General features: G+C 43.0%; 53 protein-coding genes and 2 pseudogenes (2 of these 55 only partly in view). 29 read left to right on the top strand and 26 right to left on the bottom strand.

What is annotated here, in order from left to right; all coding sequences use genetic code 11:
- The 5 genes from MKY50_RS20745 to MKY50_RS20725 form a co-directional block, all read right to left on the bottom strand.
- Positions 1-1,852, bottom strand: partial view of a helicase-related protein gene (locus tag MKY50_RS20745; protein WP_341117241.1) — the 5' portion only. It extends 446 nt beyond the left edge of the window; only the first 1,852 of its 2,298 coding nucleotides appear in the window; the start codon lies at positions 1,850-1,852; its stop codon lies beyond the left edge, outside the window.
- Positions 1,822-2,715, bottom strand: coding sequence for a Hachiman antiphage defense system protein HamA (locus MKY50_RS20740; RefSeq protein ID WP_341117239.1), 894 nt, complete (start codon positions 2,713-2,715; stop codon positions 1,822-1,824). The genes MKY50_RS20745 and MKY50_RS20740 overlap by 31 nt, the downstream gene beginning before the upstream one ends.
- 550 nt (positions 2,716-3,265) lie before the next feature.
- Positions 3,266-5,191 (bottom strand): fructose-1,6-bisphosphatase, encoded by a 1,926-nt coding sequence (fbp, locus tag MKY50_RS20735; RefSeq protein WP_167408595.1) that lies wholly within the window; start codon positions 5,189-5,191, stop codon positions 3,266-3,268.
- Between the two features lie 203 nt (positions 5,192-5,394).
- Positions 5,395-5,553 carry a hypothetical protein gene (locus MKY50_RS20730; RefSeq protein WP_213385527.1) on the bottom strand — a complete coding sequence of 53 codons (159 nt, stop codon included), beginning with the start codon at positions 5,551-5,553 and terminating at the stop codon, positions 5,395-5,397.
- A 40-nt stretch (positions 5,554-5,593) separates the two neighbouring features.
- Positions 5,594-6,145, bottom strand: coding sequence for a Pathogenicity island protein (locus MKY50_RS20725; RefSeq protein WP_202663948.1), 552 nt, complete (start codon positions 6,143-6,145; stop codon positions 5,594-5,596).
- Positions 6,146-6,430: 285 nt separating this feature from the next.
- Between MKY50_RS20725 and MKY50_RS20720 the strand changes: the two genes are divergently transcribed.
- The 3 genes from MKY50_RS20720 (at position 6,431) to MKY50_RS20710 (ending at position 10,621) form a co-directional block, all read left to right on the top strand.
- The gene (locus MKY50_RS20720; protein ID WP_087614834.1) at positions 6,431-7,444 is read left to right on the top strand and encodes a hypothetical protein; all 1,014 of its coding nucleotides are present in this window, start codon (positions 6,431-6,433) and stop codon (positions 7,442-7,444) included.
- A 251-nt stretch (positions 7,445-7,695) separates the two neighbouring features.
- Positions 7,696-8,589 (top strand): M48 family metalloprotease, encoded by an 894-nt coding sequence (locus MKY50_RS20715; protein WP_341117235.1) that lies wholly within the window; start codon positions 7,696-7,698, stop codon positions 8,587-8,589.
- 115 nt (positions 8,590-8,704) lie between these two features.
- A complete protein-coding gene (locus MKY50_RS20710) occupies positions 8,705-10,621 on the top strand; it encodes a 3'-5' exonuclease (RefSeq protein WP_116315660.1) in 1,917 nt (638 codons plus the stop codon).
- 86 nt (positions 10,622-10,707) lie between these two features.
- On the opposite strand, the gene MKY50_RS20705 is transcribed toward MKY50_RS20710, so the two are convergent.
- On the bottom strand, positions 10,708-11,418 hold the full coding sequence (locus tag MKY50_RS20705) for a GntR family transcriptional regulator (protein ID WP_046161066.1): 711 nt from the start codon (positions 11,416-11,418) through the stop codon (positions 10,708-10,710).
- 157 nt (positions 11,419-11,575) lie between these two features.
- On the opposite strand from MKY50_RS20705, the pseudogene MKY50_RS20700 reads away from it, so the two are divergent.
- The 3 genes and pseudogenes from MKY50_RS20700 to bglA form a co-directional block, all read left to right on the top strand.
- Positions 11,576-11,764, top strand: a pseudogene (locus MKY50_RS20700) (PTS transporter subunit EIIB); the annotation flags it as partial.
- A 30-nt stretch (positions 11,765-11,794) separates the two neighbouring features.
- Positions 11,795-11,965, top strand: a complete 171-nt coding sequence (locus tag MKY50_RS20695; RefSeq protein WP_341117233.1) for a PTS glucose transporter subunit IIA — start codon at positions 11,795-11,797, stop codon at positions 11,963-11,965.
- A gap of 18 nt (positions 11,966-11,983) precedes the next feature.
- Positions 11,984-13,423, top strand: coding sequence for a 6-phospho-beta-glucosidase BglA (gene bglA, locus MKY50_RS20690; RefSeq protein WP_015385146.1), 1,440 nt, complete (start codon positions 11,984-11,986; stop codon positions 13,421-13,423).
- Between the two features lie 102 nt (positions 13,424-13,525).
- On the opposite strand, the gene ahpF is transcribed toward bglA, so the two are convergent.
- From ahpF to gntR, 6 genes are all read right to left on the bottom strand, one after another.
- Positions 13,526-15,055 carry an alkyl hydroperoxide reductase subunit F gene (gene ahpF / locus MKY50_RS20685; protein WP_341117232.1) on the bottom strand — a complete coding sequence of 510 codons (1,530 nt, stop codon included), beginning with the start codon at positions 15,053-15,055 and terminating at the stop codon, positions 13,526-13,528.
- A gap of 13 nt (positions 15,056-15,068) precedes the next feature.
- Positions 15,069-15,632 (bottom strand): alkyl hydroperoxide reductase subunit C, encoded by a 564-nt coding sequence (gene ahpC, locus MKY50_RS20680; protein WP_003243686.1) that lies wholly within the window; start codon positions 15,630-15,632, stop codon positions 15,069-15,071.
- A 462-nt stretch (positions 15,633-16,094) separates the two neighbouring features.
- Positions 16,095-17,501 carry a decarboxylating NADP(+)-dependent phosphogluconate dehydrogenase gene (gene gnd, locus MKY50_RS20675; RefSeq protein WP_187956297.1) on the bottom strand — a complete coding sequence of 469 codons (1,407 nt, stop codon included), beginning with the start codon at positions 17,499-17,501 and terminating at the stop codon, positions 16,095-16,097.
- Between the two features lie 22 nt (positions 17,502-17,523).
- A complete protein-coding gene (gntP, locus tag MKY50_RS20670; RefSeq protein WP_003243139.1) occupies positions 17,524-18,870 on the bottom strand; it encodes a gluconate permease GntP in 1,347 nt (448 codons plus the stop codon).
- Between the two features lie 28 nt (positions 18,871-18,898).
- The gene (gntK, locus tag MKY50_RS20665) at positions 18,899-20,440 is read right to left on the bottom strand and encodes a gluconokinase (RefSeq protein ID WP_341117230.1); all 1,542 of its coding nucleotides are present in this window, start codon (positions 20,438-20,440) and stop codon (positions 18,899-18,901) included.
- A complete protein-coding gene (gene gntR, locus MKY50_RS20660; RefSeq protein ID WP_014478509.1) occupies positions 20,433-21,164 on the bottom strand; it encodes a gluconate operon transcriptional repressor GntR in 732 nt (243 codons plus the stop codon). Before gntR ends, gntK begins: the two co-directional genes overlap by 8 nt.
- 195 nt (positions 21,165-21,359) lie before the next feature.
- Between gntR and MKY50_RS20655 the strand changes: the two genes are divergently transcribed.
- Together MKY50_RS20655 and MKY50_RS20650 are read left to right on the top strand one after the other, a co-directional pair.
- Positions 21,360-22,508 (top strand): glycerate kinase, encoded by a 1,149-nt coding sequence (locus MKY50_RS20655; protein WP_341117229.1) that lies wholly within the window; start codon positions 21,360-21,362, stop codon positions 22,506-22,508.
- Positions 22,509-22,600: 92 nt separating this feature from the next.
- Positions 22,601-23,632: a polysaccharide pyruvyl transferase family protein gene (locus MKY50_RS20650; protein WP_341117227.1), complete on the top strand. Its 1,032-nt coding sequence runs from the start codon at positions 22,601-22,603 to the stop codon at positions 23,630-23,632.
- A 44-nt stretch (positions 23,633-23,676) separates the two neighbouring features.
- Here the strand turns inward: MKY50_RS20650 and MKY50_RS20645 are convergent, their stop codons facing one another.
- Both MKY50_RS20645 and MKY50_RS20640 read right to left on the bottom strand, forming a co-directional pair.
- Positions 23,677-24,087 carry a hypothetical protein gene (locus MKY50_RS20645; RefSeq protein WP_187956301.1) on the bottom strand — a complete coding sequence of 137 codons (411 nt, stop codon included), beginning with the start codon at positions 24,085-24,087 and terminating at the stop codon, positions 23,677-23,679.
- Between the two features lie 14 nt (positions 24,088-24,101).
- Positions 24,102-25,565 carry a lipase gene (locus MKY50_RS20640; RefSeq protein WP_341117224.1) on the bottom strand — a complete coding sequence of 488 codons (1,464 nt, stop codon included), beginning with the start codon at positions 25,563-25,565 and terminating at the stop codon, positions 24,102-24,104.
- Positions 25,566-25,626: 61 nt separating this feature from the next.
- On the opposite strand from MKY50_RS20640, the gene MKY50_RS20635 reads away from it, so the two are divergent.
- Positions 25,627-26,127 (top strand): DUF1433 domain-containing protein, encoded by a 501-nt coding sequence (locus tag MKY50_RS20635; RefSeq protein WP_187956303.1) that lies wholly within the window; start codon positions 25,627-25,629, stop codon positions 26,125-26,127.
- Positions 26,128-26,130: 3 nt separating this feature from the next.
- Positions 26,131-26,634: a DUF1433 domain-containing protein gene (locus MKY50_RS20630; protein ID WP_187956304.1), complete on the top strand. Its 504-nt coding sequence runs from the start codon at positions 26,131-26,133 to the stop codon at positions 26,632-26,634.
- 94 nt (positions 26,635-26,728) lie between these two features.
- Here the strand turns inward: MKY50_RS20630 and MKY50_RS20625 are convergent, their stop codons facing one another.
- Together MKY50_RS20625 and MKY50_RS20620 are read right to left on the bottom strand one after the other, a co-directional pair.
- A complete protein-coding gene (locus tag MKY50_RS20625; RefSeq protein WP_014478506.1) occupies positions 26,729-27,421 on the bottom strand; it encodes an LrgB family protein in 693 nt (230 codons plus the stop codon).
- On the bottom strand, positions 27,391-27,795 hold the full coding sequence (locus tag MKY50_RS20620; protein WP_009968420.1) for a CidA/LrgA family holin-like protein: 405 nt from the start codon (positions 27,793-27,795) through the stop codon (positions 27,391-27,393). Before MKY50_RS20620 ends, MKY50_RS20625 begins: the two co-directional genes overlap by 31 nt.
- A gap of 226 nt (positions 27,796-28,021) precedes the next feature.
- On the opposite strand from MKY50_RS20620, the gene MKY50_RS20615 reads away from it, so the two are divergent.
- Positions 28,022-28,453: a MarR family winged helix-turn-helix transcriptional regulator gene (locus MKY50_RS20615; protein WP_003243994.1), complete on the top strand. Its 432-nt coding sequence runs from the start codon at positions 28,022-28,024 to the stop codon at positions 28,451-28,453.
- Positions 28,454-28,509: 56 nt separating this feature from the next.
- Here the strand turns inward: MKY50_RS20615 and MKY50_RS20610 are convergent, their stop codons facing one another.
- Complete coding sequence (locus MKY50_RS20610) at positions 28,510-29,580, bottom strand: SDR family oxidoreductase (RefSeq protein WP_339188202.1); 1,071 nt, start codon at positions 29,578-29,580, stop codon at positions 28,510-28,512.
- A gap of 130 nt (positions 29,581-29,710) precedes the next feature.
- On the opposite strand from MKY50_RS20610, the gene yxaF reads away from it, so the two are divergent.
- The 3 genes and pseudogenes from yxaF (at position 29,711) to MKY50_RS20595 (ending at position 32,710) form a co-directional block, all read left to right on the top strand.
- Positions 29,711-30,286 carry a transcriptional regulator YxaF gene (gene yxaF, locus MKY50_RS20605; protein WP_101172316.1) on the top strand — a complete coding sequence of 192 codons (576 nt, stop codon included), beginning with the start codon at positions 29,711-29,713 and terminating at the stop codon, positions 30,284-30,286.
- A gap of 93 nt (positions 30,287-30,379) precedes the next feature.
- On the top strand, positions 30,380-31,393 hold the full coding sequence (gene qdoI, locus MKY50_RS20600) for a quercetin 2,3-dioxygenase (protein ID WP_049140848.1): 1,014 nt from the start codon (positions 30,380-30,382) through the stop codon (positions 31,391-31,393).
- Between the two features lie 107 nt (positions 31,394-31,500).
- Positions 31,501-32,710, top strand: a pseudogene (locus MKY50_RS20595) (DUF418 domain-containing protein).
- A 29-nt stretch (positions 32,711-32,739) separates the two neighbouring features.
- Here the strand turns inward: MKY50_RS20595 and MKY50_RS20590 are convergent.
- Positions 32,740-33,195 (bottom strand): RDD family protein, encoded by a 456-nt coding sequence (locus MKY50_RS20590; RefSeq protein WP_003242940.1) that lies wholly within the window; start codon positions 33,193-33,195, stop codon positions 32,740-32,742.
- Positions 33,196-33,470: 275 nt separating this feature from the next.
- Between MKY50_RS20590 and MKY50_RS20585 the strand changes: the two genes are divergently transcribed.
- The gene (locus MKY50_RS20585) at positions 33,471-33,878 is read left to right on the top strand and encodes a DUF5391 family protein (protein ID WP_167552220.1); all 408 of its coding nucleotides are present in this window, start codon (positions 33,471-33,473) and stop codon (positions 33,876-33,878) included.
- Positions 33,879-34,027: 149 nt separating this feature from the next.
- On the opposite strand, the gene MKY50_RS20580 is transcribed toward MKY50_RS20585, so the two are convergent.
- Complete coding sequence (locus MKY50_RS20580) at positions 34,028-34,495, bottom strand: RDD family protein (RefSeq protein WP_341117221.1); 468 nt, start codon at positions 34,493-34,495, stop codon at positions 34,028-34,030.
- 189 nt (positions 34,496-34,684) lie between these two features.
- The gene (locus MKY50_RS20575; RefSeq protein WP_032725026.1) at positions 34,685-36,022 is read right to left on the bottom strand and encodes an aldehyde dehydrogenase family protein; all 1,338 of its coding nucleotides are present in this window, start codon (positions 36,020-36,022) and stop codon (positions 34,685-34,687) included.
- 142 nt (positions 36,023-36,164) lie between these two features.
- Between MKY50_RS20575 and MKY50_RS20570 the strand changes: the two genes are divergently transcribed.
- Complete coding sequence (locus tag MKY50_RS20570; protein WP_341117219.1) at positions 36,165-37,307, top strand: TetR/AcrR family transcriptional regulator; 1,143 nt, start codon at positions 36,165-36,167, stop codon at positions 37,305-37,307.
- Between the two features lie 29 nt (positions 37,308-37,336).
- Here MKY50_RS20570 and MKY50_RS20565 read toward each other — a convergent pair whose 3' ends face one another.
- Positions 37,337-38,158: an SDR family oxidoreductase gene (locus MKY50_RS20565; protein ID WP_167560795.1), complete on the bottom strand. Its 822-nt coding sequence runs from the start codon at positions 38,156-38,158 to the stop codon at positions 37,337-37,339.
- Positions 38,159-38,274: 116 nt separating this feature from the next.
- On the opposite strand from MKY50_RS20565, the gene MKY50_RS20560 reads away from it, so the two are divergent.
- The gene (locus MKY50_RS20560; protein WP_014481429.1) at positions 38,275-38,526 is read left to right on the top strand and encodes a hypothetical protein; all 252 of its coding nucleotides are present in this window, start codon (positions 38,275-38,277) and stop codon (positions 38,524-38,526) included.
- A 167-nt stretch (positions 38,527-38,693) separates the two neighbouring features.
- Positions 38,694-40,574, top strand: coding sequence for a molecular chaperone HtpG (gene htpG, locus MKY50_RS20555; protein ID WP_341117215.1), 1,881 nt, complete (start codon positions 38,694-38,696; stop codon positions 40,572-40,574).
- Positions 40,575-40,615: 41 nt separating this feature from the next.
- On the opposite strand, the gene MKY50_RS20550 is transcribed toward htpG, so the two are convergent.
- The 5 genes from MKY50_RS20550 to iolR all read right to left on the bottom strand — a co-directional run bounded on the left by MKY50_RS20550 (position 40,616) and on the right by iolR (position 45,204).
- Entirely contained in the window at positions 40,616-42,001 is a 1,386-nt protein-coding gene (locus MKY50_RS20550; RefSeq protein ID WP_003227045.1) for a sugar porter family MFS transporter, read from the bottom strand.
- Between the two features lie 237 nt (positions 42,002-42,238).
- Complete coding sequence (locus tag MKY50_RS20545) at positions 42,239-42,547, bottom strand: YxcD family protein (protein WP_003227046.1); 309 nt, start codon at positions 42,545-42,547, stop codon at positions 42,239-42,241.
- Positions 42,548-42,550: 3 nt separating this feature from the next.
- Positions 42,551-43,201 carry a hypothetical protein gene (locus tag MKY50_RS20540; RefSeq protein ID WP_019712600.1) on the bottom strand — a complete coding sequence of 217 codons (651 nt, stop codon included), beginning with the start codon at positions 43,199-43,201 and terminating at the stop codon, positions 42,551-42,553.
- 261 nt (positions 43,202-43,462) lie between these two features.
- On the bottom strand, positions 43,463-44,395 hold the full coding sequence (locus MKY50_RS20535; RefSeq protein WP_003227049.1) for an aldo/keto reductase: 933 nt from the start codon (positions 44,393-44,395) through the stop codon (positions 43,463-43,465).
- A 53-nt stretch (positions 44,396-44,448) separates the two neighbouring features.
- Complete coding sequence (gene iolR / locus MKY50_RS20530) at positions 44,449-45,204, bottom strand: myo-inositol utilization transcriptional regulator IolR (protein ID WP_341117213.1); 756 nt, start codon at positions 45,202-45,204, stop codon at positions 44,449-44,451.
- A 416-nt stretch (positions 45,205-45,620) separates the two neighbouring features.
- On the opposite strand from iolR, the gene iolA reads away from it, so the two are divergent.
- The 11 genes from iolA to yxdJ form a co-directional block, all read left to right on the top strand.
- Positions 45,621-47,084: a methylmalonate-semialdehyde dehydrogenase gene (iolA, locus tag MKY50_RS20525; RefSeq protein ID WP_003243682.1), complete on the top strand. Its 1,464-nt coding sequence runs from the start codon at positions 45,621-45,623 to the stop codon at positions 47,082-47,084.
- A gap of 74 nt (positions 47,085-47,158) precedes the next feature.
- Complete coding sequence (gene iolB / locus MKY50_RS20520; RefSeq protein ID WP_220396576.1) at positions 47,159-47,974, top strand: 5-deoxy-glucuronate isomerase; 816 nt, start codon at positions 47,159-47,161, stop codon at positions 47,972-47,974.
- A gap of 23 nt (positions 47,975-47,997) precedes the next feature.
- On the top strand, positions 47,998-48,975 hold the full coding sequence (gene iolC, locus MKY50_RS20515) for a 5-dehydro-2-deoxygluconokinase (RefSeq protein ID WP_049140860.1): 978 nt from the start codon (positions 47,998-48,000) through the stop codon (positions 48,973-48,975).
- Between the two features lie 32 nt (positions 48,976-49,007).
- Complete coding sequence (gene iolD / locus MKY50_RS20510; RefSeq protein WP_003242642.1) at positions 49,008-50,921, top strand: 3D-(3,5/4)-trihydroxycyclohexane-1,2-dione acylhydrolase (decyclizing); 1,914 nt, start codon at positions 49,008-49,010, stop codon at positions 50,919-50,921.
- Between the two features lie 16 nt (positions 50,922-50,937).
- On the top strand, positions 50,938-51,831 hold the full coding sequence (gene iolE / locus MKY50_RS20505) for a myo-inosose-2 dehydratase (protein WP_064671727.1): 894 nt from the start codon (positions 50,938-50,940) through the stop codon (positions 51,829-51,831).
- 14 nt (positions 51,832-51,845) lie between these two features.
- Entirely contained in the window at positions 51,846-53,162 is a 1,317-nt protein-coding gene (gene iolF / locus MKY50_RS20500; RefSeq protein WP_032676943.1) for a myo-inositol transporter IolF, read from the top strand.
- Positions 53,163-53,184: 22 nt separating this feature from the next.
- The gene (gene iolG, locus MKY50_RS20495) at positions 53,185-54,219 is read left to right on the top strand and encodes a bifunctional inositol 2-dehydrogenase/D-chiro-inositol 1-dehydrogenase (RefSeq protein ID WP_128442019.1); all 1,035 of its coding nucleotides are present in this window, start codon (positions 53,185-53,187) and stop codon (positions 54,217-54,219) included.
- A 19-nt stretch (positions 54,220-54,238) separates the two neighbouring features.
- A complete protein-coding gene (locus MKY50_RS20490) occupies positions 54,239-55,108 on the top strand; it encodes a sugar phosphate isomerase/epimerase family protein (protein ID WP_014481413.1) in 870 nt (289 codons plus the stop codon).
- Positions 55,109-55,193: 85 nt separating this feature from the next.
- A complete protein-coding gene (gene iolI / locus MKY50_RS20485) occupies positions 55,194-56,030 on the top strand; it encodes a 2-keto-myo-inositol isomerase (RefSeq protein WP_341117210.1) in 837 nt (278 codons plus the stop codon).
- A gap of 20 nt (positions 56,031-56,050) precedes the next feature.
- Positions 56,051-56,923 (top strand): 6-phospho-5-dehydro-2-deoxy-D-gluconate aldolase, encoded by an 873-nt coding sequence (iolJ, locus tag MKY50_RS20480; RefSeq protein ID WP_339231581.1) that lies wholly within the window; start codon positions 56,051-56,053, stop codon positions 56,921-56,923.
- Positions 56,924-57,030: 107 nt separating this feature from the next.
- Positions 57,031-57,671, top strand: partial view of a two-component system response regulator YxdJ gene (gene yxdJ, locus MKY50_RS20475; RefSeq protein ID WP_003243527.1) — the 5' portion only. The gene runs 49 nt beyond the window's last position; 641 of the gene's 690 nt are visible here — the first part of the coding sequence; the start codon lies at positions 57,031-57,033; its stop codon lies beyond the right edge, outside the window.

The following is a 57,671-nucleotide window of genomic DNA, read 5'->3' as shown; positions in this document are numbered from 1 at the left end:
GATCAATAAGAAACTTTAAATCTTGATTTTTAACAATTGGTTTCAGGACATCCAATACGATTTGAAAGCCAGTAAAATCAATCTTAAGTTTGTAATTAATTGTTCTTATTAGTTTATTAATGTGAGAAAAGTCATCATCCTTTAATTTCACAATGGCATCATAAATTTTAATCTTATCCATACGACTTATAACTTTATACTGATTCATTATAAAGTCAGGAATATTTCTTTTTCTTTGTTCTGTAATAATTTCTCTCTTTTTAGTCGTTTCCTTATCTGATAAATACTTTTCATTAGAGTAAAACAAATCAATCTCTTCTTTTGGAGCACTTAAGTCATAGTTCTTGTGTTTAAGGGCTTCCCCCTCTTTTTCGATAATATTTAATAGAGAGTTACTTAAATCAATGACCCTACCACTATAATGAAAACCAAACCGTCCTGCACGACCAGCAATGTTTTTTGCGTCAAATTTTTTTAAGTTTTTATTACCTTTTTTACTATGCATTACTATCAAATTTTTTGCAGATGTATTTACTCCTTCAGTAATAGTAGTGGTAGAAATTAACACACTGATTAATCCGTTATTAAAAAGGTTAATAATTTCTTTCTGTATATACTTTGGGATTAGTCCGTGATGAATTCCTATTCCATGTTTCAATGATTTAACTAAAATCCAGTTTGGTTCGAAGTTTGATGAAAGATGATCAATAAGGTCAATATACTTAGTGTAGCTATGTTCTTTAAGTACTTGTGAATTTATTAGCACATCAGCATAATATTCTACTCCACCGTTTTTCCCCCTATTTGCACAATAAATAATTGTATTTTGGTGAATATTAATAATCGATTTAACCGTTTCAATTAATCTATTTGTCTTTTTATTACTTGAGTAATTAATATTAAATTTATTGTCATGAGGAAACGTTTTATTTTTTTTCACATAGAAATAAGACTTATTGACTGTTTCATATTCGTTATAATTAATTAAAGAAATTTTATTATCATGTAAAAAAGTGTTAAATGAGGGGTTATAGTTGGTTGTGTTAGGGAAAGAAAACTCCATATATGGTCCAGCAAATAACACATCAGTTTTATTATTAAGAGAGTAATGTACGGCTAATCTATAAGCAACATCTCGTTCATTTTCTTTGGTTTCCTCATCAATTATATAATCATTGTCAATTTTATAAACTTCATCAACAAATGCAAAATTAAAGTCAAAATTAGTATTAGATTTCTCTAAAAATGATAGGTATCTTTCTGGGGTATAGATAAATAAGTTTCTCTCTCCAAGATTATTTACTTCACTAAGAGTATGTATTAGATATTTTTCTTTAAAATATTTATAGTGATGATTAGATAGAATTCGTTCCAAATTCTCAGTAAGTAATGCTATTGTAGGGAAGATTAAAACAACATTTGAATATCTCATCTTTTTAATAATTTCAAAAACAAGATGTGTCTTGCCGAACGAGGTACTTGCTGATAGAAAATATCTATTCAAACTATTTATTTCAAATTTATCAATTATTTGTTTTTGATATCTATGCAGCATACTATTTTCATCTATATGTAGTGTGCTCTCATGCAATATAGATGAAAAGGTATTCAAATCGAAATTTTGGATATCTAGCACATTATTAAATTGTTTTAATAGATTATAAAAATGGGGTATTCCAGATATGTTAGCAATATATCTAAGAAATTTAAAGTCTGACTCAGTTAAATTTACGTCTTTTATCTGATCAAAGTAATTACAGACTATATTTATAAACTTATAATCCTTTATTTGCCCCTTCTTATATAGGTTTAAATTATATATTATATTAGCGGCTTCCTTTGTTCTATCCATTTTATCACCTCAGCTTTGATATCCCGCACCTTATCAACTGGTAGCCAAATAAAATATATGGAATAGGGAATTGATAGTGAGAAGGTTTTTAAAGAGTGATTATTTTTAATATGTTCAATAGCTATTTTTATACTATTATCATAATCGTCTTTAATATCATAAATAATAATAATAGGGTAGATCAGCTTAATATCGTATTTTTTGATCTCCTCAATTATATCAACTAGAGGATTTTCTTCCCATTTGCTAATTATTTCTTCTACCTTAGTACCTGAAATATTAAAGTTGTTTTTATGATTTGTGATTGCAAGGAAATTTGTAGATAAGTAAGCATCGGAAATAGCCTTCTCAATGCTATCAATAGCACTATTTATTCCTGACGTATGATTATTTCTAAATTTGACTTCACCGAACCATAGTTCAGTTGTTCCATTTCGCTCGATCAAATGATAAGAATCGTATCCTTTAGTCTCTGAAGATTCGAGTGGATTATAAAAATATCCTCTTGAAATAACCGGTTTAGCATCCATTTTTGCATATAATATACAATACAATATCGTTTCACCATGGAATCCATAGCTTATTTTTGAAGTTTCTGATGCAACCTCATTGTATTTCAATTTAGTTTTTAGAGCTATGGCGTGTAAATTATCATACTCCTTTCCATTTATATCAAATTCGTTGAATGAATATTCAATAATTGAGTTATAAATTATCTCAATAAGTGATTGGTTGCAAATGGTTGAATAGCATCTATCATTTTCAGTAGAGAAAATTGATCTATCAATACCTAATGAATGATTGGGTAAACCATACTTATATACTATTGTTTTATTTATCAGGGATAATAATTGTTCTCTCATTAACTTTCCTCATTTTTCAATTAATTAAGCTTTTACTAATTTTACGGTGCTATTATTCCTACATCACAGATTTATTCGACGAAAAAAATAAAATACCTTTAATTATGTTGAAAAATGTATTGTGTCAAACTTAGTTTTCTTTATGGTTATAACGGTGAACAGTAGTGTAAATAAAGAAAATTTTGTAATGATCGTGCGTTTGTTTGCTGTAAACAGTAATTTTGATTAGGGAATAAATTTTTTAATCCGTTTCACGATATATATTGTGTATGTGCAAAAGTCTTGGATAATGTTGACTTATGTAAAATAACAAATCGAATTCAATGTTGTTAATCACTTTTAGTGGTTCTTTTCTTTTTTGAAATTTGTGTTCGTGCAAAATAACATTCTATATATATTTGTATCGGTATTAATTACATATTTATAAATTGAAATGTTGCATAAAAATTATGATGAGCAAATAACAAGACTTGTTAACCACTTTTTGTACTAAAAGAAAAATTGCAAGAAAAGAGCCCAGAGAAAGTCAGCTCTGAACCCCCCACACCCCTCACTTCATATACCGATACTCCCGCAAACTCTCCAAAATCGCAACTTCCTGCAACAACTCCTCACCAACATTCGTTTCCTTCACTTTCTTCCGCTCTAGCTCTTTGTCCACTAATCGTTTGACCGTTAAGACATCGGTGCCGGTGCTTAGGACTTCTGCCTTGGAGTTGAAGTGTTTATGGGCGACGAGCTGCATGCCGTAGGAGTTGTATAGCAGCGTGTAGCCGGCGATGCCTGTTGTGGATTGGTAGGCTTTGGAGAAGCCGCCGTCGATGACGATCATTTTTCCGTTTGCTTTGATTGGGTCTTCTCCTTCGATTTCTTTTACAGGTGTATGGCCGTTGATGATATGGCCATGATCTGGATTGAGGCCGAATTCTGCCAGGATGTTTCGGCAGGTTCCCTCGTCTTCGCGTAAATAATAATACGGGTTTTTCTTTTCTTTATGTGTTTCCTTTTCTTTAATGAAATATCGCTCAAATGTCGTCATGGCGCGTTTTCCGAAGAGGGAGGAGTATTCGCCTGTCCATAAATACCAAGCCATATCTGTCGCCAGGTCATCGGTTTCTTCCGGGTGGGCAAAGGCTTCCCGCAAGAATCGTTCAAATACATCGAGCAGCTCACGGCCCGCATACGGTTTATCCTCAATCATCATCGTTTCCATATTGCCGTTTTCATCAACTGGAATACAACCGTGAATCAACAGGTTGCCGTTATATTTTAAATAAAGGCTGCCTTTTTTCATCATAAAATTCATATGGCGGCCCAGCTTTTCGGAATGCTGGACAGAGAATAGCAGCTTGTCTATGACTTCTGCTTCTTCTTCTAATAGCTGATCTGGCTGCTCCGGATTAATCGTCGCAAAGCAGGTGTTTTCCAGTTGATATGTTTTTCCGTTCAGCGTGATTTCATTTTTGTCATAGTCTATTTTCTCTAATAACAGCCGCTCTTCCATATTAAAGTTCGGCCGTCTCTTGATAATCGGGCTCTCAAGCTTGAATTGGATCATCGCAATCGCTTGATGGATTTTGGTGATTTGCTTAATCTCATCCTCTGGCCTGTTGTCGTCTGCTTTTGGACGGAACGCTGGATTATCGTCATAATATTTTTCGGCCAGGTTCAGCAGCGGTCTCAGATTGATGCCGTACACATCCTCAATAATATCCAGGTTGTCGTAGCGGGCACAGATGCGGATAATATTAGCCAGGCACACTTTGGAACCGGCATAGGCGCCAATCCAAAGGACATCGTGATTTCCCCACTGAATATCGACAGAATGATAGTTGATCAGTTCTTCCATAATCCTATCCGGCTGCGGTCCGCGGTCGTAAATATCGCCGACAACATGCAGATGGTCGACCACCAGCCGCTGAACGCTGTAAGCAAGGCCGGTGATCAGCTTATCGGCTTGGCCAAGTTCAATGATCTGATCAATGATTTCGGAGTAATATTGCTCCTTGTTGCCAGCTTGTTCTGTTTTGTATAGCAGCTCCTCCGTAATATAAGCAAATTGGGCAGGCAGTGCTTTGCGTAATTTAGAGCGGGTATACTTGGAGGAGCAATATGAAACGAGCTTAATCATTCGATGAATCGTTTCTTTATACCACTCGTTTAACGCTTCTTTCGCATCAAAGTCATGTTTGATTAACTTCAGTTTGTCTTCCGGATAGTAGACCAATGCTGCTAATTCATCGATTTCTCTATCGTAAATGACACCGCTGAAGATGTCGCGTATCTTCTCTTTGACTCGTCCTGAACCATTACGCAGTACGTGCTGAAATGCCTGATACTCCCCGTGCAGATCACTGACAAAATGCTCAGTGCCTTTTGGCAGGTTCAGTATCGCTTTCAAATTGATGATTTCTGTTACCACTTTTTCTTCACAATCGTATTTTTGTGCGAGTAGATCTAGGTACTTGCTTTCCAAAACCGTCCATCCCCTTTTTAGAATAAACCCCTATTTATGAGCATGTGCATGATAAGGTGAATTTAAAAGTATGACATTATTTTTAAACATTGGACCTTTATATGATAGTACCGCATAACTGCTTTTAGAGACAATTGAAACGAGTGGATAAAGTGAAACACAAAAAAACCAGATGTCAAATCTGGTTTCCTGTTCAAAGCAAACTATTGTTTTTCTTTCACCATCTTGATAAAGAGGAAAAAGATAATGAATAAGATAAAGTAGTTCATCGGATTCTTAACGATACTCATCTCTAGTGAAATCTGTAAGAGTATCCAGAGCGCAAAGATGGCTAGTATTGCAGGAATGATGATTTTGTTCATGTCGACCACCTTCCATAGTTAATGAAAGAAGAGTTCTATATTAGAAGCAAGATGCAGCAGCGCCTGTCATCGCACCGCCAACCGCTCCGGTAATCGCACCAACAGCGCCAGCCCCTACAGTTCCAATACCGGGGATTGTGACTGTTCCTACGGCAGCTCCTGCAAGACCTAGTGTACCGCCGCCAGTTATCGCACCGCCGCCAGTCCCAAGAATACATTTTCCAACTGATTGGGTGCTGATTGTACCGCTAGTTTGTCCAGAGTCTTGGTTTACTACTTTAATTAAAACGCCATGATCGATTTTTTCGTATTGTAGTGTAACAGGATCACCATTTTTGTCAGTTGAGCTTTTAGGGAGAACTTGTTCTTCGCCTGTTACATGATCTTTTAATATTGCATTTCCATCAGCAAGCTGAACATCTGCATGATTGAACGTCATCTTCAGCTCACTATCGTTGAGGTTTTCAACTTTGTATGTAGCTTGGGATTCTGTAGCATTTGCTGCAATAGGTAAAACCGGGAGGGATAAGGCACCTACTAGGAATACCAAGGCCGCCAGTTTTACTGTGGTTAGCTTCATTATTCTTTGCATCATTGATCCTCCTCCTTTGGTTGCCATACTAACAGAGATATTTTGCCTGTTAAACATTTATATATAAAAATTACTGAATTTCATTACATTGAATCACCAAGATATTCATTTTCCCTCCAAAAGTCTCAGACGTTGGTAGGTCTTTTTGTTTTCAATATTTAAGGGTTAAGCAAATAATTTCTTGAATTATAAGGTAAGAAGTCGATTACATAAATGGGTAATGCGTTGACGATAAAATCTCTTCAATGATATAATTTGGAAATAAAATATAGGAGGATAGCGTGGATGTTTAGAAAACCAAGAGTCTTAATAACGGCGGTTGTCTTAGCTATAAGCAGTTTAGCGGCAACAACTGTATACGCTCAATCCGGTTACTTTAACACGTATACAACTTATACACCTTTATCAAAATCAGGGTATTTTACTGCGATGCAGGGAATGTGTGTGGATCGCAACAATAATGCTATTTATGCAGCAAAACTGAACAGCGCAACTCAAAAAACTCAATTATTCTCTATTAAAATGAGCAGTACATCGAGTAATAGAACTGTTACACTACTTAAAAATTCAGACACAAATAGTACTAGTTATGATTTAGGTCATGCTAATGATTTAGCTGTAAAAGCATCTGCAGGTGATAAAAATGTAAGCATTTATGTTGCTCCAATGTCAGATGGAACTAAATATGTCAATAAAATAATAAAACTGAGTGTAGATACAACAAGGAAAACATACAAAGTTGCCAAAACTTATGTTTTGAATTATAAGGGTTCTAATTTATCTGTAAGTGGCATTACATATTCAGTCGGAACAGATAAATTTATCGTTAGATCAGGAAAAAGGTTTTTCGTTGGTACATTTAATGATAAAACTGGACGATTTGACTATGAGGCTACTTTTAAACTCAATTATACGAAAGCTATAGTTAATAATAAGATAGAAGATGTTTCTAAATACATCCAGCAAGGGATTTCCTTCTATCAAGGAACCTTATATGTGCCGCTTTCAAAACCAGATGCAAATGGAAATGCCTCTAATGTTAGCATTATATTAACGTATCCTTTGGATATAAATAGTTTGATTAAAGAACAAAAAGCAACTCAAACAGCTGACTTTTCGAAAGAATTGTTCACCCGTAACAACTTATCTTTCCGGATTACCAGCGGTGCCTATACACTTTTTGAAATAGAATCTGTTGATTTTGATGATGGCACGTTATACTTTAATACGAACCGCGGAAACAAAGGAACACAAGAAGATATGATCGCAACATTTAATAATTATAATTATTATAAGTAAATGACGTATTCTATATTAGGTGCAAGAGAGATACTCTCTTGCACCTTTTTTAGGTAGCACAGATGTCTAGAGGATTCAGCTCTATACATTCAGAAGTTGCTAGGGTTTCTTAAACTGAAGAGGAAAAGAGTATTATAAGAACCATGTTATAAAGCCAGAGCGGCTTTAATGATTGTATAAAATGTGCCCTCTTTACAATTTTATCCTAAATGCCGATAGAGTGTCATCATTTATAAAAGAAGGTGATTAGCTTGGAAGTTAGAAAATGTAAATTTAACTACACGTACATTGGTTGGTCATGTCTGACTGTTTTTATTTCTATCTTTCTATTTAAAACTGTTTTTCCTGTGAAAACTTTTCAAGCGACTTGCTTTATTTTATTAGTTTATGGGGTTTTCTTTATTTTAAATTACGGTTTTTTTGGAGATTGGAAAAACAGAATTAGAATGGGCTTAAGACGTCCGGCAACCCTGTATGAAAAGCAGTATCTTTCAAACATCAATGATGAAGTTTATGGTAATGTTCAAAGACAGTATCCAACCTTAAAAAAAGCGGATGTTTTCGTTATAAACCATGCTGATATCAATGCTATTGCATTAGGATTTAAAACAATAGGAATTACGAGCGCTGCGATGAATCACTTAAATGAGGGACAGTTGAAAGCAGTTGTAGCGCACGAATATGGTCATTTAGCTAATAAAGATACTCTTCACTTTACTTTATTTAACGCAGGCTTTGCTGCTTTAACTGCGGCATTGTTACCCATGTATATTATTGGATTTTTTCTTTCTCTTATTTTCGCATTCTTTGAAGGTTTTTTAGGCGGTTCAAATGCTACGGTTACAACAGGACTATTTAAGTTATTCTTTAAAATGGTTAATTTGGCTCAAGTGCAATATTTTCGTATTGGTTTTTATTTTGTTAACTTTGGCAGCAGGGATTTTGAGTATAGAGCTGATGAAGTTGCAGCTAAAGCAGGTTATGGCCAGGAACTTCTTTCATTTTTTTATGACTTAGAGCGTGAAAATATTGAGTCGAGAAAAGGATTTTTAGCTTTATTAGCTTCGACTCATCCCTATACAGCTTATCGTATTGAAAATATTGAATCATTTATTTCCAGAGAGCCGGCACAAATTGATATATAACTGAAAGCATCCTTCATAATAAGGATGTTTTATTTTTAAAATAATTTCCTTTATTTTACTCGAGAGTTTCCGATAATTTAAATATATGATATTTCAGATAAAGGAGTCGGTAAAAATGGCCATAACGGTACCTGAATCAATTCGAAGCACGGCCACAGCGGGAGAGAGGTTATTGTTTCGTACACTAAAGGAGCATCTACCAGATGATTATATTGTTTACTATGAACCTGAAATTAAAGGTGTACGTCCTGATTTTGTTATCATTGGGCCTGACTTAGGATTGCTAGTGCTTGAAGTCAAGGATTACACGAAAAATACGTTTTATCATTTCACTAAAGATGACTGGACCATTCGGAATTCGTCTGGCGATCTGCATAGTGTAAAGAGTCCATTAAAACAAGCTAGAGAGTATGCATTTAAAATAACAGATGTACTAAAAAAAGATAAAAATTTAATATATATGGAGGGTAAATATCAGTTTAAACTGAAATTTCCATATGGCTATGGTGTAGTGTTTACGAGGTTAGATGAAGTTCAACTACTTGAAAAACAAGTGTATGAAGTGATTGATCCAGAATTTATTTTAGCTCGTGATCAAATAGATCCCGACAGCGACCAGTTTTCTGAAGAAGTGTTAATAGAAAAATTGCTTCAAATGTTTCATGTTCCATTCCAACTGAAAGATCCCCTTACATATGAAGATATAAACACCATTCGTTACTATCTGTTCCCTGAAGTTCGTCTTGGGGCAGAGTTTAAAGAACCTGTTCCGTATCGCGATCAGCTACTTTTATCACTACGTGATATAAAAACAATGGATCTGCATCAAGAAAATATGGCTAAGCAAATTGGTGATAAACATCGGTTAATTCGTGGTGTGGCTGGCAGCGGCAAAACTTTGATTTTGGCCAGCCGTGCAAAAATGCTAGCAAAGAATCACCCAGATTGGAAGATATTAATTCTCTGTTTTAACATTTCTTTGGCGCAAAATATAACTCAAATGGTTGGGTCTAAGTATGCTGATCCAGAGAATTTAATTGACCCTAAATATACCAAAGAAGGAAAACAGGGAGAATCCCAAGTTCCTAATAATATACAGATTTTTAATTTTCATCAATGGCTCAAGAAAGAACTTAAAACAAATCCGTATAAGATAGATCAATACATTGAACAACTAGTAAACGGCAACGCAATCTCTCCAAAGTACGATGCCATTTTAATTGATGAGGGCCAAGACTTTGAAGGGAATTGGCTTCATTTGGCTAGCTTATGTTTGAATCCTGAAACGAAATCATTACTTTTGGTAGAAGATAGAGCACAATCTATTTATGGCAGTAAGAGGAGCTATGTAAAAGATACAGGACTGGATTTCAGAGGAAGATCCAAAATATTAAATATCAATTATCGAAATACATCTCAAATTGTTTCGTTTGCTTGGAATTTCTATGAGAAGCATTCAGCCTTAAAAAACAAAGTTAAACAGGGACAGACAGAAGGTGTGGAGATTATCTCTCCTAAAAGTACAAAACGTAAGGGACCGGAGCCTGCCATATTAAAGTTTGATACGATTGGGGAAGAAATGAGGGTGATTGCTAAACAAATAGTAGACCTCCGTGTAGAAAAAAGAGTTCCTTATTCAGAAATTGCAATTCTTTATCGAGTAAAGAGGACGAAAACATGCAACGTTGTTCAAGCGATACAAAGAGCACTTCAGGCAGAAGGAATTCCATATAACTGGATTGCGGAAAACGAGGTCACTAAGCGTAATTTCAATCCAGAAGAAGACACAGTCAAAATCTGCACGATTGATAGCAGTAAAGGACTTGATTTTCAGGCTGTTTTTTTAGTGAAAGCGGATCTAATGCCGTTTGAGCTTGAAAAAGATAAGGAAAGGGACGTGTCTTTGATGTACATTGGTATGACTCGTGCGAAAGAATACCTTTGTATTTCTTATTCAGGTGTTTCTGAGTTTACAAGTTATTTTGATGAAATGAAAACGGATGATGTACAAGTTGTACTAGAACATAAATAAACACCAAGGCTTTCACTCGTAAAAAAGAACGAATTTACACAGAAAAGACCGAGAATGAATTTTCTTGGTCTTTTCAATAATTGGCTTTACAGCAAAAAACTATTAGCCTGTACGACAAACTGCGACTGCTTATAATTATACGAAATCTTCGAGTAATCAAACGGCTGCCCATTTGTCAGGTGAAAAATACTTTCTATATACAGCTTCGGCAGTCCAGCCTCTAATCCCAAATATTCCGCTTCTTCCTCATTAAGCTGGCCCACGTGCAGAAACAAATCAGAAAAACCAATCTTCAACCCCAGTCCTTCCCGGATGTAATGGAAGATGGAGTGGGAAACGATTTCGTTGTTTAAATACGTCACGATGGATTTGTTGTAATAGGATTCTTCGTAGCAAAGGGTCTGGCCGTTGATGTAGCGGACCCTTTTGACATAGTAGATGTCCTCGTTTATTTCGATATTCAGGTTTTCCGCCGCTTCCGGTGTTGGCTTTCTCACGTCCAGTTCGATGACTTTTGAGGTGACGTTGAAATCCTCGAGGTCTTTTTTAAATCCCTGATTCGACAGAAGGCTGATATAGCCTTTTCGTTTATGTTTTCTGACGAAAATGCCGCTTCCTCTGACCTGAAAGATCGCGCCTTTTTGCTCTAATAGCTCGAGGGACTTTGTGATTGTGCTTTTGCTGACTTCAAACTGGGCCATGAGGGTTTCCAGGACTGGCAGTTTGTCTCCCTGCTGAAGCTGGTGTTCTTCTATATATGTTTCAATTTCCGCTGCGATTTGCTGGTATTTTAACATACGCATTCCTCATTTATTCGTTTAGTTTCACTTGTCAAAATTATAGCATAAACCGCTTACAATGATAGTTAGTGCGTAAATATTTTGTTTCGGCATTGATAAATTATACCGGTACAATTATAATGGAAGCGCAACCAAAACAAAGGGGTGGATGAAAATGTCGGGGAAAGTGAGAGATTATACGAGACTAGCAAAAGACATTTTAGAGGCCGTAGGCGGGGAAGAGAATGTGATTGGGGCTTCTCGCTGCGCTACCAGACTTCGATTGGTGCAGAAGCGGTCTACCCCTAAAGCGAAGGAAATCGTGAAATCGATGCCACCATCCCGGGTCATTACGGTTGTCAAAGCATGCGATTGACCTGCGTTCAGCGTCGAATTGCTTGCGCACATCGGGCTGGATAGAGTGACATTAGACGGCACGTCTTTTTCCTTGAAGGTAAAAGAAGGCGATACCGTCAAAAAAGGCGAAGTGCTTGTTGAGTTTGATAAGCTTTCATTGAAGAGATTGAGGAAAGTGCATTACATCAAAAAATATTTACAGTCGTAAGCTGAGGAGGAATTAAACATGGGAAACATGCCAAAGGATTTTTTATGGGGCGGTGCTTTAGCTGCCCACCAATTTGAAGGCGGATGGAATCAAGGAGGTAAAGGGCCGAGTGTCGTCGATGTGATGACAGCGGGTGCACACGGCGTGCCGAGAAAAATCACGGATACGATTGAAGAGAACGAGTTTTATCCGAACCATGAAGCCATTGATTTCTATCACAGATACAAGGAAGATATCGCTTTGTTTGCAGAAATGGGATTAAAATGTCTGCGGACGTCCATCGGCTGGAGCCGGATTTTTCCGAAAGGCGATGAGGCTGAACCGAACGAAGCTGGTTTGCAGTTTTATGATGATGTGTTTGATGAATTGCTGAAGCATGGGATCGAGCCGGTCATTACGCTGTCTCACTTTGAAATGCCGCTGCACCTGGCAAGAGAATATGGCGGCTTCAGAAACCGGAAAGTCGTGGACTTCTTCGTCAACTTTGCAGAGGCTTGCTTTACCCGTTACAAAGATAAAGTGAAGTACTGGATGACATTTAACGAGATTAACAACCAAATGGATGTGAACAATCCGCTGTTCCTATGGACGAATTCAGGTGTTGTGGTTGGCGAAAACGAAAACGCCAAGGAGGTCATGTATCAAACGGCACACCACGAACTAGTGGCGAGCGCATTAGCAGTGGCAAAAGGAAAAGACATCAATCCAGAGTTCCAGATCGGGGCCATGGTATCACACGTGCCGATTTATCCTTTCTCCTCCAATCCTAAAGATGTGATGCTGGCTGAAGAAGAAATGAGGCAGCGCTATTTCTTCCCTGATGTGCAGGTGCGCGGTTATTATCCAAGCTACGCGTTGAAGGAATTTGAACGCGAAGGCTACAACATCACATTCGAAGACGGCGATGATGAGATTTTAAGAAACGGAACCGTCGATTACTTAGGCTTCAGCTATTACATGTCAACAACTGTGAAAAGCGATGTGAAAAATGATAACACTGGCGATATTGTCAATGGAGGCTTGCCGAATGGTGTCGAAAATCCGTACATCACTTCGAGTGACTGGGGATGGGCGATTGATCCAACCGGGCTGAGATATACGTTAAATCGTTTTTATGACCGATACCAAATCCCGTTATTCATCGTTGAAAATGGCTTTGGGGCAGTGGATACGCTGGAGGAGGACGGCAAGGTTCATGATCCGGAACGCATTCAATATTTAAAATCGCATATTGAAGCATTGAAAAAAGCGGTCACGTACGATGGTGTTGATTTAATTGGCTACACGCCGTGGGGCATTATTGATATTGTCTCCTTCACAACTGGCGAAATGAAAAAACGCTACGGCATGATCTATGTTGATCGTGACAATGAAGGAAACGGATCCATGAAGCGGTATAAGAAAGATTCCTTTGAGTGGTACAAAAATGTCATTCAAACGAACGGAGAGGAACTATAAGAAGCTGGCCCGAATTTACCGTAGTGCCTGGTTCGGGTTTTTTCTGTAGAAAAAGAAAAAGCCGCTATCCTGCCAATCTGGCAATATAGCGGCTTTCTTATATTAGTTACGGATTAGGTAATCAAACGCGCCGAGGGCGGCAGTTGCACCTGATCCCATAGAAATAATAATTTGGTTGTACGCACTGTCTGTGCAGTCGCCGGCAGCAAATAAGCCTGGTACGCTTGTTGCGCCGTGTTTGTCGACAATAATTTCGCCCATGCGGTTGCGTTCAACTGTTCCTTCTAACCATTCTGTGTTTGGCACGAGACCGATTTGGACGAATACACCTTGAAGTTCAACGTGTTTTTCTTCGCCTGTTTCGCGGTCTACGTATGTGATGCCATTAACACTCTGATCACCTGTGATTTCTTTTGTTTGTGCATTTTTCACGACAGTGACGTTAGGCAGGCTGTAGAGACGTTTTTGCAGGACTTCGTCTGCTTTCAGTTCCGGCGCAAATTCTAGCACGGTAACGTGATTGACAATACCTGCAAGGTCAATTGCTGCTTCGATACCAGAGTTTCCTCCGCCGATAACCGCTACGTCTTTGCCTTCAAACAATGGCCCATCACAGTGCGGGCAGTATGCGACACCTTTGTTTTTGAACTCTTGTTCACCAGGTACGTTGACATTGCGCCAGCGTGCACCTGTTGAAAGGATCACTGTTTTACTTTTCAGAACAGCGCCGTTTTCGAGTTCAAGTTCGAACAGATTTTTTTTCTCAAGGCGTTTCGCACGCTGAAGGTTCATGACATCAATATCATATTCCTTCACATGCTCTTCAAGACTTGCCGCTAGCTTCGGTCCTTCCGTCGCTTTGACGCTGATGAAGTTTTCGATGCTCATGGTGTCGAGCACCTGTCCGCCGAAGCGCTCAGCCACAACACCAGTGCGGATGCCTTTACGTGCAGTGTAGATCGCTGCACTTGCACCAGCAGGTCCGCCTCCGACAACAAGAACGTCAAACGGCTCTTTGTCAGCAAACTCAGATGCATCTGTACCGCTGCCCATTTTCGCAAGAATTTCTTCAAGCGTCATACGGCCGCTTCCGAACGATTCGCCATTCAGGTAAACGGTCGGCACTGCCATGATGTTTTTGCTTTCAACTTCTGCTTTGTATGCTGCACCGTCAATCATCGTGTGCGTAATGTTCGGGTTCAGCACGCTCATCATGTTTAAAGCTTGTACAACATCAGGACAGTTGTGGCATGTCAGGCTGATATAAGATTCGAAGTGGTATTCACCGCTGATCTTCTTCACCTGATCAATGACTTTTTGGTCCACCTTAGGCGGTCTGCCGCTCACTTGGAGCAACGCCAACACTAATGATGTGAATTCGTGGCCCAGAGGGATACCAGCGAAAGTTACGCCAGTGTCTTCTCCGACACGATTGACACTGAAGCTTGGCGTTCTGTTTAATTCAGCTTTTTCAACTGAAATTTTCGATGACATGGAAGCCAGCTCATCAACGAGAGCCAGCATGTCCTTAGAAGTGTCATCTTCGCCTGCGCTAACTTTGAGAACAATGTCATTCTCAATTAGCTGCATATATTGATTTAATTGTGCTTTGATGTTTGCATCAAGTACCAATTGAATGCACTCCTTAGATTTTACCTACTAGATCAAGGCTAGGTGTAAGAGTTTCGCCGCCTTCTTCCCATTTAGCCGGGCAAACTTCACCTGGGTTTTGACGAACGTATTGAGCTGCTTTTACTTTGTTTACAAGGTTGCTTGCGTCACGGCCGATACCGCCTGCATTGATTTCAACAGTTTGGATAACGCCGTCTGGATCGATGATGAATGTTCCGCGGTCAGCAAGACCAGTTTCTTCGTCAAGAACATCGAAGTTGCGAGAGATCGTTTGAGATGGGTCACCGATCATTGCGTAAGTGATTTTGCTGATTTTTTCAGAGCTGTCATGCCAGCCTTTGTGTACGAAGTGAGTATCTGTAGAAACAGAGTATACTTCAACACCTAATTCTTTAAGAGCAGCATATTGTTCTTGAAGATCTTCAAGCTCAGTTGGGCATACGAAAGAGAAATCTGCTGGGTAGAAGCAGAATACGCTCCATTGGCCTTTCAAATCTTCGTTTGTTACATCGATGAATTCACCGTTTTTGAATGCTTTTGCTTCGAATGGAAGTACTTCTTTACCGATTAAAGACATAATGTATATTCCTCCTAAAAATGTATTAGAAAGCATATTCGCTTTCAATAATAATTCTAATTATATATGAATTATTAATTAATATATATTTTTTGTCAAGCCATAACCTACTTTTTTTCATCTCACTAAAGGTGTGACAGGTAGGATTTAGGCATTTCTTTTATAACAAATGAGAGGCTGATTCTCAATTAGACAAGGTTTTCAGGGACTTTTGTAAATCAGAATGACAGGCCGTTTTGGCATTTGAACATTTTATGACACCATGGGCAAGGGCAAAGGACAATGGCCAAAAGCAGAATAGAACGGAACAGCAAGCTGCTGTCACATGATGATCTTGGGGATTGTTTCTAGCTAATATTGTATCACTGTTTATGATATTTAAAACATAACTTATGTCTTCTGTTGTTTGGATAGAAGAAAAAAACACGGTTCAGTTGAAACTGACCGTGTTTTTGATACAGGTTATTCAGACCAATTTGTATGGAAAACGCCATCCATATCAGTCCGTTCATACGTATGAGCGCCAAAGTAATCGCGCTGCGCCTGCAAGAGGTTCGCATTGGAACGCCCTGTGCGGTAGCCGTCGTAATAAGAGAGCGCTGTTGTTAAGCATGGGAATGAGCTTCCGGTGCTGATACCCTCGCAAACGACTTTTCGCAGGCCTGTTTGATAGTCATGGAGCTTATCTGTGAAATAAGGCGCGATCAGCAGGTTTGCCAGATTTGGCTGCTCACTGAATGCTTCACTGATCACGTTTAGGAAATCAGCGCGGATGATGCAGCCGCCTCGGAAAATCAAGGCAATGTCTTTGAGCGGCAGATTCCAGCCGTAAAGCTCAGATGACATCTTATATTGGGCAAAGCCTTGTGCATAGGCGCATACTTTCCCCATGTAAAGAGCCTGTCTGACGTATTCAATCCAGGTGTCTTTATCCAAGTGTTTTTCTTCGGCTTCCGGGCCTGCTAATACGTCTTGAGCTGCCATCCGTTCTTCTTTTAAGGATGACAAGTAGCGGGCGAACAAGGACTCTGTGATGATCGTGGACGGGATGCCGTTATCAATCGCCTGCATGCTCGTCCATTTTCCGGTCCCTTTTTGGCCGGTTTTATCAAGAATGACATCGATCAGAGGCTGTCCTGTTTTTTCGTCTTTTTTGCGTAAAATCTCAGCTGTAATCTCTATTAAATAGCTTTTCAGCTCACCTTGATTCCATGTTTCAAAAATAGATGCAATTTCATCGAGCGGCAGACGAAGCGTTTCTCTTAGAAACGTATACGCTTCTGCAATCAGCTGCATGTCGGCATATTCAATGCCGTTGTGCACCATTTTTGTAAAGTGCCCTGCCCCTTTTGGTCCGATATAGACACAGCAAGGGTCATCTCCGACTTGGGCTGCGATTTTTGTCAGGATAGGAGCGGCTTTCTCATAGACGTCGCGATCTCCGCCCGGCATGATGGAAGGTCCTGTTAATGCGCCGACTTCACCGCCGGAAATGCCGACTCCCAGGTAGCCGATCCCTTTTTCCTTCAGCTCGTCATATCTTCTTTCTGTGTCTTCATAGTGGGAGTTTCCTCCGTCCATGATGACGTCGCCTTCTTCAAGCAAAGGCTTTAATGATTGGATGACAGAATCTACGGGTTTTCCCGCTGTGACCATCAAAAAGATTTTTCTTGGTTTTTCTAACGATTGAACAAAGTCCTCAAGCTCGTAATACGGGCTGAGAGATTGTCCATCCAGCTTTTGGACAAGCTGGTCCGTTAAATCTCTGGTGTAATTATAGACAGCGACGTTTTCACCTTTATTTGCCATGTTTAAGGCGATGTTGCTTCCCATTACGCCTAAGCCTATGACACCAATCGTATTGAACATGTGTTACAGCTCCTTCTTAATTTCATACAACTAAACTTAACAATAAAATGAATCCCAGTCCAGCAACGGAAATAATGGTTTCCAGCAATGTCCATGTGGCAAATGTTTCTTTCATGCTTAATCCGAAGTATTCCTTGAACATCCAGAAGCCGGCGTCATTGACGTGTGAAGCGATGACACTTCCGGCGCCTGTTGCGAGCACGACTAACGCCAGGTTAACATCAGAATGGCCCAATAACGGGATGACCAGACCTGTTGTGCTTAGTGCGGCAACAGTCGCTGATCCTAGAGAAATGCGCAGGATCGCCGCGATGAGCCATGCCAGAATGATTGGCGATAATGCCGTTCCTTTGAATAAGTCTGCTACGTAATCGCCGACACCGCCGTTGATCAGCACTTGTTTGAAGGCGCCGCCTCCTCCGATGATCAAAAGCATCATGCCGATTTGTGAAATGGCAGTTGAACAAGAATCCATCACGGTTTTGACTGGAATGTTGCGCTTGATGCCCATTGTATAGACTGCGACCAATAACGAAATAATCATAGCAGTCGATGCGTTTCCAATCAATCTGATAAAAGCTAAAACTCCGTTATCTGCAAACCCGATTGTTTCTTGAAGCAGGTCGATAATGGTCGCGACCGACATGATGATAATCGGGAGCATTGCGGTAAAGACACTGATTCCAAAGCCAGGTGTTTCTTCAAGGTTAAACGTTTTTTGTGTGCCGAGTGATGCAATATTGCCGTTTTTCGCAAATGATGCAGGAACGATTTTTTTCGCGAACTTTGTAAATAACGGCCCTGCGATGAGCACTGTCGGAACAGCAACAATAAAGCCGTACAGCAGCACTTCTCCAATGTTTGCGCCATACTCACCGGCGATCGCCGTAGGTCCTGGGTGCGGCGGCAGGAAACCGTGTGTGACGGATAGTGCCGCGACCATCGGGATTCCGAGAAATAAAATAGAAATCTTCAATTCTCTTGAAATCGCAAAGACAATCGGAATTAATAGAACCAGTCCTACTTCAAAAAATAACGCAATCCCAATAATAAATGAGGCAATGACAACCGCCCATTGAATATTTTTCTCACCGAATTTGTTGACGAGCGTCATCGCAATGCGCTGTGCGCCTCCTGAATCCGCGATCAGCTTGCCCAGCATCGCACCGAGTCCGAAGATGAGCGCGATGTGGCCAAGAGTCCCCCCTATTCCTGCTTCGATGGAGCTGACAACTTTATCGAACGGCATCCCGAGTGCCAGTGCCACGCCGAACGATACGACCAGCAGGGAAATAAATGTGTTTAATTTTAAGCCCATAATCAGAAATAGTAATGCTAAGATCCCAAGTGCAACGATGATTAACGGCATGGTAATGCCCTCCCCTTCATGTCATGTACTATTTGTGTGTGATTAAGCCCCTCTGATAATCTGCAATTTGTGTATATTGATTTTCTAATAATCTTGATAGATTGATGAAAATCGGCATTAATGTTCTGTATTCCTTGGCTGAGTCTTCGATCGGCGTATGTCTGTATGTGCTGCCGATCATGTCGGACACGGCGTCGAAAGAGTCAATTTTTCCTGTTGCATACAGGCCTAAAATGCAGGCGCCGAGACATGAGCTTTCGTAGCTTTCCGGAACGACAACCTCTGATTCGAAGATATCCGACATCATTTGGCGCCAAACCTCCGACCTTGCAAAACCCCCTGTCGCTTGGATGCGGGTTACCGGGCCATCCATGCATTCAGTTAACGCCAAGAACACCGTGTACAGGTTGTAAATGACGCCTTCCAATGCCGCGCGTATCATATGCTCTTTCTTATGCGACATGGTCAGGCCAAAAAATGAGCCGCGTACATCCGGATTCCACAGCGGAGCGCGTTCTCCGGCGAGATATGGGTGGAACAGCAGACCGTCAGAACCGGGTCTGACGCGTTGGGCAATTTTCGTCAGCACGTCATATGGATCAATGCCCAGCCGTGTCGCTGTTTCGATTTCGGAGGAGGCAAACTCGTCTCTGATCCAGCGAAGGACGATGCCCCCGTTGTTCACAGGTCCCCCAATAACCCAATGCTTGTCCGTCAAGGCATAGCAAAAAATTCTCCCTTTTTCATCGGTTTGCGGCTTGTCAATAATCGTCCGGATGGCACCGCTTGTACCGATGGTAACGGCGATTTCGCCCTTTTTAATGGCGTTGACGCCGAGGTTGGACAGCACGCCGTCGCTGGCGCCGATGACAAAAGGCGTTTCCGGATCGATTCCCATTTGGATCGCTATTTCCGGGCTACAGTGCTGAAAGATCTCGGTTGTCGGCACGAGTTTGGATAAGTGATCCGGCGTGATGCCTGCGATGCGCAGTGCCTCTTCGTCCCAATCCAAGCCTTTCAGGTTCATCATGCCTGTCGCTGATGCCAATGAGTAATCGATGACATACTCATTGAACAGCTGTTTAAACATGTATTCTTTGATGCCGATATATTTTTTTGCCTTGGAAGCGATTTCTTTCCTTTCATTTGTGATCCAGGCAATTTTACTTAACGGTGCCATCGGATGAATCGGTGTTCCCGTCCGTTTGTACACCTCATGTCCGTTCAATTCCTCTTTGATCTTATGCGCCCAGCCTTCACTTCGGTTGTCGGCCCATGTGATGCATGGCGTCAGCGGCTTGTCATTTTCGTCGATTGCAATGACGCTGTGCATGGCGCTGCTGAACGAAATGAAAGAGATCTGTTTTTCGGGATGCTGTTTTGTAATTCTCGCTGTTGTATGGATGACTGCCTGAAATATCTCTTCCGGGTTTTGTTCTGCTGTTGAGATGTCCGGTGTATAGAGCGGGTAGCCGATGCTTTCTTTCTGTACTACATCCCCGTTTTCACTGAACAGCACAGCTTTTGTGCTTGTCGTGCCGATATCGATTCCTAACATATAACTAGTCATTGCTGTATTCAGCTCCTTTTGCCAGCATTTGTTGTGAGAGCCATAGGTCTTCTACCTTATCCTGCACATCATCAAAGTTTTGGTGAAGAGACTGAATCATCAGCGCCCTATCCTTTGTTTTGATGGCTTGAATATAAAGCTCGTGGTTATCTAAGATCCTTGTGAAGTCTTCATACTTTTCCTTTAACCGTACCCGCATCGATAAAAGAATAAAGCTTTCCATGACGGGTTTTAGATTGTTCCAGATCATCTGAATGTATGAATGATCAATCGCTCGGATAATGGTTTCATGGAACAGCACATCTTGAAATGAAAATTCGTCAGCGTCCTCATATTTGATTGAGACTTTCATCATTTCAAGAATTTTGCTGAGATCCTTAACTAAAGGCTCAATGTCTATTTTGACAAGCCGTTCAAAGACAAATGTTTCTAATAGTAACCGCACATCATAAATTTCCGCGATTTTCTTCTCAGTTAAACCAATTACGACCGCTCCCATTCGTTCTAAGCGGATGATTTTTTCGGATGCGAGTATTTTTAGCGCTTCGCGAACCGGCGAACGGCTTACTGAAAACTCGGCGGCGATTGTATTTTCTGATAAAATGGTACCGCTTTCAATCAGACCTGAAACGATCCGCATTCTCAGCTCGTATGCGACACGAACCCCGGTTGACGCTTTTGAGAGCCATTTTGCGGGATACAACAGGTCTTTGGAGTCTAGCATACACTCACCTTCCTCACTCAAGGAGTATACTTGTATACAAGTATGATAACGTGAATATTTCTTTTATGCAAACACTTTCATTTCTAATTTTTAATAAAATTTTTCCCAATCATTATGGTATTTATTTCTAAATGGAATATGGTACATTGGAGATAACTAGCATAAGTGAATCATGTTTTGAAAGAGGCGATTTGGATGAAAATCATCATTGCACCTGATTCTTTTAAGGAAAGTTTATCAGCTCTGGAGGCCGCGGACGCGATAGAAAGAGGTTTCAAATCGGTCTTTCCGGGTGCTGATTACAGAAAATTGCCGGTGGCGGATGGCGGCGAGGGAACCGTTCAATCTCTGGTCGATGCGACCAATGGAAGGATCATAGAGCAAGTTGTCACGGGGCCGCTGGGGGAACCGGTGAGAGCTTTCTTTGGCATGATGGGAGATGGGAGAACAGCTGTGATTGAAATGGCTGCTGCTTCAGGGCTGCATCTGGTGCCTGTAGATAAGCGAAATCCGCTCATCACTACAACAAGGGGAACGGGAGAATTAATCGGAGCAGCTCTTGATGCGGGAGCGGAGCGATTGATCATCGGAATCGGCGGAAGCGCCACGAACGACGGGGGAGCAGGGATGATTCAGGCATTGGGCGTAAGGCTTCTTGATAACTCAGGCCGCGAGATTGGCCCAGGGGGCGGCGCGTTATCTCAGCTTGCATCAATAGATGTTAGCGGGCTTGATTCCAGATTGCGGAATGTCAAACTGGAAGTTGCCTGTGACGTGGACAATCCGTTAACAGGACCAAAGGGTGCTACGGCTGTTTTCGGGCCGCAAAAAGGCGCGACGGCCGACATGCTGGATGTACTAGACCAGAACGTAAGCCATTTCGCTGATATGGCAGAAAAAGAGCTCGGATCAACCTTCCGAGATACAGAGGGCGCCGGTGCAGCGGGCGGTCTTGGATGGAGCCTGCTGACTTATCTTCAGGCTGACCTGAAAAGAGGCATTGATATTGTCCTTAATGCGATTGATTTTGAAAGTATCGTTCAGGATGCAGATCTTGTGATTACCGGCGAGGGACGGATCGACAGCCAAACGGTTCATGGAAAAACGCCGATCGGCGTAGCCAAGGCGGCTAAATCATACGATGTGCCCGTCATCGGTATTGCGGGATCAGTATCACGAGACAGTGATGCCGTCTATCAACACGGGATCGATGCGCTTTTCAGCATCGTCCCCGGAGCCGTGCCGCTAGAAGATGCGTTTGAACATGCCGCGGAATATATGGAAAGAACGGCGCGGGACATTGCAGCGTCTATCAAATTGGCGAAAACGATGTTTCTGATATAGCCGATGCACATGCCAATGCATAGCCATCCTTCTTTTTGGGTAGAGACAGTTAACACACAATGAGGAATTCATCCCAGAAGGAGGACGCAGATATGACTGTACAAGAAATCAAAGGCAAAAAACTAGTAAAAGGCATTGCGCCAAATGTGGAGCCTGAAGCTCTGTTAAATGATAAACGAAAAGTATTTTTGTTTGGTTCCCCAAGTTACACAAACATTGGCGACCAAGCGATTGCTTATGCGGAAGAGAAATTTGTCAAAAATCATTTTCCGTATTATGAATACATTGAGATTATGGATTATGCGACGGATGAGGGCATTGAACTGGTGAAGGAGATCATTCGTGAAGACGATATTGTCTGCTTTACAGGCGGAGGGAACTTAGGAAACCTTTATCTCGATATTGAGGAAGACAGAAGAAAGGTCTTCTCGGCGTTTAAAGACTACAAATCAATTTCTCTGCCACAATCCGTTTATTTTGAGGATACAGAGGAAGGACAGAGAGAAAAGAAAAAAACACAGGATGCGTACCATCAAAATACAAACTTAACGATTGCTGCGCGTGAGACGCAAACACTGGATGTTGTGAAAGAGACCTTCAACTCCAATGTGATCTTTACACCGGACATGGTGCTTTCCTTGGATATTGTGCCGCGAGAGCTCGAGCGGGACGGCGTTCTCTTTATTTTAAGAGCGGATAAGGAGAAAGTGACTGACGAAGATTTTATTTCACAGATGAAGAAATGGGCAGAAAAAACAACTTACACAGAGCGTACCGATACGGTGCTGGATACGGTCGACACCATCGACTACGCCGATCGTGAAAAGCATTTTATGGAGATGCTAGACCGCATCGGTTCCAGTAAATTGGTGATTACCGACCGCCTTCACGCGATGATTTTCTCGATTATCACCAAAACACCTTGCCTTGTCTTTGGAAACAGCTATGGCAAAGCCAAACATTCATACCGGGATTGGCTTGAAAGCTTAAACTTCATTGAGTATACGGATAAGAATGATGTTGAGGAGCTGGAGCGCATGATTGACCGCCTGCTTCAAGCAGAACCGAATGACGTTGATTTATCTAAGGACTTTCAGCCGCTGATTGATTTTTTTAGATCATAAAAGAAAAAGCAGACCGCCATCGGTCTGCTTTTTCAAATAAGGTCTTATAAGCCGATTGAATTCACTAAACTAGACACGTCAGAACGAACTTTATCGAATGAAAGTTGATCTTTCATTTTATCAGTGACACTGTCTATCGCTTTTCCTGACATATGTTGGCCTAGCATTTCCCGTTTTGCCTTGATCGTCTGCTCGGCATCTGTAATGTTATCGTGGATTGAAGACAAGTTCTTACGATCTTCTTGGAAAGCATAGCTTAGTTGTTTTCTGATTGAATTCATAAGCGCCATTTTTTGTTCTTGTCTTTTCTTCTCTTTGAACGCCGCCAATTGTTCTGGCGTCATTTCAGACGTATCCACATGAGCATTTGAAAAAAGTGAAGTGCTGGAATGCTGGCCCGTCACTCTTTGCATAAAACGGTCTGCATCTGTTGGTTTTTTATTCATAAAATCCATGTTTCGTACTCTCCTTATGAAATCCCCATCTGGCTGGCTGTTGCCAGATCTGCATCATGATAAGCATGTCCCATATGCCCAAGGTCATCTGACACCATATGAAGCAAGTGCTGTAAATGAAGTGCTGCATCTACAGCCTGATCATACTTTTCTTTTGAGTAAAAAAGGTGGTGCGGTTTGTTCATTTTAAGCTTATTGATCAAATCATCGACATCAGAAATTGATAATTCATCATATGTGCCAAAACCAACCATTCGTGTATGCAAATTCCTGACATCCTCAATAGAATCCTTTACAATGTCATCAATTCTTTCAATTTGGCGTATAATCTTAGACCATTCTGATTCAGCTATATGTTTTAACTGCGTGCTTGTATTCATCAATACATGTGACTTAATGAGTATTGAAACACCTGTATTGGCTTTCACATTCGTTGATTTCATTTGTTTAAGCATTGCAATTGCAAAATCAGGATTATTTTTCAACACATCGTCAACGGTTTGGACAGAGCCATCTGAATTGAAGTTGTAGCGGTCTAAACCGTGACTTCCCATTAAGGCTTCGACAAACAGTGTGGCATCAAGAGATTGATTACCGTAATGTTTAAGTGCAAGCCCAAGCATTTTCACTTCATTAGGGAGACCATTATTTTGTACACCATTCGGCAAAGTCTCATCATACATTACTTTCACTTTACCCACTTCAGCGGCATCCCGATTCAGCAACGATAAACCATCATTTAAATTAATATATTCTGTTAAGCGGCTGCGGAAATCCCCTTTTATCGCCCGGGCTTTGACATCCTCAGGCAGGTTTTCATATATGTTTGGATTCTCGAAAGTAACGCCGCGTTTGATAAAGTCATTCATCACGACTGCATAGCTTGCGTTAGAACCGCCTAATGAGTGACCGGTGACTTGAATGTCAGCATTTTTAAAGTCTTTATGTATTTTTTTTGCATATTGATCCGCTTGAATGGCTTGGTTCTCTGTTCCGTCATCAAATGGTTTTTTGCCCACCAAATAACTTGTGTCCATGTGAAGCCAATCCTGCAAAATCTCATTTGAATATTCACGAAGCCCTTTTACTGAGTCATAAAAGGAACCATCTTCATCTTCAGGAATGTTGATTCCCTTTTTCTCTACTTCTTTAATAAGCTGTTCCCGCTCATCACGATATTGTTTTATTGTATCTTGGAATTGGCCGGGGCTGATGGGTTCTGATCCGCGGTATGCAATGATGGCGTTTTGGATTTTTTCTGGGTGTTTGCCTTGATGGGAATTACGAAAATCCTCTCTAGTAACAAGGGTGAGGGCGTTAAGGCCCTTATCTGTTTTTTTATAATCGATAACGTATAGCTTTTGCTCATTGCTAGTATAAATAATTTCACCAATATGATAGTTTTGAATATCGTAGGCAGCACTCGATATACGGTTGTAATCCTCATCCGTAATTTTTATAGACTTATTTTTAGCCAATTATGCCACTCCTAATCTTTATACATATCTTGTATAATAAAATAAAAAGGATGAATTGCCAATGATAACCAAGAAAAAAATGATGTTTACAGGAGCAATTATAATTATCTTAATTTCAGGGAGCTTATATTTTTATTTTGATAAAATCAATACAATAGAAACAACTGGGGGCAATAAAAATATGAACAGTGAAGAAAAAAGCGATCGTGAAAAAGCGGAAGAATATGCAGAAAAAATGAAGCCGAAAGTAGAAGAGAAATTAAGGAAAGAAGACATTCATCATTTTATAAAAACGATAACCTTTGAAAAAGAAATAGAGATAAACCCGATGGGGAGAATCATTATAGATGGCTATGTCAACGATGATCCAGAAAAGTTTCATTTTTCTGCTGATTTAATCTATAATTCCAACAAGGTAGATGGCATGAGTTTTTCTAAAGAATTAGGCGATAGATTTGAAAACTGGGATGACTTTGATAAAGAGGTTAAAGAAGACTTTTTAAATAGTTTATCGAAAGAAGAACGAGAACAATATTTAAAAGACATAGGGGAAATGAAATAATCTATGAAAAAACAAGTACCATTTAAATTGCTAGCTTTTGTTAGCGTTTTGTTAATTTTAATGGTTGGCTTCATTTATGAAATCAAAAAAACGTCAGGCACTTCTAAGGATAAAGAATACATAACTAGTATAGAAAAAAGTGAACAAGAAAAAGCTGAAGACTACGCTGAAAAGATGAAACCAAAAATAAAGGAAAAATTGAAAAAAGAGGATATTCATCATTTTATTAAGGATATTAAGTTTAATGAGAAGGTAACAATAAGTCCAATGGGAATGATTGAAGTTACTGGTTACATCAATAATGAACCAGAGAAGTTCTCATTTGATGCCTCTTTATATTATAAATCGAATAAAGTAGATTCTATTGGCTATTCAAAAGAAGTGGGAGACCGTTTTACAGACTGGAGCGAATACACCAAGAAAGAAAAAGAAGAATACATCAAAACCGCTTACCCTGATAAAAAAGAGCGTGAACAATATTTAAGAGACATAGGGGAACTAAAATAAACAGGCCAAAATTCCTGTTTATTTTAACGGTTGGTTTACTTTCGCTGTTCGTATCTCAAAAAAGACTGCCCTCCCCCGGGGCAGTCTTTCTTTGTTAAATATGAAACAGCCAGACGACGAGCGGGCCGAAGAATGAGCCGAGCACCGCACAAAGCGTCATGGAGACGGAACTCATGGATACGGCCAATTCCCCATATTCCAATGCTTTGGAGGTACCCAGTGCGTGGGAGGCGCTGCCTAATGCAATGCCTTGTCCAAGGGAACTGCGTATGCGAAGCCATTTTAGGAAAAGCGGCCCGAGGATGACGCCTGAAAAGCCCGCAATCATGACAAATACGACTGTCATGGAAGGGACGCCGCCAAGACCGGCGGCGATCTGAATAGCGACAGGGGTTGTGATCGACTTTGGCAGAATGGATAATAAGAGATCATGATCAATCCCGAATGCTTCTGCGAAGATCAGCCCGCTGATCATTCCCATGCATAATCCGACCAGGACGCCGCCTAAAATGGGAACACAATGTTTGACAATGATATGCCATTGTTTATAAAGCGGATAGGCCAGTGCCACGACAGCCGGCCCAAGCAAAGAATTGATCCATTTCCCCCCGATCATATAGCCTTCATAGGAAACATGGAACATCATCAAAACCGCTACAATCAAAATGGTCGTTGTCAGAACGGGGATCAGAAATGGAAGCGGGAATCGCTTATAGAGTTTGACCATCGCTAAATAAGCGGCAACTGTTAAAAGAATTATAATGATCGCGATACATGCTTGCTGCATTTCTCTTTCTCCTCCCGTTTTTTTGCTTTTTTCTCTAATAGCTGGCTGGCGAATCCAGCCGCAATGATCGTGACGATGGTGCTCAGAACGACTGTAATCAGCAGCATCAGGCCATTGAATGAAATGAGAGACGGATAGTTTATCACTCCTGTCATTGCCGGGATGAACAACAATGGAAGGAAGGATAATAAAAACCCTGCTCCGTCTTCAATGATGGAGACGGGAACAATACGGAGGCCCAAGCAGATCAGAAGCAATACCAATCCAACGATGCTTCCTGACACGGGTAAATGAAACAGATGCTGAATGGCTTCCCCGATCATAAAAAATACATATAATATCAACACTTGCAAGATAATTCGTATGACTTTCACATCAAGTGCTGCTCTCCAATCAGAACAGCTTCCTCCTTTCTGGTGCTTGCTTCTAGGATGGTTCTGAGGAATCGCTTTACTTTCTTTTTATATGATTGTACTATACAAGTATAATGATTGATTTAGTCATATAACGACTTGTATTTATTCAGTTAATGTACATTTGTATTATACAAGTATATATGATGTTGTCAATGCCGGAGATTGGAATAGGGAGCGAGAGCGATTGCAAAATCAAAATCCAGTTGAATTAATTGAATATGAGCTCACGACTTTTATCAGGAGAGCTGTTTATCTGGATCAATCAGAGAAAAGAACAGGGAATTTGGAGAGATCTTCGTACTTATTACTGAGACAATTGGATGAGTTTGGGCCTGCTCGTGTTAAGGAATTGGCAGAATCGTTTAAGCTTGATATTTCTACTCTTTCAAGACAAGCAGCTGCATTAGAGGCAAAGGAGCTCATCTATCGTTTCTCAGACCCATCTGATGGGAGAGTCAGCCTGTTTACTATTACAAAACTCGGCAAACAACTATTAAAAGCCGATCAGCAAAAGCGCCTTGAACGTTATGAACAGATGCTGAAAGAATGGTCAACACAGGAAAAAGAGATGTTTGGCGAGCTGCTGCAGCGTATGAACAAGGCTTTTATCGATTAACAGCTGAAAAACCCATGGTTCGCTGGAACAGCATGGGTTTTTCTTATGGTCAGAGATTATCTGCATCGTTTGGCGGCAGCCCAAGCCACTAGTCCGGCAACAACAGCCGCCGATACAATTGGGCGCTTCGTCGCTTTTGTGTAGTAGCTTCTTGACCTCATCCATCCTTTATTTGTGCCTCTGTCATGCATACCGCAGCCCTCATCATAAAGAGCGCTTTCTTCTCGCGGTTTGGACGGTCTTTCGGCATGCTGGCTGTGATACATGATTTTTTCCATCAGTCTGTCGGTCAGACGAGGAAAAAGCGCGCCCAGCATGGCGATGGCTTTGGCCTGTGAGCCGATGTACATGTCGCGCTTAGGGTGTTCGGCGGCAAACAGGATCGCTTCGGCGACTGCTTCCGGCGGATAGATCATGGAGCGGTAATGAGCCGGCTGTTTGTCGAGATAGCTGTGCGCATGCTCGTTATAAGGTGTGTCGATTCTGCCCGGGTGGATGAGCGTTACCGAGACGGGCGCCTGTTCCTTTTCGAGCTCCATTCGGATGCTTTCCGTCCAGCCGTGAAGCGCAAATTTGGCAGACGCATATGTGGATTGAATGACCGTTCCCCTGTCTCCGAACAGGCTTCCTACATTAATGAGTGCGCCCGGCACACCTCTGCCGGTGTAGTGTTTGACAGCCGCTCTTGTTCCGTAAACAGGTCCCCAGAAATTTGTGTCGAACATGCGCTTCATGTCTTCGACGGTGACGTCCATGGCATGTCCGAAAGTCGAGACGGCCGCATTGTTGACCCATGTGTCAAAGCGGCCGAATGTGCTGATCGCGGTTTCTGCGATGCGGTTGACGTCCTCTTCTTTTCCGACATCCGCCTTTACCCATATGGCGTCGTGCCCTTTTTCCTTTAGTTCATCAGTGAGCTCCTTCAGCGCGTCTTCATTTCGCGCTGCTGCCACGACCTTTGCGCCTTTTTCAGCTGCCATTCGCGCCGTGACAAGTCCGATTCCGCTTGAAGCGCCGGTAATGACGATCACCTGATCCTTAAGCTTTTTCAGTTTGAGCTTTGTTTTTACGGCTGGGTTTTGTCGTTCAAGCTGTTCTGTATTCGTGACTGAATGATCGATTGTCATTGAGAGATCCCTCCTAGACGCTGTTTTTGTACATTACCCCATCCGGGAGGGTCTTACCCCTTTTGACAATCACAGGGTTCTTTTTTATATTATATAAGTCGCTCTACCATACCTAGGAGGGAATGTTTTAATGACTAGCAGAGGAGATTCACGTGAAAAAATCCTTCACACGGCGTCACGTCTGTTCCAGCTGCAAGGATATCACGCGACAGGTTTGAACCAGATTGTAAAAGAAAGCGGTGCTCCTAAGGGATCGCTTTATCACTTTTTTCCGAAGGGCAAAGAAGAACTAGCAATTGAAGCGGTTACATATACAGGTAAGATCGTTGAACATCTGATACAGAAAAGCATGGATGAATCCTCTGATCCAACAGAAGCGATTCAGCTTTTTATCAAAAAAACAGCCAGCCAATTTGATAACACAGAAAGCATTAAAGGTATTCCAGTCGGTTTGCTGGCGAGTGAGACAGCGTTAATCAGTGAACCGCTGCGGACGGTTTGCATGAAGGTGTTTAAAAGCTGGGAAGCGGTTTTTGCCAGAAAATTAATGGAAAACGGATTTGCAGAAGAAGAAGCAAATCAGCTTGGAACGCTGATTAATTCGATGATTGAGGGCGGCATCATGCTTTCGTTAACGAATAAAGACAAAACGCCTCTTCTTCTCATTGCCGAACAAATACCAGTGCTGGTGAGAAAAAAAGGGTAGCATTTTGTTATCCTTTCTCCTACAATTATATAGAACGGTCTAGACAAATAAATGATAATATATAGACTGGTCTAAATTGGAGGATGCGATAATATGAAAACATTATGTACACATTCATTGCCTAAAGAAAAAATGCCTTATTTGCTCCGGAGCGGAGAAGGCGAGCGCTATCTGTTCGGCAGACAGGTTGCCACGGTGATGGCGAATGGGAGGAGCACAGGTGATTTGTTTGAGATCGTGCTTCTTTCCGGGGGAAAAGGAGATGCCTTTCCGCTTCACGTCCACAAGGACACACATGAAGGAATTCTCGTTTTGGACGGGAAACTGGAACTGACACTTGATGGTGAACGCTATTTATTAATATCAGGTGATTATGCCAACATTCCGGCGGGAACACCGCACAGCTACCGGATGCAGAGCCACAGAACAAGACTGGTATCTTACACGATGAAAGGAAACGTAGCGCACTTGTATTCCGTTATTGGGAATCCGTATGATCACGCTGAACATCCGCCGTACGCAAGCGAAGAAGTCTCAAACGAGCGATTTGCAGAAGCAGCCGCTGTAGCGGACATTGTATTTCTAGATGAAGGAAAGCCTGCATGTTCGGCCCAATTAGCGGAACTTACAGAGCTGCCAGATGGAGCGGTTCCATACGTTCTTGAATCTGGAGAAGGAGATCGCCTGTTGACTGGAGATCAGCTTCACCGCATTGTGGCTGCACAAAAAAATACAGATGGCCAGTTTATCGTCGTATCCTCTGAAGGCCCTAAAGGTGACCGAATCGTTGATCACTACCATGAACATCATACAGAAACATTTTATTGCCTTGAAGGTCAGATGACGATGTGGGCAGATGGCCAGGAAATTCAGCTGAATCCGGGAGATTTCCTGCATGTCCCTGCAAATACCGTTCACTCCTATCGCCTTGATTCTTACTATACAAAGATGGTGGGCGTATTGGTTCCTGGTTTATTTGAACCGTTTTTCCGGACGTTAGGCGACCCGTATGAAGGCCACATCTTCCCATGTGAGCCTCAGGCTTTGCGCTTTGATCGCGTTTTGCAGAATATCGAAGCATTAGATTTAAAGGTGATGAAACCATAAAGATGACAAGATTGTAAGGTTTTCATGCCGGCCTGACACCTAAATCGATGTTTCCGCGCTTCATTTTTTCATACCCTTAAGGTACAGAAAAAAGGAGCGTGATGGCTATGTCTTCATTACAGCCGACTTTAACAAATGAGCGGATCGGTGTGCTTGATGTGCTGAGAGGAATGGCGATTTTCGGCATCTTATTTGTCAATCTGGCACATTTCAGTTATCCGGATATGTATTTGTCTATGCTTGGAAAAGAGAATTTTTTCATGGATAAGTGGTCTGAAGCTGATTTTGCCGCCGCAGATATACTGAAATTCTTCATTCAAATAAAATGTATTTTATTGTTTTCCTTTTTATTTGGATTTGGCATGGTTGTCATGATGGAGAGAGCAGAAAACAAAGGGAAACGGTTTGTTCCGTTATATGTGAGAAGGTTAATGGCGCTTCTCTTGTTTGGAACGATTCATGCCTTTTTGATATGGGACGGAGATATTTTAACAGAATATGCCCTGCTCGGTTTTGTCCTGCTCTTGTTTCGAAAAGCAAAGCCGAAAACACTGCTGATATGGGCGGTCTCTTTGTATCTTTTGTTTTCCATTCCGTTCATGTTGACAAGTTTTGATCAATCAAACGGACAGGAATGGGTACAAAGCGGTAACACAGCAGGCAAAACAAGCGATTCATGTTTATGGAAGCGGCAGTCTGAAGGACATTGCAGAACAGCGGATCCATGACCGTCTTGTTTACATGTCTTCGAATGGCATGCTTACGTATAATCCGCTCAACTTTTTCTTTGCATCCATTCCATATTTCAGCATGTTTTTGCTGGGAGCTGCGGCAGCGAAATCTCGGTACTTGCATGAACCAGAAAAGCATCGCAAAGGATTAAAACGATTGTGGATGGCTGGGCTTGTCATCGGCATCGGCGCCCAGGTGCTGTACAATGTAACGGATAAAGAAATATGTTTGCTGATTGGCGCGCCTTTCCTCATGTTTTTCTATGTTACAACGGTTGTCTATCTTTATCATAAAACAAGAGTGAGAACAGTGCTGCAATCATTCTCCGCTGTTGGGAGGATGGCATTTACCAATTATTTGATGCAGTCTATTGTGTGTACTTGGATTTTTTATCATTACGGCTTGGGCCTGTATGGAAAAGTGTACCCTGCTGCGGGTGTGCTCATTACAATTGCTGTTTGTGCCGTTCAAATGGTCTTCAGCCACCTTTGGCTTCGTGTCTTTCGGATGGGGCCGTTTGAGTGGCTGTGGAGAAGCGCTACGTATCTGTCGTGGCAGCCTATTGTAAAGAAAACAAAAGTCTAGACGCCTATTGGCGTCTAGACTTTTTTCTATTATTTATACACGACACGTGTTTTGCAAATGATGTCATGCAGGCCTTTTTTCTCTCCAAAGGCAATCATGATAAACCCGATATAAAAGATGATTCCAGATAAGATATAGGCAAAGTAACGGCCAATTCCCTGTCCGACAGAAACCCGTTCACCTTGTTCATTGACCACTTTCAGGCCAAGAATTTTTTTGCCAAGTGTGCCTTGCATTTTAGAAGCTGTGAGCAGCCCGTAATATAACACGCTGATGACGATCATGATCAGCATAGTAGGCAAAAATGCAAGCGTCATGTATTTCACTAAATACTCTTCTTCCGTCATGTAAGGGTTTGTTGCCACAGCCCCAGCTACAAACACAGAATTGATAATAAATAGAATAATATAACTAGGAACAGATACAATAATGCCGTCAATAAAATAAGCTAAAAAACGAATCCAAAATCCTGCTGGTTTTTCCATGTATTTTTCTCTCTCCTCTGAATTAATCTGGAATAGTATACTTTGAAAAACAAGTACATGCAATATGGAATGGTGATAAAATCCTGATATTACAGAAAAATGAGTCTTTTATCCTTTGTTTTTTACTATATAAATATACTAGAAAGAAGCATAGCATTTGTGTATGTATTCTGGAATTTTTTAAAAATATAATGAATATAACATTCAACTTACTTATAATAAAAAAGGTTAATATTTCTATTAAAGGAGGAGTTTAATGTCAAAAAAAAAATAGCGTGGCGATCATGACAACCATTTCTGCGTTTCTTTTTTGCGCCGTGATTGTGGCGGCTTCACTTTCGCCGCTGGCCGGAACGGGAGCGGCGGCCAATCAGTTTAATTCAGCTGGCATGTGGTCAGCTGTCGGTATGATCCTTGTCTTGTATTTCATTCCATTTCTTGTTTATATGCTCGGAGTCGATGCAATGAGGTATGTCATGGCGGTGCTTTGCGGCTTCGGGCTTTTGATTCATTTGTCTTCGGCCGGTTTTATCTTGATGTTTAGTTTCTTTAGTGACCATCTGCTTTCTGAGGTGATCTTTGTTTTGGGAGTTAGTCTCGCTGCGGCTGCTGTCAACGTCATTTGGTTTGTGGCTGCATTTCGATCGGGTGCTGAAAAAACGTCCGTGAATACTCTTACATAGTTTTCTAGTTTGTGATGTTTTTGTGAAGTAGAATTATAAAATGGGTTAATATGTTATGATGGTCAAGTCATTTCGTATGAAAGCGCTGATGGCTTTTGGGAAATAGTAAAACAGGCTGGCGAGGTTAACTCGGCAGCCTGTTTTTTTGATCAATCAAGATATTTATTTTTATAGACAACCTTTGTCCCGCAAATATAATCATGTAATGCCAGTTTAGAGGGAAAGGCCGCCATGATAAAACCGATATATAAGATCTTAGATAATGTGTAAGCGAAGAAACGGCCGAAGCTGTGCCAAAAAGAAATACGCTCGCTATACTGATTGACAACGATGATGCCCATGAGTTTTTTTCCCAATGCTGCTTGCATGTTTGAGGAAGTCAGCAAGCTATAGTAAAGAATAGCGAAAATAAATATGATGGCCAAAACAGGGATTGTGCCAATGATCAACATGAAAAACTCATATTGGGCTTCTGACATGTTTGTACCTGCCGCATCAATGAGTGGCAACACAATGAAGGTGTTAATGAAAATCATAATGAAAGAGAATATAGCTATAATAAATACATCAATAATAGAGGCAACTGCCCGAATCCAAAATCCAGCTGGTTTTTCCATGTATAATATTCTTTCCTTTGAAGTTTTCTGGGATATTATACGTTAGGGGCTGCAGGGTTTCAATGAGATAGACTAGAGGAATTTGGTCTCGTAGTAAAAATGGTATTTTATCACTTTTAATCTCTTTATTTAGGTGATATAAAGATAAAAAAAGAACCTGCAAGATGATGCAGATTCTCTTCATTACGATTATTTAGAGGCCTGAATAAATACACCCTTCTCATGAGAAAACTCTTTGAATCCGTATACCCCATGATAGGAGCCGATTCCGCTTGTGTTGACGCCGCCGAATGGCAGGTTGACGTCACTGAAATGGACGACGACATCATTGATGGCGGCATTTCCTGATGTCGTGTGCTGAAGGACGTTGTCAATCAGGTCTTGGTTTTTGCTGAACACATAAAGTGCAAGCGGTTTATCGCGGTCATTTACGTAATCGATGACCTCGTCGATGTCTTCATAGTTCATCATTGGCAGGATCGGTGCGAAGATTTCCTCCTGCATGATTTTCATGTCAGGCGTGACGTTTTTCAAAACGGTTGGCGAGATCGTGCGGTCGCTGGCATCGAATACGCCGCCGAACACCACTTCCGCCCCTCTTTCGATGGCATCGTCGAACAGATCTTTGACGCGGTTGAAGTTGCGGTCATTGACGATCTGCGTAAATTTGCTGCGGTCTGGGGTATGATCATCCTCCATAAATCCAGCGTTGACGACTGTTTGTAAAATCCCCGCGAACCTGTCCTGAACGTCTTTTTTAATGAACAGGTAATCAGGTGCGATGCAGGTTTGGCCGGCGTTTACGAATTTCCCGACGGCGATCTTTTTCGCTGCGTCCATCAGATCGTATTCACTGTCAATGATCGTCGGGCTCTTGCCGCCAAGCTCAAGTGTGACAGATGCCAAGTGTTTGGCAGCCGCTGTCATGACAATTTTCCCGACATTTGTGCTTCCAGTGAAGAAAATATGGTCGAACGGCTGATCAAGTAGTTCGGTTGCCACCTCAACCTCTCCTTCAAAAATCGCGACTTCTTTTTCATCAAAAGCGTCTCTTATCACTTTAGCGGCAATGTTGCTCGTGTTCATCGTGAAATCGGACAGCTTCACAATCGCGCTGTTTCCGGCTGCGAGAGAAGCGGCAAGCGGCGCCATCGTCAGCATAAACGGATAGTTCCACGGGCCGAGGATGAGTGTGACGCCTTTAGGCTCGTACATAAGAATTCCGTTTGCGTCAGGGCTTAACGATGAACCGACTTCTTTAGGCGCCATCCATTGTTCCAGGTTATTCATATTATCTCTGATCGCTTTTTTTGTTCCTTCGATTTCCGCTTTTTTGACTTCGTGATATGGTTTGCGGACGTCTTTGCGGATCGCTTCGATGATTTCTTCTTCATGGGCGATGACGGAATCTAAAAAGCGTTGAAGCTTTTCTCTCCGCTGTTCCGCTGTTGAAGCGCGCAAGGCTTTTTGCTGTTTTTTCTGAAGCTGAAAGACACGCTGGATGTCGTCCTTTACTTGCTGTTCCATTGTAAAATCCCCCTCATTTGCTTTCTTCTTTTCTCGGACCTATTATAAGGTGGTACCTTTTCTGTAAGAAAGACAACGGTGAACCATCTATACGTTACCGTACATATATCTAAGATCTGTCTAATGATTGGAGGTGTCTTTTGTGCCGGAATCTGCCGAAGCTCAAGTGAAAGAGGCGCTGCTGGCTTTATTGAAAGAAAGAGATATTCAACACATCACAATGAAAGAAATCGCTGAGAAGGCCAAAGTGAGCCGCGGATCGCTCTACCTTTATTATGAGGATAAGTTTTCAATCATTGAGGATGTGATCGAAGACATGAAGGAAGGACTGGGCAAAGCGCTTTTTGACGCCTTCAGTCATATGGATACCCTTCATTTGAACAAAAAACGGCAAACGGTGCATCCGACGCTGTCCTTTGTTCATGAGCATCGATCCTTTTTTTCTGTGATGATGAACAGAGGGCATTTCCATCGTTTTTTTAGGGATGTGTTTCAGCAGGATGTGCTGCTGACTCCGGTCCATGTGAATTTGACGCCGATCGAACGGGAAATTTACGGACATTACCGGGCCTTGTACACGTACGCGATTATCCTGTATTGGCTGAATGAGGATGCGGCCGCGACTCCGGAAGCTATCAGCCAAAAGGTATGGGAGCTTGTTTCTCAAAAGAGATTTTATTGGCTGTTTGGACAAGCTGTGCCAGGAGAGCGAGAGAAGAACAAGCAAATCGACAGGCGTGTGGTTCGAACGAGAGAGGCGCTCCAGAAGGCATTTCTGGACGTGCTGGCGGAGAAAAAAGACTACGCAGCCATCACGATTTCGGATATTACCCGGAAAAGCAATATCCGCCGTGCAACCTTTTATGATCACTATGCCAATAAGGAGGAATTGCTCCAAACCATGATACAGCGATCATGTGCGGAGATCATTGATCACCTGACGATTGCCTCCAGCCCGAATGAATTTCCCTTAAAGGAAGCGGAGAAGGCGCTCGCCAGTCTGCTTTCTGCTTTGTCAAATATGCCCATTGTCCATTTTCTCAATCGGGAATGGGGTGTTCCTCATGTGATACCTGATATGTTCAAAGCGCTGGAATCGTTTTATCTGCATCAGCAAACTGATATTCACGCAGAGAAAAAGCTTTATGCCCATTATGTATCCGCAATGATTATTGGGTTGCTTTTGTATCGGCTGGATGAAGGAAAGGCGCATCCGCCTGAAGTGCTGGCGAGGGAATTTTTGCAGTTTTTGGATGTGAAAAAGTATAAGGTTGTATTGCTTTGAAAGACAAAAAGAGAGGGACATCCCCTCTCTTATTTCGTTTCTTCCTTCCATTTCTCATCAATCAGCATCTTCCCTGGCCATGTGTATGCCATGATGCCGCCGTCTGCGGTGATGTCCTCTCCTGTGACGTATGAGCTGTCGTCTGACGCGAGGAACAGGGCCACTGTCGCCATTTCCTTCGGCTGGCCGAGACGGCCGAGCGGCGTGACCCATTTGTTGGCTTCGCGGAATTTTTCACCCATTTCTTGTTCTTTGGTGCCTGCTAATTTGTCAATCAGCGGGGTTTCGATCGTACCCGGTGAAATGGAATTGACGCGGATGCCGTTTCGTGCGTAGTCGATTGCCATTGCCTTTGTCAGGTTGGTGATGCCGCCTTTTGCTGCGTTGTAGCCGGAGCGGTCAAGGTCCGCGGCCCGGCCTGACATGGAGGAGGTATTGATGATGGAGCCTCCTTTTTCGAGCATGAGCGGAATCAGATATTTGCTGCAAAGGAACGTGCCGCGCAGGTCTACGGCGATAATGCGGTCAAACAGGTCAACCGGATATTCGTGCACCTTTCCGCCTTCCTGATCAACGCCGGCATTATTAAACAGAATATCAATCGTTCCGCATGCATCCTTGATTTGATCAGCAAATGCTTTCACACTGTTTTCATCTGACACATCGAGGTGAAAGGATTCGGCCTGTCCTCCGTTTTTTCTGATTGCGTCAACTGTTTCTTCCATTTGATCTTTATTGATATCTCCGATGATCACACGCGCGCCTTCATTGGCAAAAACCTCCGCCGTCGCTTGACCAATGCCTGTCGCGGCGCCTGTGATAACTGCTGTTTTGTTTTCAAGTCTTCCCATGATACGAGACCTCCTTTTTCTATTTGTCTTCCCGCTATGTGCAGTGATAAACATGCGAGAAAAGAAAGGCCAGCATATGTTAAGATGAATTAGAAATTGTTGGGAGGTTTGTATGTTTGAAGGTACAGCATAAGAAGGAGCTCAAGTTTTATTGCTTCATTACCATTCCATCTGCATTTGTTGTGCTGACTGTCATCTCTTTTTTATTGCAAGAGATTACGTTTCCGGTGACTGCAAGCGCATTTCTGAATGCTTCATGGCATAATCTTTTGTTTTTGATACCGTTCGGTTTGTTTTTCTACCCGGTGCATATATGGATGAAGCGGGAGTTTGGCCGCTGGAATGACACAGAAAAAAAGAGAGGATGATGAAGCCTCTCTTTTTTATGAGAATGAGTGAGAAAAAGAGTGAAAACAAATCCAACTAATGTTAAATTTACATATATATGCATCTATCAATCTAATTGACAATTGTCATCTTATGTGATAAATAGATGCTGAAAAGGGTTTACATAATGGTAAAGGAGCGATCAAGAGTGGCGAAAAAAGAGTTTAAAGCAGAGTCTAAACGCTTGTTGGATATGATGATTAACTCCATTTATACCCAAAAAGAAATTTTCCTGCGCGAGTTAATCTCCAATTCGAGTGATGCGATTGACAAAATCTATTACAAAGCGCTTACGGACGATGCGCTTACGTTTGATAAAGACAGTTACTACATAAAGGTCGCAGCTGACAAAGATGCGAGAACATTAACCATCTCTGATACGGGGATCGGAATGACAAAGGATGAGCTTGAACAGCATCTTGGAACAATTGCAAAAAGCGGTTCCCTCGCGTTTAAAAAGGAAAACGAGCTGAAAGACGGACATGACATTATCGGGCAGTTCGGTGTCGGTTTTTACGCGGCATTTATGGTTGCCGATGTCGTGACAGTCATCAGTAAAGCGCTGGGCAGCGAAGAGGCTTATAAATGGGAGTCTGCGGGTGCAGACGGCTATACGATTGAACCGTGTGAAAAGGATTCTGTCGGTACAGACATTATCCTGAAAATCAAAGAGAACACAGAAGATGACAGCTATGACGAGTTTTTAGAGGAATATCGTTTAAAAGCGATCATCAAGAAGTACTCCGACTTCATTCGCTACCCGATCAAAATGGATACAACCATTAATAAGCCGAAGGAAGGAAGCGAAAATGAATTTGAAGAGGTGCAGGAAGAGCAGACGGTCAACAGCATGGTGCCGATCTGGAGAAAAAACAAAAGCGAGCTGACAGATGAGGATTATGAAAAATTCTATGCTGAAAAGCATTACGGGTTTGATAAACCGCTCACACACGTTCATATCAGTGTGGATGGAGCCGTTCGCTACAACGCGATTCTATTCGTCCCTGAAAACATGCCGTTTGACTACTATTCCAAGGAATATGAGAAAGGCTTGGAGCTGTATTCAAATGGCGTGCTGATCATGAATAAGTGCGCAGACCTGCTACCGGACCACTTCAGCTTTGTGAAGGGCATGGTCGATTCTGAGGATCTGTCGCTGAATATTTCCAGAGAAATGCTGCAGCATGACCGCCAGCTGAAGCTGATCGCGAAAAACATCAGCAAGAAAATCAAAAGCGAGCTGCAAAGCCTGTTGAAAAAAGACCGCGAGAAATACGAGACGTTCTACAAGTCGTTCGGCAGACAGCTGAAATTCGGCGTGTACAATGATTTTGGCGCGAATAAGGATCAATTGAAGGATCTCCTATTATTCTACTCTTCAAATGAGAAAAAATTGGTCAGCTTAGATGAGTATGTTTCCAGAATGCCAGAGGAGCAGAAATACATTTATTATGCGACCGGTGATTCTTACGACCGCATTGAGAAACTGCCGCAAACGGAAATGGTGGCGGACAAAGGCTATGAAATCCTCTACTTTACTGAGGACATCGATGAGTTTGCAATTAAAATGCTGGCTTCTTATCAGGAAAAAGAATTCAAGTCCGTATCAAGCGGAGACCTTGGCATAGACACGGATGAGGATCAAAAGCAGTCCGAGGAAGAGGAAAGCAAGTATAAGGATCTGTTTGAGGAAATGAAAAACATTCTGTCAGACAAAGCGAAAAACGTCAGAATCTCAAAACGGCTTAAATCACATCCAGTCTGCCTTGCTGCTGACGGCGAAGTGACAATTGAGATGGAAAAAATCTTAAACGCGATGCCTGACAGCCAAAATGTGAAGGCGGAAAAAGTGCTGGAAATCAACCCGAATCACGAGGTATTCCAAACGCTGCAGGACGCGTTTGAACAAGATAAAGAGAAGCTGAGACTGTACACAAACCTTCTGTACAATCAGGCGCTTCTCATCGAAGGCCTGCCGATTCAGGACCCTGTGGAATTTACGAACAATATTTGCAAGGTCATGGTGTAAACAGAAAAAGGAATCGTCCCATAAGGAGACGATTCCTTTTTTTATAATGTACGCTCATTCAGCACTTGGTTTTGGGTGCTTTTCTTCTTTTTAAACCGTTTTTTCAGGCTTGCTTCAATTTCCTCCAAGCTTTTCCCTTTGGTTTCCGGTACCATGTAGAACGCGAAGAAAAATGAGAGAAGACAAATGACTGAGAAAACCATAAAGACCCATGCGATGCCCATCGCGCTTAGCATCAGCGGGAAGACAAGCGACACGATCAGGTTAGCCGCCGATAACACCAAAGTCGTGAACCCTGTCGCGGCTCCGCGTGCTTTGGACGGGAAGAGCTCAGGCATGAGCACCCACACTACCGGACCCCATGTCGCCTGGTAAAAGACGATATAGACACCTAGAAAGACTACTGTCATCCACGCTGTTGATGCGGAAAGTCCGAGCGTTAGGAGCACGCCTGATAAAGCAGCAAGGCTCAGTGTGATGCCGATACTTCCCCAGATCAGAAGTTTTTTGCGGCCGACACGGTCAATTAAGATCATGGCAGTGATACACATGATGACGTTGAGGATGCCGATCCCCATTGTGCCGAGCGCCGAAGCTGATGTGCCAAGACCGGCCTTCGTAAAAATGGTTGGCGCGTAGTAGATGACCGTGTTAATGCCGACCGCCTGCTGGAAAATGGCAAGGCCGACGCCAATCAGAAGCATGGGGCGAATCCATTTGGCTTTCAACACGCTGAGTGTCGTTTCTTTTTTCTCCGCTTCCCCTTGCTTCATCTCTGCCAATTCCATTTCGATGTCTTGGGGATCATGAGTGATGTTCATGATGCGTCTCGCTTCTTCTTCGCGGCCGCGCTTCACGAGCCATCTTGGCGATTCCGGCATGAACGCGATGCCGATTAATAGAAGCACGGCAGGCACTGCAGCCAGACCGACCATCCAGCGCCACGCTTCAAACGGTGTGAACAGGTAGTTAACGATATAGGCGAGCAAAATCCCGGTGACAATCATTAAGTTGTTCATTGTGCCGAGTGTCCCGCGAATTTTCGTCGGTGCCATTTCGGAAAGATACACGGGCACAAGTGCCGTTGAACCGCCGACGGCCAACCCGAGTATCACCCTAGATGCAATCAGCATGCCGATTGTTTGAGAAAATGCGCAAGCGAGCGCGCCGATAATAAAAATGATGGAAAGGACAAATACAACCTTTCTCCTGCCCCAGCGGTCTGAGCATGTGCCGCTCAAGGCAGAACCGAAAATCGCGCCAAGGAGCAGCATGCTGACAACCAATCCTTCTGTCAATGTCGTTAAAGGAATATCGTTATTGATAAACAGGAGTGCTCCGGAGATAACACCTGTATCGTAACCATATAGCAGTCCCCCTAAAGCGCCGAAAAAGTAGATCATATATTTCCTTGTGTCTTTCTTCACAAATGTCTCCTCCTCAGTTGTTGAGCCAATGAGTATCTAAAATGTAGAACAAAGTTAATAGATTAGTACCCATTTCCTATCTCATTTGAAACATTTGTTTTGAACAAACGGAAACGTTAAAGCCAAAAGAGATGATCACAGATCCGCTGAGTTTAGGAAAAACGAAATAACTTTATGCTCAGAGAAACCATTAAAAAAACCTTACCCGCGCGGAGTAAGGTTTTGATTAAGACATTTTTATTCTTCTGCTTCGTTGACGAAAACCAAGGCGGAGAAGCCTTTTTTCTTATCAAATTGCAATTCAACGACGGTAACGTCCGGATTGAAGTTGTGGTATTCCTCTAAGAACTGAATAATGCCTTCTGAAATGTCATCTGACATAAGCTGCTTGTGGTGCAGGCCAAATGTAGCTTCAGCGAAGAACCCTGTACGCTTGTTATAAGATAGCTCCTTTACTTCAACGTCTTCAGGGTAGATATCTTCTTCATTGGAAATATACACGCAAATTCCGTCTACAATTTCTTGCTCATTTAATATTAATCTCATTGCCTAAAATCTCCTTCTGTACGTCTTCGGTGCTTTAAATGCGCGAATCAATGCGATGACAATGATTAAAATAATAATCAAAGCGATGATATCAACGATCCAGGCAATGGGTGAAGCGCCATAAGAAACATAACCTGGGCCTCCGACTGGATGATAGGTGTAACCCCATGGGTGCATCATGCTGATCATGAACATACCCATTGTAAATCCGCTATAATATCCAAACCATCCTGATGGCGCGAAACCTGCGTGATAGTAATGATTGACTGAAACATATCGTCCGCCAACATAGGCTTTAGACGTTTTTCCGCTGTATGTCTTTCCGGTTACTTTTGATGTAGCGCCGGAAAAGGTGCCTGACGATTTTTTAGAGCTTGATGAACTTGCCTTTTCCGAAGGCTTCTTTTTAAGCGAAATCGATGATGATGAATCGTCAGGCGTCTTGGATTTTTTGCTAGAAGAGCTTGATCCTGAGCTGTAGCTTGATTTCGGGCTTGATTTATAGCTTCCGCTGTATGACGAGCTTGAACTTCGGCTGCTGTAACTAGATGATGAGCGGCCGCTGAAGCTCTTTGCATGAGAAATCGTTGATGGCAGCAGTACACCTAAAGCAACGGTTACTGCAACTAAGGCTTTTACATATTTAAGTTTCATTCTGTTTCCTCCATAGACCGCCTAAACGGTCCGCTATTCTGACCAGCAAATAAAAGAAGCTGGGTTAGCTTTATTTCATATGAGCTAGATGATATAAACGTTTCATACTTTTGCTTTCTCAATCACTTTCTTTCTGAGATAAACTACCTTTATTTTATCGGATTTATGGCTCATTTTGTAAGGTTTTGCTTCAAAATCAGTTATTTAGGAATTTTTCGCACAAAAAAACAGCCTTCTCCATTGGAGAAGGCTGTTTTCTTCTTATGCGAACAGCTTATCAATAAATGAAATATCCTCTTGAGAAAGCGTCACGTCGGCTGTTTTGATATTATCAATCAGTTGATCGGCACGTTTTGCTCCCGGGATTAAAATATCAATTTCCGGTCTTGCTAAATACCAGGCCAATACGATGTGAGGGATATCCACGTTGTGTTTTTCGGCAATCGGCGCAAGCTTGTTGACCTTTCTGATATTTTCTTTGAAACGCTCGCCCTTGAAGTGTTCCTGTTCGTTTCGCAGGTCGCCTTCTGGGAACGTTGTATCTTCTGTATACTTTCCTGCCAATAAACCTGATACGAGCGGGAAGTATGGGATAAATGAAATATTATGCTCCTTCGTATACGGGAAGAATGTTTTTTCCGCTTCACGGTTTAACAGGTTGTATTCGCCTTGCAATACATCTACCAAACCGTCTTTGTTTGCTTCTTTCAATTGCTCTAAAGAGAAGTTGGATACACCGATGGAGCGGATTTTTCCGGCTTTCTTCATCTCATTCAGCGCGTTAACAGCTTCATCCTTAGGCGTATGTTCGTCAGGGAAGTGAATGTAGAACAAATCGATATAATCGGTATTCAAGCGCTTCAGGCTTTCATCAACTGATTTTTTAAGAAATTCTGGTGAATTATCAAAGACAAAGTCATTGCCTTGTTTTCTGTGAGCGGCTTTTGTCGCGATGACAACATCTTCACGGTTGAATTCACGCAGCACTTCACCAATTAATTCTTCGGAACGGCCGATCCCGTAAATATAAGCGGTGTCTAACATTGTCACGCCATTACGGATCGCCTCGCGCACCAATTCTTTTCCGGTTTCTTCATTTAGGTTCGGGTAGAGGTTATGTCCTCCGACAGCATTTGTTCCTAATCCGATAGGGAATACCTGCAAGTCTGATTTTCCGAGCTTCGCTTTTTTCATGATCTGCCTCCTAGAATAAAATGGATGATAGACTCTCAACACTATTGTAAACGTTAGGCTAGATGAATGGCGATTTGATGCTCATTGCAGTACTGCGTGTACTCGTCGTCTAATGGCTGAGAGGTTACAATGCAATGCAGCCTGTCAAACGGTGCATACGTCAGAAGCGTTGATTTTCCGAATTTAGAATGGTCAGCCAATAGATACACTTCTTTTGCTTTTTCCGAAATCCTCTTTTTAATTTCATACTCCAGCAGATCCGAGTTGGTCAATCCGTGTGTCAGCGTCGTTCCGGTAGCGGACATAAAGGCTTTGTTGATATTGTACTTATCAAGCATAGCCGGGTCGTCCATGCCGACAAAGGAGCGGGTTTTTCTCTTATAGTTGTTTCCGATAATGATTAAGTTGATATTCTTCAAAGCTGACGCCGCATTGATAATGTCTAAACTGTTGGTTAAGATGGTGACATTTTTGGCTGGATCAAGCGTATCAAGAATAGACTTTGTCGTCGTTCCTGAATCAATGAAGACCAAATCGTGATCTTCAATAAATCGGGAAGCATAATGAGCGATTTTTGTTTTTTCATCCTGGTGCTGAATGGTGCGATTTTCAAAAGGAACTAATGCGGTTTTTTCAATAGATGTTACGCCGCCGTATACTTTTTCAATCGCACCCTTTTCTGTTAGCTTGTTGATATCACGTCTGACTGTGTTTTTGGAGACATTGAACACCTGGCACAGCTCATCTAAGGAAACAGTGCCATGCGATAAAATGTACTCCTCCATTTCCTGAATCCGCATCAGTTTCATATTAAAAACTCCTTCTTGAATCTTTACGTAACATAAATATATAATAAAAACCAAAAGTTAATCAATAGTTGCTTAAAAAATGATAACATCGGTGTATATCTTTTGCAAGATTCGGCGGGCTTCTCTTACCTCTATTAATTGATTAAAAGATTAATATAATAAAAATAATGAAATAATTTAGTGTTTATGATTGACTTATGGGTATTATGCGATTAGAATATAACCAAGAAATGACCAAAAAGTAACCTGTTGTGCATGAAATGGTTGCTTGTATGTAAATATGCATCCGCCTTTTATTTTTTTGGTGTTTTTGAAAGCGTTTAATTCTTGGCTTGCTGAAAAGTGGATATTGATATGAATCTATCCTGAACCATCCATACAAGTGTATGTGTTTACTAATGAAGGAGGCAATAAGAATGGCAGAAATCAGAAAATTAAAAAATTACATCAACGGTGAATGGGTTGAAAGCAAAACAGATCAATATGAAGATGTCGTCAATCCGGCGACGAAAGAAGTACTATGCCAAGTGCCGATTTCTACAAAAGAGGATATTGATTACGCAGCGCAAACGGCTGCTGAAGCATTTAAAACATGGTCAAAGGTGGCGGTTCCTCGCCGCGCCAGAATTCTATTTAACTTCCAGCAGCTGCTGTCCCAGCATAAAGAAGAACTGGCTCATCTGATTACCATTGAAAACGGAAAAAACACAAAAGAAGCTTTAGGTGAAGTGGGACGCGGGATTGAAAACGTAGAGTTCGCCGCTGGAGCACCTTCCCTAATGATGGGTGACTCGCTTGCTTCCATCGCAACGGACGTTGAAGCGGCCAACTACCGCTACCCAATCGGAGTTGTCGGCGGAATCGCGCCATTTAACTTCCCGATGATGGTCCCTTGCTGGATGTTCCCAATGGCGATCGCACTCGGCAACACATTTATTTTAAAACCATCAGAGCGGACACCGCTGTTAACAGAGAAATTGGTTGAGCTTTTTGAAAAAGCGGGCCTTCCGAAAGGGGTATTCAACGTCGTATACGGTGCGCATGACGTTGTGAACGGCATCCTCGAGCATCCCGAAATTAAAGCGATTTCATTTGTAGGCTCCAAGCCAGTCGGCGAATACGTCTACAAAAAAGGAAGCGAAAACTTAAAACGCGTTCAATCTCTGACTGGCGCGAAAAACCATACGATTGTCTTGAACGATGCGAATCTTGAAGACACGGTCACAAACATCGTTGGAGCTGCCTTCGGTTCTGCCGGTGAACGCTGCATGGCTTGTGCGGTTGTGACAGTTGAAGAAGGAATCGCCGATGAATTTATGGCGAAGCTGCAGGAAAAAGTGGCGGACATTAAAATCGGTAACGGCCTTGATGACGGCGTGTTCTTAGGACCGGTGATTCGCGAAGACAACAAGAAGCGCACGCTCAGCTATATCGAAAAAGGCCTTGAAGAAGGTGCCAGACTCGTATGTGACGGACGTGAAAATGTGTCTGACGACGGCTACTTTGTCGGCCCGACGATCTTTGACAATGTCACAACAGAGATGACGATCTGGAAAGATGAAATTTTCGCTCCGGTCTTATCTGTCATCCGTGTGAAAAACCTGAAAGAAGCGATTGAAATCGCCAATAAGTCTGAGTTTGCGAACGGTGCCTGCTTGTTCACATCCAATTCAAACGCAATCCGCTACTTCCGTGAAAACATTGATGCGGGAATGCTAGGCATCAACCTTGGTGTGCCGGCTCCAATGGCGTTCTTCCCATTCTCAGGCTGGAAATCTTCATTCTTTGGAACGCTGCATGCGAACGGAAAAGACAGCGTCGACTTCTATACACGTAAAAAAGTGGTAACGGCAAGATATCCGGCACCTGATTTCAACTAAACGACGAACAGCCGAACGGCGTCCATGTGCGCTGTTCGGACTCATTCTGCCAATAGAAAGAGGAGGGCTTCTCTATGAGTTATTTGTTGCGTAAGCCGCAGTCGCATGAAGTGTCTAATGGGGTCAAACTCGTGCACGAAGTAACGACATCCAACTCTGATCTCACTTATGTAGAGTTTAAAGTGTTAGATCTTGCATCAGGTTCAAGCTATACAGAAGAATTGAAAAAACAAGAAATCTGTATTGTGGCGGTAACGGGGAAAATTACAGTGACAGATCATGAGTCGACTTTTGAGAATATCGGCACGCGCGAAAGCGTATTTGAACGAAAACCGACAGACAGCGTCTATATTTCAAATGACCGTGCATTTGAGATCACAGCGGTCAGCGACGCAAGAGTGGCGCTTTGCTATTCTCCATCGGAAAAGCAGCTTCCGACAAAGCTGATCAAAGCGGAAGACAACGGAATTGAGCATCGCGGGCAATTTTCAAACAAACGTACTGTTCATAACATTCTTCCGGATTCAGACCCTTCAGCTAACAGTCTATTAGTAGTTGAAGTCTATACAGACAGCGGCAACTGGTCCAGCTACCCGCCTCACAAACATGATCAAGACAACTTGCCGGAAGAATCTTTCTTAGAAGAAACGTACTACCATGAGTTAGACCCGGGACAGGGCTTTGTATTTCAGCGCGTATACACAGATGACCGTTCTATTGACGAGACAATGACTGCGGAAAATGAAAACGTTGTCATCGTTCCTGCGGGATACCACCCGGTAGGCGTTCCGGACGGATACACATCCTACTATTTAAATGTCATGGCAGGGCCGACGCGAAAATGGAAGTTTCATAACGACCCGGCGCATGAGTGGATTTTAGAACGCTAACAAGTGAGGAGTGGCTGTTTACGATGAAGTATACATTCAATGAAGAGAAGGCTTTTGACATTATTGCCATCGGCCGGGCATGTATTGACCTGAACGCACTCGAATACAACCGCCCAATGGAAGAGACGATGACATTTTCCAAATACGTCGGCGGTTCACCTGCGAATATCGCGATCGGCAGCGCGAAGCTTGGCTTAAAAGCGGGCTTCATCGGCAAAATTCCGGATGACCAGCATGGAAGATTCATAGAGTCCTATATGAGAAAGACCGGCGTTGATACAACACAGATGGTTGTTGATCAAGATGGACACAAAGCAGGCCTTGCATTTACAGAAATCCTCAGCCCTGAAGAATGCAGCATTTTAATGTATCGCGATGATGTGGCGGATCTTTATCTTGAGCCTTCAGAGGTAAGCGAGGACTATATCGCAAATGCGAAAATGCTGCTTGTTTCCGGGACAGCGCTCGCCAAAAGCCCGTCACGGGAAGCGGTATTAAAAGCTGTTCAATACGCGAAGAAGCATCAGGTTAAAGTGGTGTTCGAACTGGATTACCGCCCGTATACGTGGCAGTCATCAGATGAAACAGCCGTTTATTATTCTTTGGTTGCCGAGCAGTCTGATATCGTCATCGGCACACGCGATGAATTTGATGTGATGGAAAACCGCACAGGCGGAAGCAATGAAGAATCCGTCAATCATTTATTTGGCCATTCAGCCGACCTCGTTGTCATCAAACACGGCGTCGAAGGCTCTTACGCATACAGCAAATCCGGCGAGGTATTCCGCGCCCAAGCGTACAAGACAAAAGTGCTGAAAACTTTTGGAGCTGGTGACTCCTATGCGTCAGCCTTTATCTATGGCCTTGTCAGCGGAAAAGACATTGAAACGGCATTGAAATACGGCAGTGCTTCAGCTTCCATTGTGGTGAGCAAGCACAGTTCGTCAGAAGCGATGCCGACTGCGGAAGAAATCGTACAGCTTATTGAAGCACAGTCATAATTGAAAAAGATCGAGTAAAGGTGGGATCGTTTGTGGGCAAGAAAATTCGCTTAACAACAGCGCAGGCGCTGATTAAATTCTTAAACCAGCAGTACATCCATGTTGATGGAAAGGAAGAGCCTTTTGTCGAAGGGATTTTCACAATTTTCGGCCATGGAAACGTATTAGGGATCGGGCAAGCGCTTGAGCAGGATGCAGGCCATTTGAAAGTCTATCAAGGGAAAAATGAACAAGGAATGGCGCATGCGGCCATGGCGTACAGCAAGCAAATGCTGAGAAGAAAAATATATGCGGTGTCTACATCCGTCGGACCGGGAGCGGCTAACTTGGTGGCGGCAGCCGGCACTGCATTGGCAAACAATATCCCAGTTCTCTTGATTCCGGCAGACACATTTGCGACAAGACAGCCAGACCCTGTACTGCAGCAAATGGAGCAAGAATACAGTGCGGCGATTACGACAAACGATGCATTGAAGCCTGTATCGAGATACTGGGACCGCATTACGCGCCCTGAGCAGCTGATGAGCAGTTTGCTGCGCGCGTTTGAAGTCATGACTGATCCGGCAAAAGCAGGTCCGGCAACGATTTGTATTTCTCAGGATGTTGAAGGGGAAGCATACGATTTTGATGAAAGTTTCTTCGTCAAACGGGTTCACTATATTGATCGCATGCAGCCGAGCGAGCGCGAGCTTCAAGGTGCGGCGGAGCTGATTAAATCTAGCAAAAAACCTGTGATTCTCGTCGGCGGAGGCGCAAAATATTCCGGTGCGCGCGATGAATTGGTTGCCATTTCTGAAGCCTATAACATTCCGTTAGTTGAAACGCAGGCAGGAAAGTCTACTGTTGAGGCAGATTTTGCGAACAACCTTGGCGGAATGGGCATCACAGGTACACTTGCGGCAAACAAAGCGGCCCGCCAAGCTGATTTGATTATCGGCATCGGCACAAGGTATACAGATTTTGCGACATCCTCTAAGACCGCTTTTGATTTTGATAAAGCGAAGTTTTTGAACATTAACGTCAGCCGAATGCAGGCGTATAAACTTGATGCATTCCAAGTGGTGGCGGATGCGAAAGTGACGCTTGGCAAACTGCACGGCTTGCTTGAAGGCTATGAGAGCGAGTTCGGCACAACGATCCGGGAGCTGAAGGACGAATGGCTAGCTGAACGCGAGCGTCTCAGCAAAGTGACGTTTAAGCGGGAAGCATTTGATCCGGAAATCAAAAATCACTTTTCTCAAGAGGTCCTGAATGAATATGCTGACGCGTTGAATACGGAGCTTCCGCAAACAACGGCATTGCTGACAATCAACGAGACGATTCCTGAAGACAGCGTCATCATCTGTTCAGCAGGCTCACTCCCAGGAGATTTGCAGCGTCTGTGGCATTCTAATGTTCCGAATACGTATCACCTGGAGTATGGATATTCTTGCATGGGCTATGAAGTGTCCGGGACACTCGGTCTTAAACTGGCCCACCCTGACAGAGAAGTGTATTCAATCGTTGGAGACGGCAGCTTCCTGATGCTTCATTCTGAATTGATCACGGCGATTCAGTACAACAAGAAAATCAATGTGCTGCTCTTTGACAACTCAGGATTCGGATGCATCAACAACCTGCAAATGGATCACGGCAGCGGCAGCTACTATTGCGAGTTCCGCACAGATGACAACCAAATCCTGAATGTCGATTACGCGAAAGTCGCTGAGGGATACGGCGCGAAAACCTACCGCGCAAACACAGTAGAAGAATTAAAAGCGGCGTTAGAGGATGCGAAGAAACAGGATGTATCAACATTAATTGAAATGAAGGTGCTGCCTAAAACAATGACGGACGGCTATGACAGCTGGTGGCATGTCGGGGTGGCAGAGGTATCTGAACAAGAAAGCGTTCAGAAGGCATACGAAGCAAAAGAGAAAAAGCTGGAATCTGCGAAGCAGTATTAGAGGGGAGGCACCATAGATGGGCAAAAATGAAATCCTGTGGGGAATCGCTCCCATTGGGTGGCGGAATGATGACATGCCTGAAATTGGAGCGGGAAATACACTTCAGCATTTGTTAAGTGATATCGTTGTCGCACGTTTTCAAGGCACGGAGGTCGGGGGCTTTTTCCCCGAACCTGCCATCCTGAACAAAGAGCTGAAGCTTCGGAACTTACGCATTGCAGGAAAATGGTTCAGCAGTTTTATTTTGCGTGACGGACTTGGTGAAGCGGCAAAGGCATTTACCCTGCATTGTGAGTATTTGCAGCAAGTAAACGCGGATGTCGCAGTTGTCTCTGAACAAACGTACAGCGTGCAAGGCTTGGAGAAAAACGTGTTCACAGAGAAGCCTCACTTTACGGATGATGAATGGGAGCGGCTTTGCGAAGGGCTGAATCACCTTGGCGAAATTGCCGCTCAGCATGGCTTGAAGCTTGTCTATCATCATCATCTCGGCACTGGTGTCCAAACAGCGGAAGAAGTGGACCGCCTGATGGCAGGAACAGACCCTGCGCATGTACACCTCCTCTATGATACAGGCCATGCGTATATTTCTGACGGCGATTACATGGGGATGCTTGAGAAGCATATCGGCCGCATTAAGCATGTGCACTTTAAGGATGCCCGCCTGAATGTCATGGAACAATGCAGGCTTGAAGGGCAATCGTTCCGGCAATCATTTTTAAAAGGCATGTTTACGGTTCCCGGTGACGGCTGCATTGACTTTAGAGAAGTATATCAGCTGCTGTTGAAGCACAGTTATTCCGGATGGATTGTCATTGAAGCTGAACAAGACCCCGATGTTGCAAACCCGCTGGAGTATGCATTGATTGCGAGAAACTATATTGATCAGCAGTTGTTGGATCTGGCTTAATGGGGAATGAACATATGGGCAATACCAATGGAGATTCAGCCTTCAATAAACGGACAATCGCGGCAGCATTGGCCAACTATATTGATGCCGGTTCAATTGTGGCAGGCTCCGCCGGTTTATCATTATGGGTCAGTTACCTTAAGCTATCCGATACGCAAATCGGGCTGCTTGGCGCACTGAGCGCAAATGCGATTTCTGCCGCTGTCGGCGCGCTGCTTGGCGGATTTCTGGCTGATAAAGTCGGACGGAAGGCTGTTTATACCAATAGTATGCTGGTTTATGCACTAGGGATTTGTTTGGTTTTGTTCGGGGTTAATTTCCCCATGTTGTTAAGCGGTTACATCATTATCGGTTTATCAGTAGGGGCTGACATAACCGCGTCATGGACCATTATTGCGGAAAATGCGCCAAAGAAGAATCGGGCCAGGCATTGCGGCGTAGCACAAGTCGCTTGGGCCGCGGGCGCTGTCGTTGTACTGCTCCTCTCCGTACTGGCCGGTGACTTGGGACTCTTGGGGAATAAAATCGTATTTGCCCATCTGCTTGTGATTGCGCTGATTACGTACATCCTGAGAATCAGGCTTCCGGAATCAGACGCCTGGCAGACAAAAAATCAGCCGGAGGAAGCTCAGGCAGAGAAGCCGGCTGTATTGAATAAGACATCGTATTTTGATTTGCTCAAGCCTATGTATCTAAAAAGCATACTGTTTTTGATGGGTGTGTATTTGGTTTGGAACTTAGCCGCCGGGGTCATGGGCTTCTTTATGCCATACATTTATCAGCAGGTCGGCGGTGTATCTGCCAACATGGCCAACCTTTTGCAAATGGGGCTGTTTATCTTCACAGGATTGGGGGTCGCTTTGATCTTCATGCCCTTTGCCGACAAATATAGAAAAACCGTATTTGGAATCGCCGCTTTCATGGCGGTGATCGGGTGGACACTGTTTCTGCTGCCAGTTGAAGGCCTGCCGATTCTGCTCCTGTTTATTGTCGTGATCGGCATCAATAACGGAGCCGGGCAGCAAGCGAACTATCAGTTATGGGCCAGCGAAATCTTTCCTACGCAATATCGTGCTTCCGCACAAGGACTGATGTTTTTCCTTGTCCGTATTTCAATAGGGATTTGGAGTCTGTTTGTCCCAATGATTATCACCAATTTCGGCATTGGAACGATGGCTGCAATTCTTCTCGGATGTGTGACGGCCAGTATGATCATCGGGCTGCTCTTTGCGCCGAATACGTCTGGCAAGTCGCTTGAGCAAATTCAAGAGGAACTCTACGGATCTCCTCAGAGCCAAGTAAAGCAAGAAACAGAAAGCAAAATTATGTAATCAACAGAAGGAGTGGCTGTCAATGAGTTTACGTATTGGCGTAATTGGAACTGGAGCAATCGGAAAAGAACATATTAACCGCATCACGAACAAGCTGTCCGGCGCAGAAATCGTAGCTGTAACGGATGTTAATCAAGAAGCTGCACAAAAGGTCGTTGAGCAATACCAATTAAACGCGACGGTTTATCCGAATGATGACAGCCTGCTTGCAGACGAAAATGTAGACGCTGTCTTAGTGACAAGCTGGGGGCCTGCGCATGAGTCAAGCGTGCTGAAAGCCATTAAAGCCCAGAAATATGTGTTCTGTGAAAAACCGCTCGCGACAACGGCTGAAGGATGCATGCGCATCGTCGAAGAAGAAATCAAAATGGGCAAACGCCTTGTTCAAGTCGGCTTCATGCGCCGTTATGACAGCGGTTACGTACAGCTGAAGGAAGCACTCGATAACCATGTGATTGGCGAACCGCTTATGATTCACTGCGCGCACCGCAACCCGACTGTAGGAGATAACTACACAACCGATATGGCCGTAGTCGACACGCTTGTTCATGAAATTGATGTGCTGCACTGGCTCGTCAACGATGACTACGAGTCCGTTCAAGTCATCTACCCGAAAAAATCGAAAAACGCGCTGCCGCATTTAAAAGATCCGCAAATCGTCGTAATTGAAACAAAAGGCGGTATCGTCATCAATGCTGAAATCTATGTGAACTGTAAATACGGCTATGACATTCAATGCGAAATCGTCGGAGAAGACGGCATCATCAAGCTTCCCGAGCCATCAAGCATCAGCTTGAGAAAAGAAGGCAGATTCAGCACTGATATTTTGATGGATTGGCAGAGACGCTTTGTCGCTGCGTATGATGTGGAAATCCAAGACTTTATTGATTCGATTCAAAAGAAAGGCGAGGTCAGCGGACCGACGGCATGGGACGGCTATATTGCTGCTGTCACGACTGACGCGTGTGTAAAAGCCCAGGAATCTGGACAAAAGGAAAAGGTTGAATTGAAGGAAAAACCGGAATTCTATCAATCTTTTACAACAGTTCAAAACTAAAAAACAGAGGAGTGAAAATATGAAGTTAGCATTGGATCCATCCATGTATCGTGATGATTTAACTTTAGAGGAAACGGTCTATAAAACAGCAGAGCTCGGCTATGAATATATCGAATTGTCTCCGCGCGAGGATTTTTGCCCGTTTTATAAATATCCGAAAGTCGATTCAGCAAAGATCAAACAATTAAAGCGCCTTTTAAGAGATACAGGTGTTAAGCTTTCATCGCTTCTTCCGCTTTACCACTGGGCGGGACCCGATGAAGACCGCCGCCAGGCAGCGGTGCGCAATTGGAAACGGGCAATCGAAATTGCGGTTGAACTTGAAGTGGATTTGATGAACAGCGAATTCAGCGGTTCAAAATATGATCCTTTAACAAGTGAAGAAAAATTTATCAAATCCATGGATGAGCTTCTGCCAGTCTTTGAAAAAGAAGGTATTAAACTTAATCTTCAAGCCCACCCATACGATTTTATCGAAACGCACAAAGGTGCGATGGATATGATCCGCGCGCTTGACAAGGATTGGATCAATCTTGTCTACTCGACTGCGCATACGTTCTTCTATGATGACGGCAAAGGCGACATCGAGACCATGTTTGACGAAGCCGGCGACCGCCTCACACATGTTTTATTTGCAGATACCTATAATCATAAAGCGGCTCATGGTCTTCGCTATATCGTCAATCCGCCTGACGCGCAAGTAACGGTTCACCAGCATTTGGACATTGGTCAAGGCGAGGTTGATTTTGATACGATTTTCAGAAAACTGAGAGAGATGAAGTTCGACGGAATTGCGACGAATGCCGTATTTGCTTGGGTCGATGAAAGAGCGGATGAATCAAGCCGATTTATGCTTAAGAAAATGAAAGAAGAATTAGGTCTGGCATAAGCTGAGCATGGAGTTCGGCGGGATATGGCGACAGCCTTCCTGCCGAACTCCCTTCATATCTAAAACGCAGATGGGGGAGTCTGGCATGAAACTTTGTTTTAATGAAGCGACAACATTGGAAAACTCAAACCTTAAACAGGATTTAGAACTATGCGAAAAGCACGGCTATGATTATATTGAAATCCGCACAATGGATAAGCTGCCCGAGTACTTAAAAGATCATTCATTGGAAGATCTTGCGGAATATTTTCAAACCCATCACATCAAACCGCTTGCTTTAAACGCGCTTGTTTTCTTCAACAACCGTGATGAAAAGGGCCACAACGAGATCATCACTGAATTTAAAGGCATGATGGAAACATGCAAAACCCTCGGTGTGAAATATGTGGTGGCCGTTCCGCTTGTGACAGAGCAGAAGATTGTAAAAGAAGAGATCAAAAAGAGCAGTGTAGAAGTGCTGACTGAGCTGTCAGATATCGCGGAGCCGTACGGCGTAAAAATCGCACTTGAATTTGTCGGCCATCCGCAATGTACGGTCAATACGTTTGAACAGGCGTATGAGATCGTAAACACAGTTAACCGTGACAATGTCGGGCTTGTCCTTGACAGTTTTCACTTCCATGCAATGGGTTCAAATATTGAGAGCTTAAAGCAGGCGGACGGAAAGAAAATCTTCATCTATCATATCGATGATACAGAAGATTTCCCAATTGGCTTTTTAACAGATGAGGATCGTGTATGGCCGGGACAAGGGGCAATTGACTTAGATGCCCACTTATCAGCACTGAAGGAAATCGGCTTCTCTGATGTTGTATCGGTTGAGCTCTTCCGGCCTGAATACTATAAGCTGACTGCTGAGGAAGCCATTCAAACAGCGAAAAAAACAACAGTGGACGTCGTATCAAAATACTTCAACATGTAATGGATAAAGGAGGGGTGGACATGGCTTTTGTATCGATGAAAGAGCTTCTTGAAGATGCAAAGCGGGAGCAGTATGCGATCGGCCAGTTTAATATCAATGGTTTGCAGTGGACGAAGGCGATTTTGCAGGCGGCGCAAAAGGAGCAATCACCGGTCATCGCCGCGGCTTCCGATCGCCTGGTCGACTATTTAGGCGGATTTAAAACGATTGCCGCCATGGTCGGCGCGTTAATAGAGGACATGGCGATTACCGTTCCCGTGGTGCTTCATCTCGATCACGGCAGCAGTGCGGAACGCTGCAGACAGGCCATTGATGCCGGATTCAGCTCAGTGATGTTTGACGGCTCCCATCAGCCGATTGACGAGAATATCGCGATGACAAAAGAAGTCACCGATTATGCCGCAAAACACGGCGTGTCAGTAGAAGCCGAAGTCGGCACGGTCGGCGGAATGGAAGACGGCCTGGTCGGCGGGGTCCGCTATGCCGATATCACGGAATGTGAGCGGATCGTTAAAGAAACCAATATCGACGCGCTGGCCGCCGCCCTCGGCTCTGTACACGGCAAATATCAGGGTGAGCCGAATCTCGGATTTAAGGAAATGGAGGCTATCTCCCGCATGACTGATATTCCCCTCGTTCTTCACGGGGCATCCGGGATTCCGCAGGATCAGATCAAAAAAGCCATCACGCTCGGCCACGCGAAGATCAATATCAATACGGAATGTATGGTAGCGTGGACAGACGAAACACGCCGCATGTTTCAGGAAAACAGCGATCTGTACGAACCGCGCGGCTATTTGACACCCGGCATTGAAGCCGTGGAAGAGACAGTGCGAAGCAAAATGAGAGAGTTCGGATCAGCCGGTAAAGCAGCTAAGCAGCAGGTCGGCTAAAGAGACCAGAAACCGCCGAGATGGCGGTTTTTTTGTGCGGTGTTGCGTCCATACGCCCAAAACGATTATGATGATGGCAGCAGTGTAAGAAACGGGAGTGGTTCAGTTTGAATAAAATCATGATTGTGGAAGACAGTGAAGACATTCGCGGACTATTGCAGAATTACCTTGAAAAATACGGATATCAAACAGTGGTCGCCGCGGATTTTACAGCTGTTCTTGATGTCTTTTTGCGGGAAAAGCCCGATGTGGTGCTGCTTGATATCAATTTGCCGGCATATGACGGATATTATTGGTGCCGGCAGATCCGCCAGCACTCCACAAGCCCGATCATCTTTATTTCTGCCAGAAGCGGGGAAATGGATCAGGTGATGGCGATTGAAAATGGGGGAGACGATTATATCGAAAAACCGTTTTCTTATGATATTGTGCTTGCGAAAATCAAAAGCCAGATCCGGAGGGCGTACGGGGAGTACGCCGCAAAGCAGGGAGAGAAAGTGGTTGAATATGCCGGCGTTCAGCTCTTTGTGGAACGGTTTGAACTGCGTTTTCAGGATGAAAAAAGTGAGCTTTCTAAAAAAGAAAGCAAGCTTTTGGAAGTGCTGCTTGAGCGGGGAGAAAAGGTGACGAGTCGGGACCGTCTCATGGAAAAGACGTGGGACACCGACATATTCATCGATGATAATACACTTAACGTGTATATCACGCGGCTCAGAAAAAAACTGCGGGAGCTGAATGCGCCTGTTTC

Source organism: Bacillus sp. FSL R7-0685, from assembly GCF_038002425.1.
In the GTDB taxonomy this organism is placed as follows: domain Bacteria; phylum Bacillota; class Bacilli; order Bacillales; family Bacillaceae; genus Bacillus; species Bacillus subtilis.
The sequence above is the reverse complement of the archived record's forward strand: the minus strand, read 5'-3'. Positions and strand labels throughout refer to the sequence as shown.

Excerpts from the sequence above, each read along its gene's own strand:
- MKY50_RS20740 (WP_341117239.1), bottom strand. The coding sequence starts at position 2,715 with ATGAGAGAACAATTATTATCCCTGATAAATAAAACAATAGTATATAAG.
- MKY50_RS20730 (WP_213385527.1), bottom strand. The coding sequence starts at position 5,553 with ATGAACAAAATCATCATTCCTGCAATACTAGCCATCTTTGCGCTCTGG.
- MKY50_RS20725 (WP_202663948.1), bottom strand. The coding sequence starts at position 6,145 with ATGCAAAGAATAATGAAGCTAACCACAGTAAAACTGGCGGCCTTGGTA.
- MKY50_RS20720 (WP_087614834.1), top strand. The coding sequence starts at position 6,431 with ATGTTTAGAAAACCAAGAGTCTTAATAACGGCGGTTGTCTTAGCTATA.
- MKY50_RS20710 (WP_116315660.1), top strand. The coding sequence starts at position 8,705 with ATGGCCATAACGGTACCTGAATCAATTCGAAGCACGGCCACAGCGGGA.
- MKY50_RS20705 (WP_046161066.1), bottom strand. The coding sequence starts at position 11,418 with ATGTTAAAATACCAGCAAATCGCAGCGGAAATTGAAACATATATAGAA.
- bglA (WP_015385146.1), top strand. The coding sequence starts at position 11,984 with ATGGGAAACATGCCAAAGGATTTTTTATGGGGCGGTGCTTTAGCTGCC.
- ahpC (WP_003243686.1), bottom strand. The coding sequence starts at position 15,632 with ATGTCTTTAATCGGTAAAGAAGTACTTCCATTCGAAGCAAAAGCATTC.
- gnd (WP_187956297.1), bottom strand. The coding sequence starts at position 17,501 with ATGTTCAATACGATTGGTGTCATAGGCTTAGGCGTAATGGGAAGCAAC.
- gntP (WP_003243139.1), bottom strand. The coding sequence starts at position 18,870 with ATGCCGTTAATCATCGTTGCACTTGGGATCTTAGCATTACTATTTCTG.
- gntK (WP_341117230.1), bottom strand. The coding sequence starts at position 20,440 with ATGACTAGTTATATGTTAGGAATCGATATCGGCACGACAAGCACAAAA.
- gntR (WP_014478509.1), bottom strand. The coding sequence starts at position 21,164 with ATGCTAGACTCCAAAGACCTGTTGTATCCCGCAAAATGGCTCTCAAAA.
- MKY50_RS20655 (WP_341117229.1), top strand. The coding sequence starts at position 21,360 with ATGAAAATCATCATTGCACCTGATTCTTTTAAGGAAAGTTTATCAGCT.
- MKY50_RS20650 (WP_341117227.1), top strand. The coding sequence starts at position 22,601 with ATGACTGTACAAGAAATCAAAGGCAAAAAACTAGTAAAAGGCATTGCG.
- MKY50_RS20645 (WP_187956301.1), bottom strand. The coding sequence starts at position 24,087 with ATGGATTTTATGAATAAAAAACCAACAGATGCAGACCGTTTTATGCAA.
- MKY50_RS20635 (WP_187956303.1), top strand. The coding sequence starts at position 25,627 with ATGATAACCAAGAAAAAAATGATGTTTACAGGAGCAATTATAATTATC.
- MKY50_RS20630 (WP_187956304.1), top strand. The coding sequence starts at position 26,131 with ATGAAAAAACAAGTACCATTTAAATTGCTAGCTTTTGTTAGCGTTTTG.
- MKY50_RS20625 (WP_014478506.1), bottom strand. The coding sequence starts at position 27,421 with ATGCAGCAAGCATGTATCGCGATCATTATAATTCTTTTAACAGTTGCC.
- MKY50_RS20610 (WP_339188202.1), bottom strand. The coding sequence starts at position 29,580 with ATGACAATCGATCATTCAGTCACGAATACAGAACAGCTTGAACGACAA.
- yxaF (WP_101172316.1), top strand. The coding sequence starts at position 29,711 with ATGACTAGCAGAGGAGATTCACGTGAAAAAATCCTTCACACGGCGTCA.
- qdoI (WP_049140848.1), top strand. The coding sequence starts at position 30,380 with ATGAAAACATTATGTACACATTCATTGCCTAAAGAAAAAATGCCTTAT.
- MKY50_RS20590 (WP_003242940.1), bottom strand. The coding sequence starts at position 33,195 with ATGGAAAAACCAGCAGGATTTTGGATTCGTTTTTTAGCTTATTTTATT.
- MKY50_RS20580 (WP_341117221.1), bottom strand. The coding sequence starts at position 34,495 with ATGGAAAAACCAGCTGGATTTTGGATTCGGGCAGTTGCCTCTATTATT.
- MKY50_RS20575 (WP_032725026.1), bottom strand. The coding sequence starts at position 36,022 with ATGGAACAGCAAGTAAAGGACGACATCCAGCGTGTCTTTCAGCTTCAG.
- MKY50_RS20565 (WP_167560795.1), bottom strand. The coding sequence starts at position 38,158 with ATGGGAAGACTTGAAAACAAAACAGCAGTTATCACAGGCGCCGCGACA.
- MKY50_RS20545 (WP_003227046.1), bottom strand. The coding sequence starts at position 42,547 with ATGAGATTAATATTAAATGAGCAAGAAATTGTAGACGGAATTTGCGTG.
- MKY50_RS20540 (WP_019712600.1), bottom strand. The coding sequence starts at position 43,201 with ATGAAACTTAAATATGTAAAAGCCTTAGTTGCAGTAACCGTTGCTTTA.
- MKY50_RS20535 (WP_003227049.1), bottom strand. The coding sequence starts at position 44,395 with ATGAAAAAAGCGAAGCTCGGAAAATCAGACTTGCAGGTATTCCCTATC.
- iolR (WP_341117213.1), bottom strand. The coding sequence starts at position 45,204 with ATGAAACTGATGCGGATTCAGGAAATGGAGGAGTACATTTTATCGCAT.
- iolA (WP_003243682.1), top strand. The coding sequence starts at position 45,621 with ATGGCAGAAATCAGAAAATTAAAAAATTACATCAACGGTGAATGGGTT.
- iolB (WP_220396576.1), top strand. The coding sequence starts at position 47,159 with ATGAGTTATTTGTTGCGTAAGCCGCAGTCGCATGAAGTGTCTAATGGG.
- iolC (WP_049140860.1), top strand. The coding sequence starts at position 47,998 with ATGAAGTATACATTCAATGAAGAGAAGGCTTTTGACATTATTGCCATC.
- iolE (WP_064671727.1), top strand. The coding sequence starts at position 50,938 with ATGGGCAAAAATGAAATCCTGTGGGGAATCGCTCCCATTGGGTGGCGG.
- iolF (WP_032676943.1), top strand. The coding sequence starts at position 51,846 with ATGGGCAATACCAATGGAGATTCAGCCTTCAATAAACGGACAATCGCG.
- iolG (WP_128442019.1), top strand. The coding sequence starts at position 53,185 with ATGAGTTTACGTATTGGCGTAATTGGAACTGGAGCAATCGGAAAAGAA.
- MKY50_RS20490 (WP_014481413.1), top strand. The coding sequence starts at position 54,239 with ATGAAGTTAGCATTGGATCCATCCATGTATCGTGATGATTTAACTTTA.
- iolI (WP_341117210.1), top strand. The coding sequence starts at position 55,194 with ATGAAACTTTGTTTTAATGAAGCGACAACATTGGAAAACTCAAACCTT.
- iolJ (WP_339231581.1), top strand. The coding sequence starts at position 56,051 with ATGGCTTTTGTATCGATGAAAGAGCTTCTTGAAGATGCAAAGCGGGAG.